The following is a 48277-nucleotide window of genomic DNA, read 5'->3' as shown; positions in this document are numbered from 1 at the left end:
CTAATGTATTTATTGTAACTTTTGTATTAAAATAACCATCTTTTCTATACTTATTTTCAATGTAGTTTTTTGTATTTGTTAGTAAATTATCATTTACAATTTTACCTTTAGTTAATTCTGTTTCTTTAACTATATCTTCTCTTTTACCTTTCTTAACTCCTTTAATTTTTATATCATTAAGTTTTGGTAATTCGTATAATTCTAATTCTAGAAAAATTGATTCACCTTCAATTTTTTTCACATAAAAGTTTACGTCATTAAAAAGACCTAATTTCCATAGTTTAGTGATTGCTAAACTAATTTCTTCTCCTGGGATTCTGATTTTGCTACCAATTTCAAGTCCAGTAAATGTTATTACAGTTTGCTCATTAAAAGAAACTTTTCCGGTTACCTCTACGCCAGAAAGAGTATATTCTTTACCTTTTTCTAAGTTTATTTCTTGTGCATTTATTGTATTTCCTATAATTAATAGGATAAATAAAAATAGTATTCTGTTTTTAAACATTGTCAATTTATCTAATTTGTTCGCTAGTTTTTCCAAATCTTCTTTCTCTTTTTTGATAACTTAATAATGCCCTATGCAGTTCTTCTTCATTGAAGTCCGGCCAGAGCACGTCTGTAAAATAAAATTCAGCATAAGCTATTTGCCATAAAAGAAAATTACTTATTCTGTGTTCACCACTTGTTCTTATCACTAAGTCAACATCTGGCATATTCTGTGTGTAAAGATGCTGATTTATTATTGATTCATCAATAGCATCTACTGAAATTATATTATTTTTAACTTTTCCAGAAATTATTTTAACAGCATTTATGATTTCATCTCTTGCACCATAACTTAAGGCTAAAGTTAATGTCATTCTACTATTTGCTTTTGTTTTTTCAATAACTTCTATTAATTCTTTTCTAACTCCTGATGGTAAGCTGTCTAAATTTCCAATCGCAGTTAGTTTGATGTTGTTTTCTTGTAATGTTTTTAATTCTTTTTTTAATGCGTTAACTAATAACTTCATTAACGTATCAACTTCAATTTTTGGACGGTTCCAATTTTCCGTTGAAAAAGCATATAGCGTTAAAAATTCTATACCTAATTTTGCGCTATTTTCTACAGTTTGTTTCACAGATTTGGTTCCCTTTTCATGACCAAACACGCGCAACATTCCTTGGTTTTTTGCCCAACGCCCATTGCCATCCATAATAATGGCAAGATGTTTTGGTAAATTATTTTTATCTATCTCTTTTTCCATTCTATTCATGTGCGCAAAAACAAGGATTTTTACCAAATGTATAAGTAAGCGTAAACCCAGTAAAAATATACCAATCCTTATTGTTTAAATTACCAAATTTTAATGTTTCAAAATTTTTATTTATAGGATTACTACCGTCTAAATTATCTGTAAACGTATATCTAGCACCTGTTTCTAGTCCAATTACAAGTTTATTAGTTAATTTAGATTTTATTCCAACTACCATTGGTATCGCAAATGAATAATGTTGATAATCAGTTTTACTTTCCTTGCCTATTACATAGATTTCATCGTAAACAAATGCTGAAATTCCTGAATATACATAAGGCGTAAAAGTATAATCAGACTGATGTAAATCAAAATCCAAAAAATTAAATTCTAAACCTGCTGCTATTTCTTTGATATTATTTTTTATTTCAAAACCTCTATATTTTCTATTAGGAGCATTACTTTCAATATCTTTTGCCGAAATTGATGCCATTTTATATGAAAAACGCCATGAATGTCTCGTGCTTTTATTCCACTTATACAAAACCCCAAACGCCATATCATCCGGCGACAAATAGTGAGAATTTCCTACATCCCCAATATAATTACTACCGCCAACAAAAACGCCTAATTCGTGAATTTGTCCGAACGAAGTGATGCAGAATAATAGTCCTAAAATATTTAATAAAAATCGTTTCATTTTTTTAATAGTTTGCAAATATAATAATATTGATCTACTAACCATCTTAAACCAAGTTTTTTTGATGATTAACATGATTTAATAACGCAAAAAAATGAAAATTCGTGTGTTAATTCCTTTTGTCTTCTCCCCAAAGTAGTTTTTTGCGGATGGTTCTTAAGAAGCCTTCTTCTGGAAATTCAATTATTGAAATGAAAAAATCGGTTTTTTTAACAGTTAAAGTAGTTTCGTTAGAAACAGAGGTGATTCTAGAATCTAAAGAAACTAAATATTGTTCTTCTCTACCTTTTATTTTTAAAGTTAATTCAGAATCGTCAGGAATTATTAAAGGCCTAGCCGTCAAATTATGTGGTGCAATAGGGGTAATTACAAAACAATTTGATGTAGGCATAATTACAGGTCCGCCACAGCTAAGCGAATATCCTGTTGATCCTGTAGGTGTTGAAATAATTAATCCGTCAGCCCAATACGAATTAAGATATTCATTATTTATATACGTTTCAATCGTAATCATCGAAGTCGTATCTTTTCGGGAAACCGTAATTTCGTTTAATGCAAAATTAATATCTTCTAAATCAATATTTTCAGGATGTGCGTGTAAACTAACTAAAGTCCTTTTCGAAATAGAAAAATCATTTGCCATTACACGTGTTAAAAGTTTTTCGATATTTTCTTCTTGAATTGTTGCTAAAAATCCCAATCTTCCCGCGTTTATTCCAATAATTGGTAAATTGTAGTTTCTTACAAAAGTGGCAGCTCGTAAAATAGTTCCATCGCCACCAATACTTATTAAATAATCAAAATTATCTTTCAAACATTCGTGAGAATCAAATGTGCTGAATTTTGTTAATGTAACCTTGTTTTCAATTAATTTGTCATAAAAAATTTTATAAAAACAAATTTCAATATTATTCTGCTCTAAAAAAGACACTACTTTTTCTACTATAGAATGTGTGTTGTTTTGATAATATTGACCAAATACAGCTATTTTCATTTGTGAATTTTTATATATTTAAGTATTTGTTTAAATAATCTGATCGATCTTTTAAATCCGCAAGATAAGCATCTTCTTGATGTTCAGATAGAATAGTATAATTATACCTTCTAAATGTTTGTATGATTTCATTAAAATTACTTTGAGAAATTTTTAACGTTATTTCAGTTTTCGTAGCCGATTTATTTGAAATAAAAACACCTAATATTTTGGCATCGTTACTTTCTACAATTTGACAAATTTGACTAAACGTAAAATCGGCAGTTTCTTTTTCAATTACAATCGTGCCACCGTCTTCTTTAACAAATGTAGTCTCGTTAAAAAAATGAAGCACATCGTCAAGTTCATAAAAACCTAAATAATTATTTTTGTCATCTAATACGGGTAAAATATTACTATGATTTTTTGAAAATTCTTCTAAAACATCAAACCAATTCATATTGTTTCGAACAAAAAAACGAGTTAAATTATATTTATGATCATTTATTGCATCTGCACCTGAAAAAAGTTCTGTGTCTTCTTTAGAAATAGAGCCTAAAAAAACATCATGGTCTAAAATTGGAAAATGAGAATAATCTTCATCCAAAAATAAATCTGCGGCATCAGCAACAGAAGCACTAACTTGTAGCGCTTTATATTGATTATTTATAAAATCTGTAATTTTATCCATGTGTCTATTTCAAAACTATTGCAAATTAAGTAAAAAATACAAATTAGTCTATTATTGTTTGTAATTTTGTACAAATTTAATTCAATTATGACAAAGTTATCGGTTAATATTAATAAAATTGCAACCTTAAGAAATGCACGAGGTGGCAATGTTCCTGATTTATTGCAAGTGGCAAAAGATATTCAAAAATTTGGCGCCCATGGTATTACTATTCATCCACGTCCAGATGAAAGACATATTACCTATCAAGATGCACGAGATTTAAAAAAAGTGGTGCATACAGAATATAATATTGAAGGAAATCCGCAACATAATTTTATTGATTTAGTTTTAGAATGCAAACCCGATCAGGTAACTTTAGTTCCGGATGCTATTGGGGCAATTACCTCAAATGCAGGTTGGGACACTATAAAACACCAGGATTATCTGACAGAAGTTATTCAAGAGTTTCAACGTTATGGAATTAGAACGTCTATTTTTGTAGATCCAATAGAAGCAATGGTTGAAGGTGCCAAAAAAACAGGTGCAAATAGAATTGAATTATATACTGAAGTTTTTGCACATCAATACAGTTTAGGAAATCAATCAGCAATTGAGCCATTTGTGAAAGCGGCCATCAGAGCAAATGAAATAAATTTAGGTATTAATGCTGGGCACGATTTGAGTTTAGATAATATTAAATTTTTCAAAGACAACATTCCAAATTTATTAGAAGTTTCTATTGGTCATGCTCTGATTTCGGAATCATTATATCTTGGCTTAGATAATGTGGTGAATATGTATTTGAACAAGTTGAAGTGAAGAGTGAAGATTGAAAAGTAAAAAGTAAAAAGCGAAAAGTAACAAAGTAAAAGTGAGTTGTTATATATTCGCAATAATTCGCTCATTATCTCATTATCTAATTCCTATGCCTTTTAAACCTTTAACCAAATAAACTTTTAAACAATAAAAATGTTATACTCAAAAATAGAAGGCGAAGGAAAGCCTTTCCTAATAATTCATGGATTTTTAGGAATGTCTGACAATTGGAAAACATTGGGCTTGCAATTTGCTCAATTGGGTTTTCAAATCCATTTGTTAGACATGCGAAATCATGGAAAAAGTTTTCATTCAGACGAGTTTAATTATGAAATTATGGTGGAAGATGTAAAAGCATATATCGATTTTCATCAATTACAACACGTTACACTTTTAGGACATTCAATGGGCGGAAAAATAGCTATGTTATTCGCTACAATATATCCAGAATATGTTGAGAAATTAATTATTGCTGATATTGGTCCAAAATATTATGCACCCCATCATCAAACCATTTTAGAAGCATTAAACGCTGTTGATTTTTCAAAAAAACCAAATAGAAGTGAGGTTGATGAAATTATTTCAAAATATATTACAGATTTTGGAACGAAACAGTTTTTATTAAAAAATGTATATTGGAAATCTCCAGAAGAATTAGGTTTCCGATTTAATTTACCCGTTTTTAATGAAAAAATATCTGAAATCGGAACAGCACTTCCGTTTGAAAATCATTTTAATAAGCCAGTATTATTCCTTCGAGGTGATAAATCCGATTATATTTTAGATGCAGATTTTGAAACCATTTTACATCATTTTCCATTAGCGATAATAAATACAATTCCAAATGCTGGACATTGGTTACAAGCAGAAAATCCTAAAGCATTTTATTGTGAAGTTGAAAAATTTTTATAACGTATATTATGTATGCATAATATTTTTGTTAAAAAAATTGCCAATTTCATAAATATTGTTAATTTTGAATAAAATATAAAAAATAAATACTAACTAAATTTTAATTATGAGAAAATTATTTTCTTTATCATTACTAACCTTGGCTTCTGTGTCTATGTTTGCAGGAGGGTATAGAGTTTCTATTCAAGGTCAGAAGCAACTAGCGATGGGACATACAGGAGTTGCTGTTGTTAATAGTGCAGAAGTGGCGTTTTTTAACCCTGCAGGAATGTCTTTTTTAGATAAAAAATTCAACTTATCTGTTGGTGGAAATGCATTGTTGGCAAAAACAAGATTTCAAAGTTCAAAATTTAATCAAACGGCAGCAACAGATAATATGGGTACTCCATTTAGTATTTATGCTACGTACAAAATTAGCGAATGGGTATCTGCAGGTTTAGCAGTATACACTCCTTATGGTTCCTCTGTAGCTTGGGATCAAGACTGGGCAGGAGCACATTTAGTAAATAATATTGATTTAACAGCAATATTTATTCAACCAACTATTTCGTTTAGAGTAGGAGATGTTTTTAGTATTGGTGGGGGACCAATTTTAGTTCAAGGAAGTGTTAACTTCAACAGAAATTTAACGCCAAATCCTCTATTATCAAATAATGGAAGTGGAACAGATGTTACTTTAGATGCTAAAGGAATTACAGCATCTGGATATAACGTAGGTATGATGTTTAAATTATCTAAAAAAGTAACTTTAGGTATGGATTATCGTTCTGAAATTATCATGAAAGCAAGAGGTGGATCTGCAGATTTTGAAGATGTACCAACTATTGCAGCAGGATCATTTACGGATACTTATTTTAGTGCAGATTTACCTTTACCAGCAGAACTTACTGCAGGAATTTCATACAAAGCTTCAGATAAGTGGTTGTTTGCTTTTGATTACAACTATACAAAATGGAGTGTATATAAATCTTTAGATGTTGATTTTGATAGTGCATTGCCAACATCTGTGAATCCAAGAAATTATAAAGATGTAAGCGCTTATCGTTTTGGAGCACAATATAAAGCTACTGACAAATTTACTGTAAGAGGAGGATATTATATTGATGAAAGTCCAGTTCAACAAGGTTATTTCGCGCCAGAAACACCTCGTAACGATTCTACAGGATATACAGGAGGATTTACGTATCAAGTAAATAGTAAATTAGGAATTGATATGTCATTCTTATACTTACATTTTGATGAAGTTAACAATTCTTACGATTATTTTGATGATCCAACAACTAACACTGGAACATCTTCTTTCGGAGGTACTTATAAATCATCTGTATTTTCACCAGGTATTGGTATAACGTACGGTTTCTAATTTAAAAATATATTCAAAAATGAAAAATAAATTTATACTAGTAGCAGCTTTAGCAATTGGATTTGCAGGTTGTGAACCAGAATTTGAAAATGAAGTAAATGCCGCTTATACCTCTGGTGAAGCAGATTTTACAAGATATGTAGCAGTTGGTAACTCACTTACTGCTGGTTATATGGACGGAACGGTTTGTAGAGTAGGACAAACGTATTCTTACCCTAATTTATTAGCACAACAATTTGCTTTAGTTGGTGGAGGTGAATTTACACAACCTTCTTTTGCAGAAGATGTAAATAATTTAGGAGGTTTTGCAGGTTCTGCAGGTTCTACGAGATTAGTTATTGATGCTGCTCAAGGGCGTCCAGAGCCAATTGCTGGAACATCAACAATTACTTTAACACCTCAAGCAAAAGCATATAACAATATGGGAGTACCAGGTGCAAAATCATTCCATTTAGGTATTGCTGGATATGGTGCATTAAATCCATATTTTGCTAGACATGCAACTACACCAACAGCAACAGTTTTAGGTGATGCCATGTCGAAAAACCCAACGTTTTTTACCAACTGGATTGGTTCAAACGATGTGTTAGCTTATGCTACTGCAGGTGGTGCTCAAGCAGATGGTGTAACACCAGCGGCGGATCATAATGCAACAGGAAATTTAAATCCGGCTACTTATGGTTTTAATGATATTACAAATAGTGGAGTTTTCAACAATGTGTATACAAACATTATTAATACATTAACAGTAAACGGAGCAAAAGGAGTTGTATGTACAATTCCAAGTGTAACGTCTATTCCATATTTTACAACAGTACCTTACGCAGCACTTTCTCCAACAGCTTTAGGAGGTGCTACAAACATAACGGCATTAAATACTCAATTATATGGCCCTTTAGATGCTGTGTTTACTGCTTTGGGTGAGCCAGACCGTATAAATCCTTTAAGCGCAACGGCTGCTAATCCAATTCTAATTAATGATGCAGATGCTATAGACAGAAGTGCACAAATTACAGGAGCATTAACACCAACACTTGGTGCAACTACTGCAGCAGCATTTGGTGCGGTTTTCGGAAAAGCTCGTCAAGCAACTGCTGCGGACTTAGTAGTTTTACCAGCTTCTTCAGTAATTGGTACTACAAATACAGCTGCTCCAGCAGGAATTAACAAAAATGGAGTTACTTTTCCAATGGCTAACAAATGGGTATTAACTGCAACTGAAAAAGCTAAAGTAGCTGCTGCTACTACAGCATATAACAATTCAATTGTGGCTATTGCTGCTACTAAAAATTTAGCTGTAGCGGATATGAATGCTGTAATGAACAAATTAATTACAGGATTACAAATTGAAACTAATTCAATTTATACCGCTAATTATTTCAGTGGTTCTGGAACAGAAGGTCAAGTATTGTTTTCTTTAGATGGTGTGCATCCAAATGCACGTGGTTATGCAGTTATTGCTAATGAATTTATTAAAACGATAAACGCAAAATACAACTCAAATTTACCATTACACAATCCTACTTATTTCCCAGGTATTAGTATTTTACCAACGAACTAAGCTAGTTTTTAAATAATTTCTAAATAGGCATCATTTTGGTGCCTATTTTTTTATATTTACAACTTAATGAACATGTTTAATCAATTGCATAAAAAATGAAAAACTATTTTATCAAATTACTTATTTCAACGCTATTAATACTTATCATTTCGTATTTTCTAAAAATTGAAATTACCAACTATTCGGCAGCAATATTTATGGCAGTTGCTTTATCGTTTTTAAATACCTTTTTAAAACCAATATTAAAAATACTTGCTATTCCTGTAACAATTATGTCATTGGGTTTGTTTCTATTGGTTATTAATGCCAGTATTGTAAAAATCGCCGATTATTTTATTGATGGCATTCAAATGACGTTTCTTCAAGCACTAGTTTTTAGTGTATTGTTATCGATAAGTCAATATATATTAAATAAAATTTTCACAGAAAAAAAACAATAAGTAGTTGTAAAATTCTGTAAATTAAAAACTTGTATGGGTTGCAAAAATTATATAATTTTGCCACCCATATTTATACTTCAAAAAATCATTAAAAATGAACATTAGAAAAGAACACATTGACGCATTAAACGCCGTTGTAAAAATTACAATTGGTAAATATGAATATACTGAAAAAATTGAAAATTTTTTAGAAGTAAAAAGAAAAACAGCTACATTACCTGGTTTTAGAAAAGGAAAAACACCAATGGATGTGGTGAGAAAACAGTTTGAAAAACCAGCAATTATTGAAGAAGTTACTAAATTAGTAAACAAAGGTTTAGCTGATTATATTGCAAAAGAAAAATTAGATTTGTTAGGTAATGCTTTACCTCGTATAGATGAAAATTTTGATTGGAAAGCAGACGAATTGGTTTTTGAATACGAATTAGGTTTAGCGCCAGAATTCACTGTAGATTTAGCAAGAGCTGCTGGCGTAGCGAGATACAAAATTATTGCCGACGATACCTTATTAAACGAGCAAGTTGAAAGAATTCAAAAGCAATACGGTAAAATTTTAACGGAAACTGAAGTTAAAAAAGGTTTTGAAATAAACGGAACATTTACAAACGAAGAAAAAAATATCAGTAACCAAGCTTTAATTAGTTTAGATGTTTTTGCAGATGCTAAAACAGGGAAACAATTTATTGGAAAAAAAGTGGGTGATGTTGTTACGTTAAAAACGAAAGGTTTGTTTAATGACGACCACCAATTAATGGATTATTTAAAAGTGGCTCACGATGACGTTCACGGTTTAGATATTGAAGTGAATTTTACTATTGACGCCATTCAATCTATTGAAAAAGCAGAAATTAATGACGAATTATTCGCAAAATTATTTCCAAATGGAGAAGTAACTACTTTAGAGGGTTTAAAAGCGAGAATCAAAGAAGATGCAGAACAACAATTTGTGCAGCAAGCGGATCAAAAGTTTTTAAATGATGTAACTGAGGCCTTATTAGACACTACTCAATTTGATTTACCAGAAACCTTCTTAAAAAAATGGATCCAAACTATTGGTGAAACACCTTTAACTCCTGAACAAGCAGAAGCGGAATTTGCAAAATCAGAAAGAGGATTGCGTTATCAATTAATCGAATCTAAAATCTTTATTCAAAATAACTTACAAGTTAGATTTGAAGAATTAAAAGATTTTACTTCAGGATTAATCAGACAACAAATGGCTCAATTTGGTCAAGCCAATGCAACTGATGCAGAAGTAGACGGAATTGTTTCAAGAGTAATGTCTAATCAAGAAGAAATAAAACGTATATCAGACCAAGTTTTGAGTTTAAAAATGATTGACTTATACAAAACAAAAGTAAAAGCAACTGAAAAAGAAGTGAACTACCAAGATTTTGTTAAAGCGATGTACGGCGAAATGTAATATTCATAAAAATTAGTATATTTGAACGTCAAATCATTTTGGTTTGACGTTTTTATTTAAAATCATAACCTTTTAAATACAATTTAAAATGAACTACGGAAAAGAATTTAAGAAATTTGCCACAAAAAAACACGGAGTAAACAGTTTGTATTACGATAAATTAGTAGGCAGTTTAACACCATATATTATTGAAGAACGCCAATTAAACATTTCTCAATTAGACGTGTTTTCTCGTTTAATGATGGATAGAATCATCTTCATGGGAACAGGTGTTGACGATTACATGGCAAATATTATTCAAGCACAATTGTTGTTTTTAGAAAGTGTAGATGCTTCTAAAGACATTCAAATTTATATCAACTCACCTGGTGGAAGTGTATATGCCGGTTTAGGTATTTATGACACTATGCAATACATTAAGCCAGATGTGGCGACAATTTGTACAGGAATGGCAGCATCAATGGGTGCCGTTTTATTGTGTGCAGGCGCTGAAGGAAAACGTTCGGCATTACCGCATTCTCGTGTAATGATTCACCAACCTTCTGGAGGTGCGTCGGGAGTGGCTACTGATATGGAAATTAACTTAAGAGAAATGTTGAAATTGAAAGATGAATTGTATCAAATTATTTCATCGCATTCAAAACAACCTATTGAAAAAGTGTTTAAAGATAGCGAACGCGACTATTGGATGATTGCCGATGAAGCAAAAGAATACGGAATGATTGATGAAGTATTGAGAAGATAAATTTGAGTGATTAGTGATTAGTAAAAAGTGATAAGCTATTTACTATTTACTAATTACTTTTTACTAGAAAATAATGGCAAAAGAAGAATTAGAATGTTCGTTTTGTGGTAGAAAAAAGCCAGAAACAAGTTTATTAATAGCAGGTATAGATTCGCATATTTGCGAAAAATGTATTGAGCAAGCACACGGAATAGTAGTAGAAGAGCTAAAAGGAACAACAGATTCTGAAGCTTTTGGCGATTTAATATTGCGTAAACCAAAAGAAATAAATGCTTTTTTAAACGAATATGTAATTGGGCAAGAACAAACCAAGAAAGTATTGAGCGTTGCCGTGTACAATCACTACAAAAGATTGTCGCAAAAAGTGACAGAAGACGATGTGGAAATTGAAAAGAGTAATATTTTAATTGTAGGACAAACCGGAACAGGAAAAACATTGGTAGCAAAAACCATTGCGAAAATGTTAAATGTGCCTTTAGCGATTGTAGATGCCACTATTTTAACTGAAGCAGGATATGTAGGAGAAGATGTGGAAAGTATTTTAACACGATTGCTACAAGCGGCAGATTATGACGTAGCTAAAGCGGAAAGAGGTATTGTTTTTATTGATGAAATTGATAAAATTGCTCGAAAAAGCGATAATCCTTCAATCACTCGTGATGTTTCTGGAGAAGGGGTTCAACAAGCCTTGTTGAAATTACTGGAAGGTTCCATAGTAAATGTACCACCAAAAGGCGGTAGAAAACATCCAGATCAAAAGTTTGTTGAGGTGAATACTCAGAACATATTATTTATTGCAGGTGGTGCTTTTGATGGTGTGGAACGCATCATTTCAAAACGTTTAAACCGACAAGCTATGGGATTTAGCGCGTCTAAAGATTTAGACAAAGTAGATGCCGATAATTTATTACAATATATTATTCCTCGTGATGTAAAAGAATTCGGTTTAATACCTGAAATTATTGGACGTATGCCTGTTTTATCGCATATGGATCCGTTGGATGCTAAGACGTTACGTGCCATTTTAACAGAACCTAAAAACGCTTTAATAAAACAATATCAGAAATTATTTGAAATGGATGAAGTTGCCTTTACCATAGATGATGATGCTTTAGATTTCATTGTGGAAAAAGCGTTGGAATATAAATTAGGTGCTCGTGGTTTACGTAGTTTATGTGAAGCCATTTTAACCGATGCGATGTACGAATTGCCAAGCTCGGAAGACAAAATATTGCAAGTAACTAAAACCTATGCGGAAAATACATTAAGCAAAAATTTATTGAAACGCTTGGAAATTGCTTCGTAAATTTTAAACTCAGTATAAAAAAATAAAGCTCAAAAATGTATTTTTTTGAGCTTTTTTATTTTTTCCTATAGGTTTTAAATCTTATAGGAGTTGGTTTTTTTTATGTTATTTAAATTCTACAACATCAGCTGTAACAGTACATTTAAGAGTCTTGTATAATCCTAAATAATAAGAAGCTTTGAAGTTCACTGTTAAATTTGCAAAAGTCTGATTACTTTTTAACGGATTTGCATTTAGCATTTGCTGCTTCGCATTGTCAACTAAAGTTTCTTTTGCAAGCCCACCAATACCTAAAATATAAGTTGCTGTTGCTTCTCCTTTTATGTTTTGTTTTGCATATGAGAAATTTGCAGTACTTAAAGCAGCAGAATTTGCCATATAACCGCTATGGTATGCTGAACAACTTGAAGCAAAAATTACAATTGTAATTGCCAAAACTGATTTTAAAATAATTTTTTTCATTTTATAATTTATATAATTTTTTCTTACTCATAAGGCTTTTCAGTCACGCCCCGTTTTTTTAAGTTGTTTCTGGACTCAACTTCATTTATTAGTTTACATTATTCCATTGTTCAATTTTCATAGTTACTTCACCACAATCTGCGGCTAATACTTCAAGTTTGTTTTCTGAAATACTACTTATACAAGCTTTACCATCTTCAGCAACTGACATAAACATATACAATTTTGTTCCATTAAAAGTTACTGTTTTACTCTTCATTAAAGTTTGGTTAATATTATTACATCTTTCTTGCATAAATGTTTCTGCTTCAGAAAATGTTACTTTTTGTACAGAAACTGATGTATCAGTTGTCGATTGATCATTTCCGTCCGTTTTGGATGAATTTTTATTTCCGGCATTTAATATAACTGCAAAAATAAAAACACTTGTTATTATCCATCTAGTTTTAATTGGCCAAATTTCATTTTTCCACATAAAGTATAAACCTAATGGGAAAAAAATTATCAATAATACAATAATTGAATTCGGCTTTTGATGCCATTTTTGTTGGTGTTGATTTTCCATTTTCTATTTTAAATTGATTTATTTTTCCTAATCGTAAGGCTTTTCAGTTACGCCCTTTTTTTTTTAAGTTGTTTCTGGACTCAACTATTACTTCAAACAAAAATAAATATTTGTAGTACATATTCTACATTTTATTTATTTTTACGCCATTAAATGACGTAAATGAAACAACTTGAACGATTGCTATTTTTAATTAAGGCGCTAAAAGCAAAGGCGTGTACAACTCACGAGTTATTTGTACAACTTTCTGAACAAACCAACAGTAGTTCTATTAGACAGCTCCAAAGAGATTTTAAAGATATAGCGTTACTACTATCAAATAATGAAACCCTTAAGTCATATAGAAAAGATAAATTAAAATATTTTTTTATTGAAACAAGTAAAAGTGATTTCACAAGTGCAAACGAAAGTAAAACCTATAAAAACACAAACTTTTATGTGCAATCCAAGTCAAAGCACATTGACTTTAATTTAAATACTATTGAAAATGCAATAAAAGAAAGTAAATCTATTGTTATTTCAGAAATTAAAAATGACGAAACGGGCGATAATAATAATTTTGAAACTAAAAATATATTTTTTCAACCCATTCAAATACTCATTCATCGCGATTCTTATTATGTAGGTGGATATAATATTGTAAAAAAATGTATACAGATTTTTGGGATTAATCAAATAGAAAAAGTGGCCTTATCAAACCAATGTGAATTATTAGCTGAACGAAGCAAAATGTTTGATGACGAGTTAAATAAACGATTTGGTGTTTCTAAAAATATTAACGGACATACATATAAAATTGTTTTAGAATTTTCCTCAGTTTTAGCAGCTTTTATGAAAAATCATCATTGGCATGCTACTCAAAAATTTTCCAAAAAAAATGGTAACACATTAATGTTTTTAGAGTGTGGTATAAACAGAGAATTGTTGGGTTGGTTGTTTCAATGGATGTATAACATTAGAGTTGTAGAACCAGAAATTCTTAAATTTTATTATGAAAAAACATTAAATGAAATTCAAAATTCTAATAATTCAAAAACTACATTAGTGCATAGAAACTTATTTAATGATAATGAAAATTAGTTTTTTTAATAACCCTCAGTCATAATTTTTAAATAAACCCGATACTAAAATCATTTTCTCTTGTTTACTTTTTTAAAAGATGTACAAGTATTTTACAAAAGATGTACAACTTTTAAGTAAAAGATGTACATCTTTTTAAGGAAAGATATACATCTTTTTGATAACTTAACCTTTCAAATGTGTTTTTTACTGAGGTAGTTTTACTTTTTTCTAGCGGTTTAAAAGTTACATCGCTTTCAATTCTTCCAAATAGTCTCTTAAATTAGATAGTCTTGGAATTTTGTGTTGGCCGCCTAATTTATCTTTCTTTTTCAACCAATCGTAAAATAAATTTTCTCTAGCTACATTTAATACAAGTGGGTTTAACGTCATGTTGTTAAATCGTTTGGCTTCGTAGTCGGAATTTACTTGTTGCAAATTTTTATCTAAAAGTTCGGAAAATTCAGCGCTACTTGCTGGGTGTATTTTAAATTCAATTAGCCATTCATGTCCGCCTTTTTCTTTTCCTTTCATAAAAATTGGTGCCACGGTATAGTCAACAATTTCGCACTGTAAGGTTTTACATGTTTTTGCTAAAGCCGTATCGGTGTTTTCCACCATTAATTCTTCACCAAAAACATTAATATGGTGCTTGGTTCTACCTGTAACTTTTATTCTAAAAGGATTTATTGAAGTAAATCGTATCGTATCGCCAATTAAATAACGCCACAAACCAGAATTGGTAGTTATGACTAAAGCATAATTTTTATTAATTTCTACATCACTCAATGGAATTACTTTTTGGTTGTCTTTTCCAAATGTATCCATCGGAATAAATTCGTAAAAAATACCATAATCTAACATTAAAAGTAATTCGTTAGAATCATTTCGGTCTTGCAAGGCAAAAAATCCTTCAGAGGCATTGTAAATTTCGTAATATTTAAAATCGTCTTTTGGAAACAAGTTTTTATATTGTTCTTTATAAGGTTCAAAACTTACCCCACCATGAAAATAGACTTCTAAATTGGGCCAAATTTCTAAAATATTCGTTTTTTTGTTTTCTTCTAGTGTTTTGTTTAATAACACCATCATCCAACTTGGAACACCAGCTAAACTGGTTACGTTTTCTAAACTACTTTCCTTAATAATGGCAGGCAATTTGGTTTCCCAGTTGCTCATTAACGAAGTTTTATTGCTGGGTGTAGAGCTAAATTCTGCCCACATGGGCATATTGTCAATTAATATGGCAGATAAATCGCCAAAAAAAGTATTGTTGTTTTCGTACAATTCTTTACTACCACCCAAACGCAAACTTTTACCAGTAAATAACTGCGAGTTTTCGTTATTATTTAAATACATACAAAGCAAATCTTTACTAGCTTTATAGTGATTGTTTTCTAAAGCTTCCGAACTAACAGGTATAAATTTGCTTTTAGCATTTGTAGTGCCGCTAGATTTCGCAAAATATTTAATAGTAGAATTCCAAAATATATTTTGTGCGCCTTGGCGGGTTTGTTCAATAAAAGGTTCTAACTCTTCGTAAGTAGAAACGGGAATTCTTTCATTAAAAGTTTGATAATTTTTGATGGTACTGTAGTCGTATTTTTTTCCAAGAACGGTATTTTCTGCCGATTTTAATAAACCAAACAACAATTCTTCTTGCACTTCCATAGGATATTTAATAAACAACTCAATTTGATGAATACGTTGTTTTAAAATCCAAGAGGCAATAGAATTTATTAAAGGTAATGGCATTTGCGTATCAGTATTTTTATAACTTTACCAAAAATAATAATTTTTATATCAATTACAATTTTTATGTCAACATTTGAAGGAACATTAACAAAGATGGAAACCGAAATAGGTACACCCATTCAGTATTATTTAATTTTTGATTCCAATTTTATTAATGTTAATCAGTTAATTAATAAAGATGTAGAAATTACGCACAAAGGGTATCAGTGTTTAAATTGTAAGAAAGCCAAAAAAATATGGCGACAAGGATTTTGTTATGATTGTTTTTCAACCATACCCTCTGCTGCCGATTGGATTATGAAACCCGAACTCAGTACCGCACATTTAGATATTGAAGATAGAGATTTAGCGTATGAAAAACGGGTGCAATTGCAACCTCATATCGTATATTTAGCTTTATCTAGCGAAGTAAAAGTAGGGGTAACCCGAAACACGCAAGTGCCTACTCGATGGATAGACCAAGGCGCAGTGCAAGCTATTCCAGTTTTAGAAACGCCTAATAGATATTTGGCAGGAATTGCTGAGGTCGCCTTAAAAAATCATTTTGCAGACAAAACCAATTGGCAAAAAATGTTAAAAAATGAAGTGCCAGTCACCAATTTATTTGAAGAAAAAAACAAGTTAAAACAATGGTTACCAGAGGAAACTAAGCCCTATTTTATTGAAGAAGACCATTTATACCAAATGGATTTTCCTGTGCAAGCGTATCCTTTAAAAGTCACTAGTTTAAATTTGGAGAAAACCCCTAATTTTTCAGGAAAAGTTGTGGGCATTAAAGGTCAATACTTAATTTTTGAAGACGGAACCGTTTTTAATGTTCGCACCTATGAAGGGTTTGTTATACAATTAAAATTTTAAAAAGTATACTCAATCCCAATGCCAAGAATTTGTTTTAATTGTACTCTAGGTCCTTCTGTGATTTGAACACCAGCAACTTCTCGTTTATTTTTAATGTCGTTATCATAAATTAGATGACTACCAATATTAGCTTTAATATATTTATTTACAATCATTTCAATGCTAACTTGCCAATCAATATCAATATTGCCAAAATCTTTTAAATAATCGGTATATAATGTAGCTCTAGTGTCTAAATTAATATTCGTCATAATTTTTCTTTTGTACTGACTTGAAACCAAAGCACCTAGTTCCGTTCTGTGACGTTTTCCATTTCTAAGAATTTGAGTCCCTGTTTCATCATAAATGGCTTTTTCTACTCCAAATGCACCTTCGTTTGCTAATCGGGTGTCTAAAACCAAAGTTGTTTTGTTAGTAATTGGAGACAAATAAACGGTTAAGCCTAAATCTTTTCGGGTATATTCAGCACCTAAACCCAGGAAAATATATGCCGGAGCAAAAGGTTTTGAAATGGCTTTGCTAACATTTGGATAACTATATCCGTTAGAAAACTGAGTTAGCAAACTAAATTTTGCACCATAAAACCAGTTATTAATAGTGTCTCTTCTATATCCAATTGTAGAGTTTAAATTAATTTGATCGTCTGTTTTCCTTAAATCTTGCCCTTCTTGTTTGTTAATTCCATAACGTACTACAAGCTCATTATTCCATTTCATATTATCACGAGTATAATTTCTAATGAAATTTCCTTTTGCCAAACCAGAAATAGAATTATTCCCACCGGCAGACCAATTTACAAAGCTAATTTGTGTAAAATCTAATCCTACTTTATTTCCCTTTTTCCAATTTGAAGTAGTATCTATTTTTTCTGTTCTCACAATTTGTGAAAAAGATTCAGTTGCGAATAAAAGAAGTGCGATAAAAAGTATAAGGTTTCTACTCATGATTAATTCCAGTAAATAATTCGGTTAAGCTTAATGTGTCTAATTTAGTTTGTTCTAATAGTTGTTTTACGGTGCCGTGTTCTATGAAAACATCTGCCACGCCACGATTTATAATTTTGTTTTTAAAATTATTTTTGGTTGCAAAGGTATTGATGCTACTTCCTAAACCACCATTAATTACACCTTCTTCAACAGTGATAATACTAGTATGTTCTTTAAAAATACTAAGTAATTTTTCTTCATCTAAAGGCTTCACCCAACCTACATGAAAATGCGAAAAATCTGCTTTTTTTTCTAGGTTATCAATAGCTTTAGAAACAGTATTTCCAATGGTTCCGGTAGATAAAACAGCAATTTTAGTTCCTTTTTTTAAAGTTTCAATTTTTCCTATTTCAATCTTAGAAAAAGGTTGTTTCCATGCTACAATTTCGCCTTTTCCTCTTGGATAACGAATCGCTATCGGATGGTTTAATCCTAACGAAGAAGTGTATAAAATATTGCGTAAATCAATTTCATTCAACGGTGCGTAAATCATTATGTTTGGAATACAATTAAGATAAGCCAAATCAAATAATCCGTGATGTGTAGCACCATCTTCGCCTACAAATCCGGCTCTGTCCAAACAAAAAATTACGGGTAAATTCTGTATCGCTACATCATGTATGACTTGGTCATAAGCCCGTTGTAAAAAAGTAGAATAAATATTGCAAAATACCGTTAATCCTTGAGTAGCCATTCCAGCAGCTAAGGTTACGGCATGTTGTTCGGCTATTCCTACATCAAACGCACGCTCTGGAAACGCTTCCATCATATATTTTAAGGAACTTCCAGAAGGCATAGCAGGCGTAATTCCTACTATTTTTTTATTTTCTGTAGCCAATTCCACTAAAGTGTGTCCAAAAACATCTTGAAATTTTGGTGCCAAATTTTCAGTTTCTGGTTTTAGAATTTTACCAGTAAGTTTATCAAATTTTCCAGGTGCATGAAATTGCAATTGATTTTCTTCAGCAAAAGTTAATCCTTTTCCTTTTGTGGTAATAATATGTAAAAATTTTGGGCCTTTAACTTTTTGTAATCGTTTTAATTCTGTCAATAATTTTGGCAAATCATGCCCGTCAATTGGACCTGAATAGTCAAAATTTAACGATTTTATAATATTGTTCTCTTTTGGGTTTTTACCTTCTTTTACCGCGGTTAAATAGTCTTTTAATGCCCCAACACTTGGGTCAATTCCCATGGCATTGTCATTTAGTATCACTAATAAATTCGCATCGGTAACTCCAGCATGATTTAATCCTTCAAATGCCATTCCGCTAGCTATAGAAGCATCTCCAATAACTGCAATATGTTGTTTTTCTGTATCGCCATTAATTTTAGAAGCAATTGCCATACCTAAAGCGGCAGAAATTGAAGTGGAGGAATGTCCTACTCCAAAAGTATCATAAACACTTTCACTTCGTTTTGGAAAACCTGATACACCATCAATTTCTCTATATTTATGGAAAATTTTGCGTCTTTCCGTTAAAATTTTATGCCCATATGCTTGATGTCCTACATCCCAAACTAATAAATCGTTTGGCGTATCAAAAACATAATGTAAGGCAACGGTTAATTCTATGACGCCCAAACTCGCCCCTAAATGACCTTCTTTCTGGGAGACTATATCAATTATAAACTCTCTAAGTTCATTGGCCACTTGCGGTAACTGACTTTCAGAAAGTCGTCGCAAATCGGTTGGTGTAGTAATATGTGAAAGTAAATTTTCCATTTGTACTGCAAAAATACAATAATGTTTGTAAATTTGATTAATATATAATTGTAAGAAACTTGGAAACTATTTTTACCGACGAATATTTTATGAAAAAAGCGCTTCAGGAAGCTGAAATTGCTTTTGAGAAAGACGAAATTCCTGTGGGTGCTGTTATTGTGGTAAACGATACAATAATTGCCAGAACACATAATTTAACTGAGCTTTTACATGATGTAACCGCACATGCCGAAATGCAAGCCATTACGAGTGCAGCAAATTTTTTAGGTGGAAAATATTTAAAAGGTTGCACGCTATATGTTACTTTAGAACCTTGCCAGATGTGTGCAGGAGCCTTATATTGGAGTCAGATTTCTAAAATTGTATTTGGTGCTACAGATTCAAAAAGAGGTTATAAAACATTAGGCACACAAATTCATCCAAAAACAGAAGTGGTTTCTGGAATTTTAGAAAAGGAATGTGCTGAATTAATGACTAGTTTTTTTCAGAAAAAGAGATAGTTTTATTACGCAGAGATTCGCAAAGTTATCACTAAGATTCACAAAATATTAAGTTGTTAAATTTTTATAAATAAAAAAACCGCTATTCTTTCGAGTAGCGGTTTTGTTTTTTATAAAATTTCTTTTCCTTGGTTATCAAAGAAATGATATTCTAAGTACGTGTAAGCGTCACGAGGTATAATTTTCACCCATTTCTTATGTTCAAAAAACCATTTTGAACGTAAGGATGGAAATCCTTTTGTAAGGTATGCGGCCACAAATGGGTGTACGTTAAGTACTACTTTTTTATGGTCTTTAATAATGCTTTCAAGATTAGCTTCTATTTTGTCAATAATTAAAATGGCTGCTTCAACCTGTCCGTTTTCGTTCGGGTTTTCTTCATTCGTTTCAATATTAACTTCAGGTCTAACTCTTTGTCTAGTAATTTGAACCAGTCCAAATTTACTAGGAGGCAAGATTTTATGCTTCGCCTTATCGTCACTCATTTCTTCTCGTAAGAAATCGAATAATATTTTTCTATTGTCTGGATTTTGTAAATCTATAAAATCGACAACAATAATTCCTCCCATATCTCTTAGTCGTAATTGACGTGCAATTTCAGCTGCAGCAATCATATTTACTTCCATGGCAGTATCTTCTTGGTTGGTGGCTTTATTTGATCTATTGCCAGAATTTACATCAATAACGTGTAATGCTTCTGTATGTTCAATAATTAAATAGGCCCCTTTACTCATAGAAACTGATTTTCCAAAAGAGGTTTTTATTTGTCTTTCTATATTATACTTCTCAAATAGAGGTAAATCTTTCGACTGATAGTGTTTTACGATAGACGCTTTATCCGGAGCTATTTCTTGCAAATACTCCTTCGTTTTTAAATACAAATCTTCATCATCTACTTGAATACTCGTAAAAGTATCGTTAAAAATATCTCTAAGCATCGAAGAAGATTTTGTTAATTCTCCTAATACTTTTGAGGGATGATGGGCGGTTTGTAGTTTTTTGCACATGCTAGTCCAACGGTCTAACAGTGTTTCTACATCTTTTTCAATCTCAGTTGTTTTTCTGCCTTCGGCTACTGTTCTCACAATAACACCAAATCCCTTTGGTTTTATAGATTGTAGTAATTTTTTTAGACGATCTTTTTCTGCTCGGTCTCCAATTTTTTGCGAAATGGATACACGGTCTGAAAAAGGAACTAAAACTACATATCTTCCTGCTAAAGAAATCTCAGAACTAATTCTCGGTCCTTTTGTGGAGATTGGTTCTTTAACTACTTGAACTAAAATTGACTGATTGGCGCTTAATGTGTCCATTATAGTGCCATCTTTGCTAATTTCTGGTTCAAAAGGGAAATTTTTGAGTGAATAATCTTTTATTTTACCTGCGCTTACAAGTTTAATAAATTTCATCAAAGAACCTAAGTTTGGACCTAAGTCATGATAATGCAAAAACGCATCTTTTTCATGGCCTAAATGCACAAATGCGGCGTTTAGTCCAGCAACAGGCTTTCTTATTTTTGCAATAAAAATATCGCCAACCTGAAACTGATTGCTGTCGCCAGCCTCTTTTTCTTTGTGTAATTCAATTAGTTTTCCATCTTTTAATAAGGCAAAATCTACTGCGTCTGAACCAGATCTAATGATTAATTCTTTGTTCATGCTGTATCTTTTTTATCCGAACATTTTGTTGTCGGTTGTTGATTGTTTATACCAAAGGTATGAAACAACTAGCAACTAGCAACTTATTGCTAGGATGGATTAAACAATTTAGGTAAAATACCCAATAAAACTATGATATATTTGAAAACTTCAATATATAAAATAATTTAAAATTCAATGAACGTAACTTGTTTTTTAAAACAAAGAAAAGTAGTTATTAGACTACTTTTTCTTTTTGTGACGGTTAGCTCTCGCTCTTTTTTTACGCTTGTGAGTAGCTACCTTATGTCTTTTTCTTTTTTTACCACTTGGCATAATGTGTAGTTTTTTTTGATTAATAAATAATATTATACAGTTACTTCTGTCTTTTCTTTAACGCTTTCAACAAATATTTTAGCAGGTTTAAATGCTGGAATGTTGTGAGCTGGTATTTTGATTGTTGTGTTTTTTGAAATGTTTCTTCCTGTTTTTTCAGCTCTTGTTTTAACAATAAAACTACCAAATCCTCTTAAGTAAACATTATCACCAGTTTCTAATGAGTTTTTTACTTCTTCCATGAATGATTCTACAGTAGCTTGAACGTCACCTTTTTCAAGACCTAATTTTTCTGAAATTTTTGCTACGATATCTGCTTTCGTCATTTTCTTGCGTGTTAAATTTTATGTGTATTTTTTTGAGTGTGCAAATATATGAATTAAAAAAATACAAATTCAAACATAATGAACTAAAATTTAACCAGATAAATGATTTATTTTTACAACTTTAATTATTCATATGAATTTTTCAACTAAAATAATCAGTTGGTATCATCAAAATTATAGGGACTTACCATGGCGAAATACCAATGATGCCTACAAAATTTGGCTTTCAGAAATTATTTTGCAGCAAACACGAGTGAGTCAAGGATTACCGTATTATATAAATTTTGTAACTACTTTTCCAACCGTAAATGATTTAGCTAATGCCGATGAACAACAAGTTTTGAAGCTTTGGCAAGGACTTGGATACTATTCTCGTGCCAGAAATTTACATTTTACGGCTAAATTAGTTGTAGAAAACCATAATGGTATTTTCCCAACTTCTTACGACGAATTAATAAAATTAAAAGGAATTGGAACGTATACTGCTGCAGCAATTTCCTCTTTTTCTGCAAACGAATCGGTTGCGGTTGTAGACGGCAATGTTTTTAGAGTATTGTCAAGGGTTTTTAATGTTAATTATGACATTTCATTAAATACAACAAAAAAATATTTTATAGAACTGGCTCAAAAATTACTTTCTACAACACAACCAAATCTTCATAATCAGGCAATAATGGAATTTGGAGCGTTACAATGTGTGCCTAAAAACCCAAATTGTAAAGATTGTGTTTTTAACGACAGTTGTGAAGCTTATAAACTCAAAATTGTTTCGGAATTACCGGTAAAATTGAAAAAAAATAAAATAACGAAGCGATTTTTGAATTACATTTTAATTCACGATGCCTCTGGAAATTATATAATGAATAAAAGAACTGAAAACGGAATTTGGAAAAATTTATATGAATTTCCTTGTATTGAATCTGAAAATGAATTGGAAGAACAGAATTTGTTTCTTCAATTAAAAGAAACATATAACATTAAAAATTTTGAATATTATGATGCTTTTGATGTATTACATAAGTTATCGCATCAGCATTTATATATTAAATTTTATAGAGTAGAAACCGTAGAAACATTGAAAAACAGCTATACTTTTTCAGAAGTAAAACAATTGCCAGTTCCAATTGTGTTGCATAATTTTATTGAAAAAATTGGTATATAAATAATATTTAGTATTTTTGATAAAAACATATAAGCCATGAACGGTACTTTAAACAAGGTTATTCTAATCGGGCACTTAGGTGACGAGGTAAAAATGCATTATTTTGATGCGCAAAGTTGTATTGGAAGATTTCCTTTGGCAACAAATGAAGTATATATTAACAAATCTACAGGAGAAAAAATCACTTCTACAGAATGGCATAATATAGTCGTGCGAAATAAAGCGGCTGAATTATGTGAAAAATACCTTTCTAAAGGAGATAAAATTTATATAGAAGGTAGAATAAAGTCACGTCAATGGACAGCTGAAGATGGTACTACAAAATATACTACTGAAATTCAAGTTACAGAATTCACATTCTTAAATACCAAAAAAGATTCCGATTTATCTAAAGCACCAACTTCAAATCCGCCTAGTTCAAAAGATGTTGATTTTGATTCATTAGATTAATTTTGATTTAGATTACTGGGTATAGATTGTACTTTCCTTAAACACATAAAAATGAAAATCCGCCTTATTTTTAGCTTACTTTGTCTTTCTTTACTATCTTGTGGGGATGATAAAATGCCAAAGCCTACAGGACAATTAAGCTTAGAATATCCACCGGCAAAATATATGAAATTTTCCAACTCTTGCGGTTTCGATTTTGACAAAAACGAATTGGGAGAAGTAAAAGCCACATCAAATTGTGGACTGGAAATTCATTATCCAAAAATGAAAGCAACGGTATATTTAACGTACAAACCTGTTAAAAATAACTTAGAGAAATTATTAATTGATGCTCAAAAATTAACGTACGAACACGCTATAAAAGCAAACGATATTGCAGAGCAACCTTACATAAACCCAGATAGTAAAGTATACGGTATGTTTTATCAAGTAGGTGGGAATGCCGCTACAAATGCTCAATTTTACGCTACGGATAGTACTAAAAATTTTGTTACAGCCAGTATGTATTTTTACTCTAAACCAAATTTTGATTCTATACTTCCAGCAGCGGATTATATTAAAAATGATATGAAAAAAATTATAGAAACGATTAAATGGAAATAGTTTTTATTTTTTGAAAAAATCATATTAAAAATCTTTTCAATTTATTATATTTGGGACAACTTAACTTAATAATTATCCCATTGAAAAAGATTTTATTTTTACTTACATTTTTATCCCTTTCTACAGTTGCACAAGAAAAAAAATACCAAAGTTTATTTTGGGAGATTTCGGGTAACGGATTAACCAAAAAATCCTACATGTATGGAACCATGCATGTTTCTGATAAGGTTTCCTTTCATTTGTCTGATTCTTTTTTTGAAAAATTAATGGCTTCAGATTTTATTGCTAACGAAAGCGAACCAAATACTTGGACAGAATTATACGATTTGTACGGTTTTTATCAATCTACACAAACAAGAAGAAATTTTTACACTAATTTTTATACTTCACCTATAGAAAAAGACTATTTATACTCACTTTTCAGAGGAACAAATTATAATTTAATTGGATTGTTATCTCGAACCAATCAAGCCAATCAAGAATTTCAAGAGGAAACCTATTTGGATATGTTCATTTATAGAACCGGAAGAAAATATGGCAAAAAGACATTAGGATTAGAAAACGTTAAATCTACCACATTAAATATCGAAAAAGCGGAAGCGGAAATGGATAGAAGTGAAGTGGATGAAAACAAACAAGCAATATTAAAACTATTAAAAAAGCGATCTTTTGCAGAGGTTTTAAGAGACGCATATCGCGAAAAAGATTTAGATTTATTGGATACGCTAAACATGCTTTCGTCTCCAAAATTATACAACAAAGCCATGCTTTTTGATAGAAATGAAATTATGTCTAAAAGCATGGATTCTATCATGAAAACAGGAAGTTTGTTTGCCGCAGTTGGTGCCGCACATTTACCTGGAAAGAATGGAATGATTGAAATATTACGAAGAAAAGGATATACAGTTACACCAATATTTTCTGATTATACTGAAAAAGGAAAAAAAATAAAGAAACAAATTGAAGAGTATTTTGTAAAGCCTGTTTTTGAAATAAATACAACAGCCGATGAAATGATTTCTTTGCCTCTGTTTCCTTTGGTTTTAAAAAATGGCGAAAATTTAGAATCTCCTGATTTAGGAAATGGTGGTTACATTAATGTTAAACGTATGTTGCTTAAGGATTTTATTAGCAAAAAAGATGAGAAATTTAACCATAAAACACTTGATAGTTTGTTTTTCGAAAACATTCCCGGTGAAATTTTAGAAAAAAAATCATACCAAGAAAAAAATAATTTTGTGTATGATATCAAAAGCAAAACTAAAACGGGTAAAAACGAAAGATATAGATATTATATAACACCACTTGAAATTATTTCTGTAATTATGAGTGGAGAAGGTGATTATGTAAGAAAATATGAAGATGAGGTGTATAATAATATTAAAATTAAATCATACAAACAAGAGTTGACAACAGTAGTACCAAACAAGCAAAATTTTAAAGTTACGTTACCTTCTTATTACACAACAGTAGGAAATAAAAAAGACAATAAAAGACTGGAAGATACAGAAATTTATGCCTTTGACGAGCAAGAAAACGCGCATTATTTTGTTATAGAAAGTACGATAATGGATTATGAAAATTTAGAGGATTCTGAATATGAATTGAAAAGAATGCATTACGAATTTTATGCCGTTCACGAGTTGGATTCTATGCAAACAAGCTTTGATAATAATAAATTTGAATGTACATCGCAATCTAAATTAAAAGAAAAAAACATTTATTTAAAATCCGCCTTAAAAGGAAATAAATATTATTTATTAGGAACTGTTAATGCTTCAAAAAATAAAGTCGATGCTTTTTTTAACTCATTCGAAATTACAAAAGCAAAAGAAGACATTATTTATAAAACTTTTAAAGATTCTACAGCTCATTTTTCTGTAGAAATTCCGAAACAGGAAAATGAATATTTAGATTTTAAATTCGAAAGAAAAAACAGATATAAAGAAGACAATAAAACCAATCATTTTGAGGTAAAATACAAATCGTTTGATATTTTTTCACCAAATAAAAGCAATATTCAAATTACGTATTCGCAACCCCATAGGTACGAAAGCTATGCAGTTTTAGACACGCTTTTTAATCAAATTAAGAAAAACATTTCAGTAGATTTTGAATATAAAAACTATACCGATAGTAATGAATTTAATTTTTCCGATAGTGAAGTTGTGGTAGATTCTGTTGCAACAGAAGCGGTTAGTTTTAATTCTGTGGCAAACACTATTGATACAAATGAAAAGGACAAATTTAATCCGTTAGATTATAAAGCAACCACTTGGGATAAAACATTGGCATTAACTTCGAACCAAAAGTTAGATTTGGTTAATGAAAAATTCACTAAAGATCCCGTAAATGATTTTTATGTGTACGAAGTTTTAGCTACAAAACCTAAAAGCACGCAAGCTATTAAATATAAAATTGTACTCAAAAAAGGTGAATATTACACGCTCACAACTTTAGTTGATAAAAATTACAATAACGATAACCCTTTTATTGAAAAAGTATTCAATTCGTTTAAAGTAGATGATGCTTCCATAACATCAAGAACTTTTTTTGAAAATAAATTCAGCATTTTTGAAGAAGATTTAAATAGCGAACATGATAGTATACGCTATTCGGCAATAAAATCATTCAACAATTTAACCATTGAAGAATCGGATTTTTCAAAAATTAAAAACCTGTTAGAAAATTTCGAATTTAGAAAAGAAGAAATGGACTTTAAAGGCGATTTGTTTGAAAGTATCGGCGCTTTAAAATCTCCAGAAGTACTCCCGTTTTTAGAGCAAGCGTATAAAAAACAAGACGTTTCAACACAAACACAATTTTCAATCTTGCGTGCTTTGACATTACAAAAAAGCAAAGTCGCCTATAAAAAAATTGCCGAATTATTAGATTATGATTTACCAATTTCGGAAAATTATGTAATTTCTGGATTGTTTAATTTATTTATGGCAGACCTTGAAAATGCACAAGTTTTATATCCAAATATTTTAGAATATTATAGTATTAATGAATTTCACGAGCCAATAGTTGAGTTCGTTCAAGTGCTATTAAATTCTGAAAAAGTATCATCAAAAAAACTAAAATCATACAAAAAAATGTTGCTTACCAATGCGAAATTAGAATACAAGCGTTTGGTAAGTTGGAAATTTGAAGATGAAGCCAGCGATGATGATGACGAATATAATTATGATGACGAAAATGGCGCACCTGTGGAAGCTCTAAATAGTTATTTATCTATTTTATATTCATTTAAAAATGAAAAAGATATGCGTCAATTGTATGAGAAAGCAGAAAAATTAAATATTGACGATTTAAATGTAGCGATAGCTAATCGCGAATTGGCAAGAAATAAAAAATTAGATAAACGAGTATTAGATAAATTAATTAGCCAACCAAAAACAAAATATACAGCGTTGCAAATGTTGTATCACAATAAGCAAACAGATGAATTAGCAGCATTTAGTAAAGATAGTATTGTAATGAATGCCATTCATTATTATGAAGATTTTGATAAAAAAAATGATTCTATTGTGTTATTGGATGAAAAAATAGTAACTCAGAACGATAAAAAAATAGCTTATTTCTTTTATAAGAAAATTAATATAGAAGCTGACTCGTATGGAAAAAATACTGAAAAGTTAAACGCTATTGCGTTTGTTTATGATGAAAATAATCAACTAAATCTGAAAGCTTTTAGAAGGTTTGATGACGAAAAAATTATTGATGATAAAGAAATTAATCAAAAAATGAAAACTATGATTAATGAATCGCTAAATGACAATCATTTGCGAGTAAATTTTTCAACTAATCCCGCGGATGAAAGTTACGAAGAAGAGGAGTATTACGAGGAATAAATGTTAAAAACCAAAAAAGAAATAGTATATATTGTTTTGGCAGGTATTTTTATTACCAATGCCATTACTGCCGAACTTATTGGGGGGAAATTAATTCAAATTGGTCCTTTTGTATTAAGTATGGGAATTCTGCCTTGGCCAATCGTATTTATTACTACCGATTTAATTAATGAATATTTCGGGAAACAAGGAGTAAAAAGATTGAGTTATATTACCGCAGGTTTAATCGCCTACTGTTTTATAATTTTATTTTTTTCGATGAAAATTCCAGAAGCAAAAGGCATCAGTCCCGTTTCAAATGCTCAATTTACGGCTGTGTTTGGACAAAGTAATTTGATTATTGTAGGTTCTATTCTTGCCTTTTTAGTCGCGCAGTTTTTAGACGTCACGCTTTTTAGTTATTTCAAAAAGAAAACTGGAGAAAAAATGATTTGGTTACGAAGTACAGGTTCTACAGTCATTTCACAATTAATTGATTCATTTATAGTAGGAGGAATTGCCTTTTATTTACCAGGAATTTGGAATTCACAACAATATATAGAATTTTCATTAACTGGATATTCTTTTAAATTAATCATTGCAATTTGCTTAACACCGCTAATTTATTTAGGTCATTATTTAATTGAAACTTACATTCATAATAACGAAAAACCGATAGTAAATGACTAAGAAACGTTGCGCTTGGTGCGAAAAAACCGATTTATATAAAGACTATCACGATAACGAATGGGGAAAACCTGTTTATGATGATGCCACTTTATTTGAATTTCTAATTTTAGAAACGTTCCAGGCAGGTTTAAGTTGGTATACGGTTTTAGTAAAAAGAGATAATTTTAGAAAAGCATTTGCCGGTTTTGATGTGCAAAAAGTAGCTAAATTTACCGATGCAACATTACAAGTATTAGCGGAAGATGTTGGAATAATTAGAAACAAATTAAAAATAAAAGCCGCAGTAACTAATGCTCAAGCCTTTATAAAAGTGCAAGAAGAATTTGGTAGTTTTTCTAACTATATTTGGGCTTTTGTAGACAACAAACCAATTGATAACAAACCAAAAACATTAAGTGAAGTTGCAGCAACCACTGAAATTTCAGATAAACTAAGTAAAGATTTAAAAAAGCGTGGGTTCAAATTCGTGGGTTCCACAGTAGTATATGCTCATATGCAAGCCACAGGAATGGTAAACGATCACGTAGAAGATTGTTGGGTGAGAAATCAGTCTACTTCAGTCAAAAAATCTAATATTCTAAAAATCTAAATATAAAATGGATCCACTTCACGGCATAACATTAAAAACAATACTCGAGAAATTAGTCGATTATTATGGTTTTGATACGCTTGGCGAATTGATAAAAATAAAATGTTTTAATGAAAACCCAACCATTAAATCGAGTTTAACTTTTTTACGAAAAACAGAATGGGCTCGAAAAAAAGTAGAAGATTTATATGTAAGAAGTTTAAAAAAATTTGATGCAAGATAAATCTGTATTCAAAATAAATAAACTTTTGCGATTCTTTGTTTTTATTAGTTTTTTTCTCTGTAAAATCTAACTTTTCAAAATCGCCAAAAACGCTTCTCTTTCAATTTCTATACAACCCAAACTTTCTAAATGATTGTTATGCACTTGGCAATCTAAAAGTTTATAGTTAGCTAATTCTAATTGTTTTGCCAAATGAATAAACGCAACTTTACTGGCATTAGGCACTTTTGAAAACATACTTTCACCGCAAAACACATCGCCTAAATCAATTCCGTATAAGCCGCCTACTAATTCGTTATTTTGCCAAACTTCTACGCTTTTGGCATAACCTAGTTCATTTAGTTTGCAGAATGCTTCCACAATTTCATTAGAAATCCAAGTGCCGTCTTGGTTTTTTCTTGGAGATTTTTGACAGTTAGAAATTACTGCTCTAAAATTTGTATTAAAAGTAACTTGAAATTCATTTCGGATAATTATTTTTTTCATGCTTTTCGTAATTCTTAAATTTTCGAAAAACAACACCATTCTTTCTTTTGGGCACCACCAAAGTTTGGGTTCGTCAGCATCATACCATGGAAAAATACCATTTTGGTATGCTAATAAAAGTCGTTCTGGAGACAAATCACCACCCACAGCAATAATTCCTTCGGGAGATGTTTCTGAAGAAGGTGGAAAATAAAGTTCAGATGTTAAAAAATACATATTTCAATTTAAAAAAAATCCAAACTCCAAATTTATCTTTTTACAGAGTTTTGGAATTTGGAATTTCAATTTTGTAATTTATTTTTTAATCGAAGATTAAAAAGGTAAATCGTCGTGTTCCTCTTCTTTAAAGTCGGTTGCTGGTGCAAAAGCTTCTGCAACAGGTACTGGGGGCATTTCTGGTGAGCTTGTTGGAGCTGCATTTGACAATCTCTCAATTCTCCATCCTGTGATGGTGTTAAAATGTTTTACTTCACCTTGTGGAGACGTCCATTCTCTACCTCTTAAATTGATAGATACTTTTACTTGTTCACCAACTTGATATGAATTTAAATCATCCACTTTTGCTTGTTGAAATTCAACTGAAATATGTTGTGGATACTGCTCTTCAGTAGTAACAACTAATTCTCTTTTTTTAAATGAAGCGCTTACATCTTGTGTAGCTCCAATTACTTTAATTTTTCCAATAACTTCCATAACTCTTATAATTTATTTTTGTGCTAATAACAATTTCCAAGCGTTTAAAACCTGATTGTTGTCTAAATATTCTTTTGCTTTTTTAAATTTCGTATCAAAATCGTCTGAACTTAAAACGGCTTTTACTTCAAAATTTTCTTTTACAAATATAGTAATTTCTTCGTCATTTGGAATAGCTTCTATATTTCCTAATTTTCCTAAATCATTTCCATCAAAATAGCCACTTTCTTTGATGAAATCTGGAATCATATCTACACCAATTCCTAAGGTAGTTAATGGCTTTTCCACCTCAAATAATCCTGCGTTAGCTCGACTATACCAATTACCTCCTAAACGAGAAACTACATCAACTTTATGCTGATCAATCATTTGGTTTTCATCTAAAATACTTTCGTGAATATGAATTTTTACTACCTCACAAATCACTAAATTTCCTGCACCACCTTCAGTTCCTAATGCAATAATGTCATTTACTTTACATTCAAACTGCACTGGACTTTCTGCCACTCTAAATGGCGCAACACTATCTGATGGTAACATAGTAAACCCTGCTTTTTCAAATTCGTTTACACCATCTGGATATTCGGTACTAGATAAACTCATTTGTTGTACCATATCGTAATTTACAATATTAATTACAACTTCACGTGTGTCTTGTGCGTTTATCAAAGTATGTTTTATAGTATTGTTTCGAACCCGTCTGGCTGGTGAAAAAATTAAAATTGGCGGATTGCTACTAAACACATTAAAAAAACTAAATGGAGATAAATTTGGATTTCCATCATCGTCCATAGTACTTGCAAACGCTATTGGTCTTGGCGACACAGCAGTTTGTAAATAACTTTGCAGTTTTAAAGGCGATATTTCTTTTGGATTAATACTTAACATAAGTTGTATTTTTTACAAATATACTAGAATTTCCTTTTAATTTTTTACTTTTTACCTTGTTCTTAATTCTAAAAATTCCCTATTTTTACTCAAAATACTTTTTATGCAGTTTTCTGAAAAAAGAAATCTTACACGTTGGATTATTATTATTTCATCGTTTTTAATTGCTTCCTTAATTTTATGGAACACCTATGTTTTTTTTCAAACGTTTAAAGAAGAAGAACGCAATAAAATGGAACTTTGGGCTACTGCTTTAAAGAATTTAAGAAATGCCGATGTTAATGCCGATATTCAATTACCAACGTTTATTATTGAAAACAACAAAAACATTCCATTAATTCTTACTGATAAAGAAGGTAAAATTTTAAGTAATTTGAATTTAGGTGAAATAGAAAATGATAGTGTTAAAGTAAAAGCGTTTTTATATAAAATAAAAAGTCAAAATGCACCAATAAAAGTTCAATTTGCAAAAAACGATTATCATTTGGTGTATTACGGTGATTCTCCAATTTTAAACAAACTAAAATATTATCCAATTGCCTTATTATTAGTAGCCTTTTTGTTTGGCGGCGTGGTGTATAATTTTTATCGAGCAACAAAGATGGCAACCCAAAATAAACTTTGGGCAGGAATGGCTAAAGAAACGGCTCATCAAATAGGTACGCCTTTATCCTCATTAATTGGTTGGTTGGAGTTATTGAAGTTGGAAAATGTTGAAGCTACTACCATTGAAGAAATAGAAAAAGATATAAACAGACTGCAAACCATTACCGACAGGTTTTCAAAAATTGGTAGCGAACCTATCTTAGAAAAAAGAGATATAATCGAAGAAACAAAATCATCATTTGAATATTTACAATCACGGGTTTCTAAGCAAGTTATTTTTGATTTTCGAGCACCTGAAAAGCCACTTTATGTGTCACTAAACCCTACGTTACATAGTTGGACAATTGAAAATTTAGTAAAAAATGCCATTGATGCTATGAAAGGAAAAGGTAATTTGTCTATTGAAATAGTAGAAGGAGATACTAACGTTTTTATAACGGTTACAGATACAGGAAGCGGTATTGCGAAGAATAAATTTAAAACTATTTTTGAACCCGGTTATACGTCTAAAAAAAGAGGGTGGGGCTTGGGCTTGTCGTTAACCAAACGTATTGTACAAGAATATCACAAAGGTAAAATTAGAGTAGTGCAATCTGAAATTGGTAAAGGCACCACGATGCAAATGATTTTTAAGAAAGAAAGTTAAAAAAAATCCACAAACTCATTTAAAATTTGTGGAGATAGTTTTTATAAATTTTTAGCTATATCTTCAGCTAATTTTGAAAATTCTTCGGGGGTCAATGCTGTTTTTCTTTGAAAACGCATATCGTCCATATCTTGAAGCGGAATTAAGTGAACGTGTGTGTGAGGTACTTCTAAACCTACAACAGCCACACCAATTCGTTTACAAGACACTGTTTTTTCCAAAGCAATGGCTACTTTTCTTGAAAATGCCATTAATCTTAGATATAAATCTTCATCCATATCGAAAATTTTATTTATTTCTTGCTTTGGAACACATAACGTATGGCCTTTCGCATTCGGATTTACATCTAAAAAAGCAATAAAATCTTCGTTTTCTGTAATTTTATAACAAGGAATTTCTCCGTTTATTATTTTGGTAAAAATAGAACTCATTTTTTTGGATTTTCAATTAGCCAATTTTCAATTAATCAATTTTTTGGCACATAGACCAATTGACTAATTGACACATTAAGTTAGTCACGTGTAATTTCTAAAATTTCAAATTTTAATACGCCGTTTGGCACAATAATTTCTGCAATTTCACCTACTTTTTTACCTAATAATCCTTTTCCAATAGGAGAAGTTACTGATATTTTACCCGTTTTCAAGTCCGCTTCACTTTCTGCAACTAATTTGTATTGCAGTTCCATACCGTTAGATTGATTTTTGATTTTCACATTAGACAATACCAATGCTTTTGATACATCTAATGTAGATTCATCAATAATTCTTGCGTTTGATACTAATTCTTCCATTTTAGAAATACGCATTTCTAATAAACCTTGCGCTTCTTTAGCTGCGTCATATTCTGCGTTTTCAGACAAATCTCCTTTGTCTCTTGCTTCTGCAATAGCTTGTGACGCTTTAGGGCGCTCTATAGATTTAAGTTGATCTAACTCGTCTTTTAAATGTTTTAATCCTTCTGCTGTGTAATAAGATACTGTGCTCATAACTTCATTAATTTATAAAATAGAAAAAATCCCACAACTATGGGATTCCCTTTTTGCAAAGATATAATTTATTTAACTATTTTTCGTTTACTATATTAGTTTGTCAAATATAAATAAATTAATTTTGATAAATCAAATAAATATAAAAAATGAAACGAATTTTTTACTTTATTATTTTGTTTACCATCTTTTTTTCTTGTGATAGAGATACACAGGCAAATAACAACAACCCATATTTACCTAATTATCCTTTTGAAGTGATATTAAATATGAGTTTTCCTCAATATTCGGTATTAGCATATCCTTCCAGTGCAGTTTATGTAAATTCGGCAGGAGCAGGAATTCGAGGTTTGATTGTTTTTAATGCAGGAAGTGGTAATTTTTTGGCTTATGATGCCGCTTGCCCAAATCAGCCTTTAACCGATTGCTCTACGATGACAATTAATGGGATTAATGCAAAATGTCCGTGTGACGATGCCGAATATAGTTTATTTACAGGATTGGCTGCTGGAAAACAATATCCAATGAAAGCGTATCGTGTACAAATGATAGATGCAACAACCATAAAAGTCTATAATTAATGTTACAATCCATATTTTCTTTTTTAAAAAAAGAAACAATAACCTATCCTAAAGGTTCAATTCATTCATTTATAGTGAACGATTTAAAAGGAAATCAGTTCGATTTTTCAACTTTAAAAGGTAAAAAAATAATGGTAGTGAATACCGCTTCAAAATGCGGCTTGACACCTCAATACGAAAAATTACAGAAGATTTACGATAAATATAAAAATCAAAACTTTGAAATTATAGGTTTTCCCGCCAATAATTTTTTATGGCAAGAACCAGGAAATGCTTCTGATATTGAAAATTTTTGCACTGTAAATTATGGTGTAACGTTTCCTGTGATGGAAAAAATCTCAGTAAAAGGAAAAAATATGCATCCCATTTATGAATTCTTAACAAAGAAATCAAAAAACGGCGTAAAAGACGCAACCGTAAAATGGAATTTTCAAAAATTTCTTCTTAACGAAAATGGCGAATTAGAAAAAGTCATTTCACCAAAAACCCAACCAGACGACAGAAGTATTACAGCCTGGATTGAAAAATAGGTACACAGATTAAACGGATTTTTAAAATTTCAATCTGTAAAATCTGTGTATCCAAAAAATTAAAACTTCAAATTCATTCCAGCTAAGAAATTGATTCCCGCTTGTGGATAAAAACCAACGCCTTCAATTGTTGAAATTCCCGGTCCGCTCCAATTATCATTATATGTGTAAAAATAGCCGTTCGATTCATACGTTCTATCGAAAATATTATTAATTAAACCTGAAAACACAATCGATTTTATGCCTTTGTTGATTTTCCATTCGTAGTTTATGTTTAAATCTGATGTGGTATAATCGGGTAAAATTGATTTTTCAGCATCAATATTTCCCATATATTGTTTACCAACATATTTGGTTAATAACGAAATTTGTAACGTGTTAATTGGGGAATATGTTAATACGTTTCCTATTACCATATTTGGTGAATAAGCAATATTTGTATTTCCTAAATTAGTTAAAACGCCATCTCGTTCAAAATAAAAATCTTTATTTTTATTGGTACTTAATGTAAGATTTGGTTGTAACATTACTTTTGGTATTATTTTAATAGCCCCTTCAATTTCTATACCTGCTCGATAACTTTTCCCGCTATTTTCAAAAACAGGACTACCCACATCATTTAAAGCACCAGTGGCTACCAATTGATTTTTATATCTCATATAAAAGGCATTAATATTCAAACTGGTTTTTTTATTTTTAAATTTATATCCCAATTCATAATCTTGTAAACGTTCAGGTTTGATGCTTCCACTTTCATAATCATCTCTACGAGGTTCTTTATTTGCAATTCCGAAATAACCATAAATAGAACTTGCCTGATTTAATGTATACGTAATTCCAGCTTTTGGATTGAAGAAACGGAACGTATCATTCACGTCATTAAATTTTATACTATTCGCTTGATAGAAAACCATACGATATTGTAAATCAGCAAAAACATTCAATTTTCCTAATTGTTGCGATGCTTTCGAGTAGAAATTCACATCGTTTTTATTTCCAAAATTGTCATAGTATTTGTTGGAATTTGGCACATAATATTGTGTCCAAACTACTTCGCCAAAATGTTTTCCTTGATATTTATTTGCCGCTCCACCAATTATAACATCTGTTTTTTCAGTTTTATAATTTAAAGAAAAAGTGGTTCCAAAAAAAGCATTGTCTAACCAACGTTTTCTGACTAAATCAGTACTTGTATTGCCATTAAAGTCGGGCAATACATAATCTGAAAACAATTCGTCTTCTCTATATTGTTCAAAATAGCCTTTTCCTAAAGTATAATGCAACGCAAGATTTGATTGCCATTTTGAAGTTAGTTTTTCATTCCAATGCAATTGAAAATGATTTTGCCAATAATTATCGGTTTCATCATCGTAAAATTGAGTATTTCCAAATTCACCTGTATACTGACCAGCCGAATTATATGTTCTATCATTTTTTAGTTTTTCTTCATCTTCCAATCCATTCCAAGCCTGATACGTTTTTTCTTTTCCGCCAAAAGCAATTGCTTTAATAATTGTATTTTTTGTAATATAATTTGCATCAAAATAATATCCAAATAAATCAGATGAAGCCCTATCAATAAAACCATCCGATTTTATTTTAGAAATTCGAGCGTTCATTTCGAAATTATTATGTAATCCTGTTCCAAACGCTAATGTGTGTTTACGGGTTCCGAAACTTCCAATGGAATTAGCTATTTCAGCATAACTGTTTTGTTGTGCAGCTTTGGTTTGTAAATTTAAACTCGCACCAAAAGCACCAGCACCACTTGTTGAGGTTCCAACACCTCGTTGTAATTGAATGCTTTCTAAAGAAGAAGCAAAATCAGGTAAGTTAACAAAGAAGGTACCTTGACTTTCACTATCATTAAAAGGCACACCGTTTAAAGTTACGTTAATTCTTGAACCATCGGATCCACGAACCCGCATATAGGTATATCCAATTCCTGCTCCGGCATCTGTTGTTGTTACAACTGAAGGTAAATAGTTTAATAAAATTGGAATGTCTTGCCCTAAATTTCTTGGTGCAATTTGTGTTTTAGAAACATTTGTAAATGTAATTGGGTTTTTGTCTTTAGCTCGTACGCCAGAAATTAAGACTTCTTCAATTGATTTTACAGAATCTTTGGGTTGCTCTTGACTGAAAGAACATAGAGAAAAGAGAATAAAAAACAGACTTAATTTATAAATCTTTTGCCTTTTGCCTTTTGCTTTTTGCTTTTTTAAAAATACATTCATACTTCGTAAATTCATACGAATAAAAGGGGTAATTACTCTTGGTTAAAAATAATTAATAAAATGATTTTGAGAATTTCTATTCTGAAGCTAATTCAGAAACATTTGTAGTTCTCGGTTTTCCTTGGCAGCATTACCCGCCCAGGTTCTATGGGTATAATCTCAGCCTGAAAAACAAGCACCCCTTTGAGATGTTGCAAATATAGTAATACAATTTTGATTTGGAACACAGATTTAATAAATTAGTATAATTTTTAAAATTTCTTTAATCTGTGTTGTTTGAATGTGTTTACTTTAGTTAATTAGAAATCTAATTTTTTTCTCCCGGCTTTAATTTCTCCCGCTTTTTTCTTTTCTTGAATGCGTTTTTCATTGGCACCTTTTGAAATTTTAGTTGCTTTTCTAACTTTTGGAAGTGCTAAAGCGTTTTCTATCATTTCAAAAAAACGTTTGATGATGATTTTTTTATTTTTGAATTGACTTCTATCTTCATCGCAAGTTAGAATCATTAAATTTTCTTGTGATATTTTTGTTTTTAGTTTAGTATAAAGTAATAATTTTTCGTTCTCATTTAAACCTTGAGAGGTAGCCACATCAAAGATTAATACTATTTTAGAAGATACTTTATTTACATTTTGTCCACCAGCACCGCTACTTCTTACCGCTTTAAAATTAAGTTCTGATGAAATGATTTCTATGTTCATTATAAACCAGAATTGATGTCTAAATTATTTGGTTGATGTGCTGGTTTTAATAAATCCGTTACTTTTTTAACTGGATTAAACGTTTCTATTGGAACTTCTACAAAAATAGTACTCCATTCTGCCATAGCACCATTCCATAAACCAGGTAATTCAAATGCTTTTATTTTTTTTTCGTTTTTCGTTTTCTCTGTAATGAATGCTGTTTTAGGATCAATAAATTGATTTAAGTCAAATTTGTTTCCTTCAAAATCTTTAATACTGCAAACAATATCCACAGGGTTAAAATGTGTAGAATTTTTAAAGATCGCTTGTTGATTTTCGTTATTTAAATCAATTTGTGATAATTCTACAATTTGCAAACTCGGTCTTCCTTTTTCATCCTGAACCCAAAAAGGTCCACCTCCAGGTTCGCCTTCGTTTTTTACCATTCCACAAACACGTATAGGTCGGTTTAATATTTTAATTAAATACTCTTTTTGATAGTCAAATTGATACATTTTAAACTCCTGAGGCAAAAGAATTGACATTTTTGTTTCAACGAAATGAATAATTTCTTTAATAGTATTTTCGTTGATTTCGTTTTTTTGAAACTTTTTTAATGCCACATCTACTTCCTGTTTTGTATATAAAAGAATACCGCCTAATAATTTTTTATAAGTTAAAATAATTTCTCGATTATTTTGAGAAACGTTATCGATATTTTTAATAAAAACAATATCTGATTGCAATTGATTTAAATTTTCAATTAATGCACCGTGACCACCAGGTCTAAAAAACAATTCGTTTTCAGGAGTTCTAAAAGGCGTGTTGTTAGCAGTAACAGCAATAGTATCTGATGTTTCGCTTTGATACGAAAACGTAATTTCTAAATCAGTATATTTATTTGTAATATTTAAAAAATCGGATTGAAATTCTTTAGAAATCGTAAAATGAATTTTTGCTTTTTGATTTTGCTTTTTATAAAATTCGGTTTCTGAAGCATGTTCGTCAATTGGTGTTATTATTTTATTATCTTTAATATGAAACGGTAAAACCCCTTTTGGTTTATTAGCAAAATTCAAACCCTTTTCAGTTAACAACGTTTTTACGATTGCATATACTTTTTGATCTGTATTGTAATTCGGATAATCTGTGTAAATTGTTTTAGTTTTTTCTTTTAATTCGTTATAAAAAGGGAAGCTTCTTAATCCTACTATAAATAAAGATAGTTCTCTTTCTTTATTTAAGTTTACATACGAATTTATAGTGTCTTTTTCAGGATTAAATTTTGTTAAAAACTCATTTAACGATTTAAACATTCTTGTAGCAGCGCCACTTGCCGGAACAAATTTTTCAATAGAATAATTGTCTTTATATGTGTCAAAAAAGTTGCAATATTCAGAAATTTCTTTTTCTGAAAATTGAAAAATTCCATCGTTTATAGATGCGATTTTTAGTAAGTTAATTGTAGGAATTCCATTTTTAAAATAATGCAATTGTTGCATAATTTTTTCTAAAGAATTTCCTCTTTTTACTATTTGTTGTACATCTATTTCGCTAAATATTTTTTCCATTCTATATACGCTGAGATGGCTAAAATAGTAAAAATTATGTATTGTATGGCTATAATATATAGTTGTCGGTCAAAAAAAATATAAACGGCAAACGTATTTCCAACAATCCAAAGTGTCCAGTTTTCAATTTTCTTCTTAGCCATATACCACATTGCTGAGAAAAATAATGAAGTGGTGAAAATATCTAAATAATTGTTAATCTGTAATTTATAATTAAAAAATTTATAAATATAAATACAAATTATAGCTGTTATAAGAAATAAAATTATACCGATAATTTTTTCTTTCATATTGGTTCTGGAAATAGAAAGCACTTCGCCATTTGTTATTTTTTTCCAATGAAACCATCCGTAAACACTCATTATGGAGTAGTAGATATTAATACTCATATCGGCATAATATTTAGCATTATACATAATATATACGGATAATATGGTGCAAATAATTCCAGTTGGATACACTAAAATATTTTCTTTTTTTGCAAAATACACACTTAAAACACCAAAAATAAAAATGATAATTTCAATTCCAATTTGCCAATTAGGAATACTTTTATATTGATGGATGATGGTTTCAAACATATTTATTTAGTTATTGCACAAACAAAAGCATACTCTTCAATTATTTCAAACTGAAATTGAAAATCTTCGGGTTTGTTATTAAAAATTAATTGAGCGGTACCTTCTTTGTCTTCTAATTTAAAAGGTCCTTCGAAAATATGCTTTGGAAAACTGATGCCTTTTTCATTTTTTAATTTAAAAATACTTTCTTTTATGCCCCATATTACAGTTGCTTTTTTGATTTTATCTGGTATGGATAAGTTTTCAATATGAGAAATATCCATATATCTTGACGAAATTTTTAATATTTTTTCTTTACACATTTCAATATCAATTCCTACAGGTTTATTGCTAATACAAATACAAGAAAATTCATGTGAATGTGAAATTGAAATGTGTTTTTGTTCTGAATTTATAGTATTAATTTCTTGACATTTGACATTTGACATTTGACTTTCGACTTTCAGGTGCGGTTTTCCGAATGCATCATAAAACAAATCAAAATCGGTTAAATTAATGTGTTGAAGTAACATTCTAACTGCCAAAAACCCTTTTTGATGCGAAACAGACTGCATGGTTTGTAATCTCGATAAAGATTTTTCGTTAAGTAACGCCTTTTCGTAAAACCAAGCAATATCTTCGGTAATTTTCCAAAAATAGGCACTTGTGTGTTCGTTTATGATGATTTCTTTATAAAAAGGCATACTTTATTTATTTATTGGTTTTTATTTTATTGTGATTCAGTTGTTTAATGGCATCAACAAAACTTAAAAAGTTAAAATTAATTTCTAATATAAAACTTATATTGTACCTTTGCACTCGTAAATTAAAAATAAATATACAATTATAATGAGTACAAAAACAATTCCTTACGTACCATACAAAGTTAAAGATATTTCTTTAGCAGCATGGGGAAGAAAAGAAATTTTATTAGCAGAAGCTGAAATGCCAGGTTTAATGGCACTTAGAGAAGAGTTTGGTGCAAGTCAACCTTTAAAAGGGGCTCGTATTGCAGGATGTTTACATATGACTATTCAAACAGCTGTGTTAATTGAAACATTAGTGGCTTTAGGTGCAGATGTTACTTGGTCTTCTTGTAATATTTTCTCTACTCAAGATCATGCTGCTGCTGCAATTGCTGCTGCTGGAATTCCAGTTTATGCTTGGAAAGGTATGAATGAAGAGGAATTTGATTGGTGTATTGAACAAACGTTATTCTTTGGTGAAGAGCGTGCACCTTTAAATATGATTTTAGATGATGGTGGAGATTTAACAAATTTAGTGTTTGATAAATACACTGAATTAGTTAAAGGAATTAAAGGTTTATCTGAAGAAACAACGACAGGTGTTCACCGTTTATACGAAAGAATGAAAGCAGGTACTTTATATATGCCAGCTATCAACGTAAACGATTCGGTAACTAAATCTAAATTTGATAACAAATATGGTTGTAAAGAATCTGCAGTTGATGCGGTTCGTAGAGCAACAGATGTTATGTTAGCAGGAAAAAGAGTAGTAGTTTGTGGATACGGAGATGTAGGTAAAGGAACAGCGGCTTCTTTCCGTGGCGCGGGTTCTATTGTAACGGTTACAGAAATTGACCCAATTTGTGCTTTACAAGCTGCAATGGATGGTTTTGAAGTTAAAAAATTAGATTCTGTGGTTTCTAATGCAGATATTGTTATTACTACAACTGGTAATAAAGATATTGTATTAGGTCGTCATTTTGAAGCTATGAAAGATAAAACTATTGTATGTAACATTGGTCACTTCGATAATGAAATTGATATGGCTTGGTTAAATTCAAATTTTGGTCACACCAAAAACGAAGTGAAACCACAAGTTGATATTTACACTGTAAACGGTAAAGAAGTTATTATTTTAGCAGAAGGACGTTTAGTTAACTTAGGTTGTGCAACAGGTCATCCAAGTTTTGTAATGAGTAATTCATTTACTAATCAAACTTTAGCGCAATTAGAGTTATGGGCAAATAGCGCTAATTACAAAAATGAAGTATATATGTTGCCGAAACATTTAGATGAAAAAGTAGCGGCTTTACATCTTTCTAAATTAGGAGTAGAATTAGAAACATTACGTCAAGATCAGGCAGAATATATTGGTGTTGAGGTTCAAGGACCATTTAAACCAGAATATTACAGATATTAATCTAAACTTCTTAGAAAGTTAGATTTTTAGATATTTAGAAACCCTCGCTTTTCAGCGAGGGTTTTTTTGTATCAAATTTTATCAAAAAAAATCCCAAAAACCATTTAGGTATTTGGGATTTTATATTTGTAATTTTAGATTAATTATGCTTCGAATGGAAGTATAGAAACCCAAGATTTGTTCTCACCTTTTTTCTGGAACTTTACAATTCCATCTACTTTAGCATGTAAAGTATGGTCTTTTCCCATGTAAACATTTTCACCTGGGTTGTGTTTAGAACCTCTTTGTCTAACAATGATATTTCCTGCAATAGCAGCTTGACCACCATAAATCTTAACGCCTAAACGTTTTGATTCTGATTCTCTACCATTCTTCGAACTACCGACACCTTTTTTATGAGCCATGACGTTATATTTTAAATGTTATTCTTCAGTTTTTGGTTTTTTTGCTCTTGTAGCTTTAGGCTTTACTTCTTCAGTAGCCGTTTCTACTTCAACATCAGCTTTCTTTGTTGCTTTTGGAGCTGCTTCTTTTTTAGGAGCCGCTTCTTTTTTACCAGAACCAGACGCAACGATGTTCTCAATGATAATTTGAGTAAATGATTGTCTATGACCGTTTTTCTTTTTGTAACCTTTTCTTCTTTTCTTTTTGAAGACAATTACTTTATCACCTTTAAGGTGTTTTAATACTTTGGCTTCAACAGAAGCTCCTTCTATAGCTGGGGCGCCTAATGTTAATGCTCCGCCGTTGTCAATTAATAAGACTTTGTCAAAAGAAACTTTTGCGTCTACATCATTTGCTAAACGGTGAACAAATAACCTTTGGTCTTTGCTTACTTTAAATTGTTGCCCTGCTATCTCTACGATTGCGTACATAACAATGTGTTTAAATTATTATTTTTTCAGTTTGCAAATATATAACTATTTATTAAACCTGCAACATTACTTTTCTTTTTTATTCGAAAAAATAAAATCTGTAATATTTTTTATTTTCAGTGTAACAATTCATATCTTTCGGCTACCAATATTTATCATTTATTATTAAAGATTAATTATGAAAAAAACATTAATGGCTTTAGGAACAATAGCAATGTTAGGAAGCACAGCAAATGCTCAGAAAGTAGCATTTGAAGAATTTGATTTGGATAACGGTTTACACGTGGTTCTTCATCAAGATAATTCGGCGCCAGTTATTATTACATCTGTAATGTATCACGTAGGTGCAAAAGATGAACAACCAAATCGTACGGGTTTTGCTCACTTTTTTGAACATTTGTTGTTTGAAGGTACCAAAAACATTGAAAGAGGGGAATGGTTTAAAATTGTAACTGCAAATGGTGGACAAAATAATGCCAATACATCAGACGATAGAACCTATTATTACGAAGTTTTTCCGTCTAATAATTTAGAGTTAGCCATTTGGATGGAATCGGAAAGATTAATGCACCCAGTAATAAATCAAATTGGTGTTGATACCCAAAATGAAGTAGTTAAAGAAGAAAAACGTTTACGAATTGACAACCAACCTTACGGAAATATTTTTAAAGCGATTAAACAAAATTTATTTAAAAATCATCCTTACAGATGGACAACAATTGGAGAAATGGAACATTTAGATTCGGCTACTTTAGAAGAATTTCAAGCGTTTAATAAAAAGTTCTATGTGCCAAACAACGCAGTTTTAGTAGTTGCAGGTCAGTTTGACTCAACTCAAGCGAAAGATTGGATTAAAAAATATTTTGGAGCTATTCCTAAAGGAGCGCCTGTTGTAAGACAAAAATTTGAAGAAGCACCAATTACTGCTACTATTAATGCAACTTGGGAAGACCCTAATGTTCAATTACCAATGACTTTAGCAGCATACAGAACACCTTCAATGAAAACAAAAGATGCGCGTGTTTTAGATATGATTTCTACTTATTTATCGGATGGTAAAAGTTCTAAATTATACAAAAAAATGGTAGATGATAAAAAAGTCGCACTTCAAGTTGGAGCGTTTAGTAATTCTCAAGAAGATTACGGACAATATATTATTTACAGTTTACCGTTAGGTGATGTTTCTTCAGAAAGTTTATTAAAAGAAATTGATGAAGAAATTGTAAATATGCAGAATAATTTAATTTCTGAAAACGATTTTCAAAAACTTCAAAACAAATTTGAAAACAATTATGTGAGTTCAAATGCAACAGTAGAAGGCATAGCAGAAAATTTAGCTTCATACTATTTATTATATGGTGATATTAATTTAGTAAACACTGAAATTGAAATTTACCGTTCTATTACAAGAGAAGATATTAAAGAAGTTGCAAAAAAATATTTAAACCCAAACCAACGTTTGATTTTAAATTATGGTCCTGCAAAAGAAAAAACCGCTAAATAATCTTACCATGAAAAAGTATTTATATATCGCAGCCAGTTTATTACTAACAATAACTATGCAAGCACAAGACAGACCAATGCCTAAACAAGGCCCAGCGCCATCAATTAATATTAAAAAGCCAGTAACATTTGTGTTAGAAAATGGTTTGAAAGTATTAGTTGTTGAAAACAATAAATTACCACGTGTTTCTTATAATTTAACTTTGGACAATACTCCTTTTGCTGAAGGAAGTAAAAAAGGAGTTACAGATTTAGTAAGCGCTATGATTGGAAATGCTACAGAATCGATTTCTAAAGATAAATTTAACGAAGAAATTGACTTTTTAGGCGCTAATATTAATTTTTACGAATCAGGTGCTTCTGCAAATGGATTGTCAAGATATTCGGCAAGAATTTTAGAATTATTAGCTGATGGTGCATTAAATCCATTATTTACTCAAGAAGACTTTGATGCAGAAAGAGCGAAGCTAATTGAAGGATTAAAATCTGATGAAAAAAGTGCTTCTGCAATTGCAGGTCGTGTTCAAAATGTATTAACGTATGGAAAAGAACATTATAATGGTGAATTCACTTCTGAAGAAACATTAAAAAATGTAACGTTACAAGATGTAATCAATCATTATAACACGTATTTCGTTCCAGCAAATGCCTATTTAGTAGTAATTGGTGACGTAAAAACTAAAGACGTTAAGAAAAAAGTAGAGCAATTATTTGGAGCAGATGTATGGAAAAAAGCGACAGCGCCAAATTTAACTTACAATGATCCAAAGGATTTACAATATTCTCAAATTAATTTTGTAGATGTCCCTAATGCCGTTCAATCGGAAATAGCATTAATTAACTTGTCAAAATTAAAAATGACAGATAAAGATTATTTCGCTGCTATTTTAGCCAACCAAATTCTTGGTGGTGGTGGAGAAGGTCGTTTGTTTTTAAACTTAAGAGAAAAACACGGTTGGACATATGGTTCGTATTCTAATTTAGGAGCAAGTAAATATATTTCTAAATTTTCTTCTACTGCTTCAGTTAGAAATGCTGTAACAGATAGTGCTGTTGTAGAAATTTTTAATGAATTAAGAAAAATTAGAACGGATTTAGTTTCTGAAGAAGATTTGAAAAATGCTAAAGCAAAATACATTGGAAACTTTGTAATGCAAATTGAAAAACCAGCTACTATTGCTCGCTATGCTTTAAATATTAAAACATTAGGATTACCTGAAGATTTTTACGAAAATTATGTGAAAAACATTAATGCCGTAACTCCAGAAGATGTTAGAAATGCAGCTAATAAATATTTCTTAGCAGATAATACAAGAGTTGTAATTGTAGGTAAAGCAGCTGATGTATTGCCAGGTTTAGAAGCGTTGAGTGCAAAAGAAAAAATGCCAATTTTCTATTTTGATAAATATGGAAGTAAAGCTGACAAACCAGTGGTGAAAAAAGACATTCCTGCAGGTGTAACAGCTCAATCAGTTGTTAAAAACTATATTGATGCTATTGGTGGTGAAAAAGCTTTAAAAGCAGTTAAAACAACAATGACAACTGCAAAAGCGAAAGTTCAGGGTCGTGAGATTGAAATGCTAGCCAAATCTTCTGTTTCAAACAAAAACTTAATCCTAATGAATATGATGGGAATGACAGTTATGAAACAAGTTGTTGGTGATAAAACTGGTTATCAAGAAGCTCAAGGACAAAAAAAGGCATTAGAAGGTGAAGAATTTACTAACATGAAACAACAATCTTTCCCTTTTCTAGAACTTCAGTTTCTAAATAATAAAGATATTTCTTTAACAGGAATTGAAATGATGAATTCTAAAGAAGCTTATGTGATTGTTTATAAGAATTTACTATGATGATTATGTAGATGTAAAAGGTATTAAATTCCCATATAAAATGACTATGAATTTAGGTATATCAATTGAATTCATCACACAAGAAATAAAAATTAATGAAGGGGTTACAGATAAAGATTTCGAATAAATTTTTATTTTGAAAATGAAAAAGGATTGCGAAAGCAATCCTTTTTTTATGCGTTATATTTTATTTTCTATTCGTAATATACACACCAAATAAAATAATTATAGTTCCTAAAACTTGTAATAAAGTAACGCCTTCGTTAAAAATTATACTCCAAATTGTAGCCACAACAGGTATCAAATACGTTACATTGGAAGCAAAAATAGGAGACGACATTTGTATGAGTTTGTAAAAATATATATTTGCTAACCCTGTGCCAACAATTCCTAAAATAGCTACATAAATTAAAGGATGTACAAAGGTTGTCATGCCAATGCCTTCTGCTGTGTTTTGAATGATATGAAAATCAATACCAGTAAAAGATAAAATTAACAAAGCAGGAAAAAGAAGGAAGGCAAAATTTCCTACAGTAATTCCAATTGGCGACACGTCAAATAAATATTTTTTCACCATATTAATGTTAGCGGCATAACACCATGAAGCAATAATCACTAATAATGCAAACCAATAATTTTTTGTTGGATTTCCGGAAGCGCCTGCATAAACTAATATCAAACAACCAATAATTCCTATTAGTAACCCATAAATTTGTTTCTTTTTAAATGTGAGTCCGAAAAATACACTTCCAATTATCAAAGTATTTAATGGAGTAAACGAGTTTAAAGTCGAACTAATAGAACTGCTTATTTGCGTTTGCGCCAAGGCAAAAAGAAAAATAGGGAAGAAGTTGCCTAATAATCCGGCTATAATAATGTACTTCATTTTCTTTTTTTCTATCTTAAATAGTTCTTTTCCTGCTATAAAAAGTAAAAACACGGAGGTAAAAAATATTCTATACGCACCTAATTGATATGGATTCATACCGCCATCTAGTCCGTTTTTCATTAGTATAAACGAACTTCCCCAAACTATTGCTAATACCAGCAAAATAATCCATTTTGAATTTTTTTCTCTCATAAATAGGTGTAAAAAAATAAGGCTGCCAATTTTGACAGCCTTAAAGGTATAATTATTTTTAAGATATATTATCCTAAGGCAGCTCTTTTGAAACCTGTTACTTTTAAATCTGCATTTACAGATTTAATATAAGCAGCAACACTCATTGAGCTATCTTTGATATAATCTTGGTTTACTAAAGTGTTATCTTTAAAGAAACGTCCTAATTTTCCTTTAGCGATGTTTTCAATCATTGCTTCTGGTTTACCTTCTTGACGTAACATATCTTTAGCAATTTCTATTTCTTTAGCAATCGTATCCGCATCAACACCTGCTTCATCTAAAGCGATTGGTGCCATTGCAGCAGCTTGCATAGCAACGTTTCTTGCAGCTTCAGCACCACCTTCAACATTTGCAGATAATGCTACTAATGTAGCAATA

The 48277-nt window shown here is 30.7% G+C and carries 49 protein-coding genes, 1 pseudogene and 1 riboswitch (1 of these 51 running past the window's edge); of the genes and pseudogenes, 24 read left to right on the top strand and 26 right to left on the bottom strand.

What is annotated here, in order from left to right; translation table 11 throughout:
- The 5 genes from ACIQZ1_RS01585 to ACIQZ1_RS01565 all read right to left on the bottom strand — a co-directional run.
- A partial coding sequence (locus ACIQZ1_RS01585; protein ID WP_396158414.1) for a POTRA domain-containing protein occupies positions 1-505 on the bottom strand: 505 nt, incomplete at its 3' end.
- Between the two features lie 7 nt (positions 506-512).
- On the bottom strand, positions 513-1256 hold the full coding sequence (locus ACIQZ1_RS01580) for an isoprenyl transferase (protein WP_396158412.1): 744 nt from the start codon (positions 1254-1256) through the stop codon (positions 513-515).
- Positions 1249-1935 carry a DUF6089 family protein gene (locus tag ACIQZ1_RS01575; protein ID WP_396158410.1) on the bottom strand — a complete coding sequence of 229 codons (687 nt, stop codon included), beginning with the start codon at positions 1933-1935 and terminating at the stop codon, positions 1249-1251. Before ACIQZ1_RS01575 ends, ACIQZ1_RS01580 begins: the two co-directional genes overlap by 8 nt.
- 109 nt (positions 1936-2044) lie before the next feature.
- Positions 2045-2929 (bottom strand): NAD kinase, encoded by an 885-nt coding sequence (locus tag ACIQZ1_RS01570; protein ID WP_396158408.1) that lies wholly within the window; start codon positions 2927-2929, stop codon positions 2045-2047.
- 10 nt (positions 2930-2939) lie between these two features.
- On the bottom strand, positions 2940-3599 hold the full coding sequence (locus tag ACIQZ1_RS01565; RefSeq protein WP_396158406.1) for a CBS domain-containing protein: 660 nt from the start codon (positions 3597-3599) through the stop codon (positions 2940-2942).
- Between the two features lie 87 nt (positions 3600-3686).
- Between ACIQZ1_RS01565 and ACIQZ1_RS01560 the strand changes: the two genes are divergently transcribed.
- From ACIQZ1_RS01560 to clpX, 8 genes are all read left to right on the top strand, one after another.
- Entirely contained in the window at positions 3687-4400 is a 714-nt protein-coding gene (locus ACIQZ1_RS01560) for a pyridoxine 5'-phosphate synthase (RefSeq protein ID WP_396158404.1), read from the top strand.
- Between the two features lie 150 nt (positions 4401-4550).
- A complete protein-coding gene (locus ACIQZ1_RS01555; protein ID WP_396158402.1) occupies positions 4551-5309 on the top strand; it encodes an alpha/beta fold hydrolase in 759 nt (252 codons plus the stop codon).
- A gap of 106 nt (positions 5310-5415) precedes the next feature.
- On the top strand, positions 5416-6672 hold the full coding sequence (locus tag ACIQZ1_RS01550; RefSeq protein ID WP_396158400.1) for an OmpP1/FadL family transporter: 1257 nt from the start codon (positions 5416-5418) through the stop codon (positions 6670-6672).
- Positions 6673-6691: 19 nt separating this feature from the next.
- Positions 6692-8233: a G-D-S-L family lipolytic protein gene (locus tag ACIQZ1_RS01545; RefSeq protein WP_396158398.1), complete on the top strand. Its 1542-nt coding sequence runs from the start codon at positions 6692-6694 to the stop codon at positions 8231-8233.
- A 95-nt stretch (positions 8234-8328) separates the two neighbouring features.
- Positions 8329-8673 carry a phage holin family protein gene (locus ACIQZ1_RS01540; RefSeq protein ID WP_396158397.1) on the top strand — a complete coding sequence of 115 codons (345 nt, stop codon included), beginning with the start codon at positions 8329-8331 and terminating at the stop codon, positions 8671-8673.
- Between the two features lie 94 nt (positions 8674-8767).
- Positions 8768-10096: a trigger factor gene (locus tag ACIQZ1_RS01535; RefSeq protein ID WP_396158395.1), complete on the top strand. Its 1329-nt coding sequence runs from the start codon at positions 8768-8770 to the stop codon at positions 10094-10096.
- A gap of 88 nt (positions 10097-10184) precedes the next feature.
- Positions 10185-10841, top strand: a complete 657-nt coding sequence (clpP, locus tag ACIQZ1_RS01530) for an ATP-dependent Clp endopeptidase proteolytic subunit ClpP (RefSeq protein WP_291242415.1) — start codon at positions 10185-10187, stop codon at positions 10839-10841.
- A gap of 73 nt (positions 10842-10914) precedes the next feature.
- Complete coding sequence (gene clpX / locus ACIQZ1_RS01525; RefSeq protein WP_396158393.1) at positions 10915-12147, top strand: ATP-dependent Clp protease ATP-binding subunit ClpX; 1233 nt, start codon at positions 10915-10917, stop codon at positions 12145-12147.
- Between the two features lie 105 nt (positions 12148-12252).
- Here clpX and ACIQZ1_RS01520 read toward each other — a convergent pair whose 3' ends face one another.
- Both ACIQZ1_RS01520 and ACIQZ1_RS01515 read right to left on the bottom strand, forming a co-directional pair.
- Positions 12253-12609, bottom strand: coding sequence for a DUF6567 family protein (locus ACIQZ1_RS01520; RefSeq protein WP_396158391.1), 357 nt, complete (start codon positions 12607-12609; stop codon positions 12253-12255).
- 88 nt (positions 12610-12697) lie between these two features.
- On the bottom strand, positions 12698-13174 hold the full coding sequence (locus ACIQZ1_RS01515) for a hypothetical protein (RefSeq protein ID WP_396158389.1): 477 nt from the start codon (positions 13172-13174) through the stop codon (positions 12698-12700).
- Between the two features lie 162 nt (positions 13175-13336).
- Here ACIQZ1_RS01515 and ACIQZ1_RS01510 point away from each other — a divergent pair, with 162 nt between their 5' ends.
- Complete coding sequence (locus tag ACIQZ1_RS01510; RefSeq protein ID WP_396158387.1) at positions 13337-14254, top strand: WYL domain-containing protein; 918 nt, start codon at positions 13337-13339, stop codon at positions 14252-14254.
- Positions 14255-14479: 225 nt separating this feature from the next.
- Here ACIQZ1_RS01510 and ACIQZ1_RS01505 read toward each other — a convergent pair whose 3' ends face one another.
- Positions 14480-15988, bottom strand: a complete 1509-nt coding sequence (locus ACIQZ1_RS01505; RefSeq protein ID WP_396158385.1) for a GH3 auxin-responsive promoter family protein — start codon at positions 15986-15988, stop codon at positions 14480-14482.
- A 63-nt stretch (positions 15989-16051) separates the two neighbouring features.
- Between ACIQZ1_RS01505 and ACIQZ1_RS01500 the strand changes: the two genes are divergently transcribed.
- Complete coding sequence (locus ACIQZ1_RS01500; protein ID WP_396158383.1) at positions 16052-16846, top strand: DUF2797 domain-containing protein; 795 nt, start codon at positions 16052-16054, stop codon at positions 16844-16846.
- Here ACIQZ1_RS01500 and ACIQZ1_RS01495 read toward each other — a convergent pair.
- Together ACIQZ1_RS01495 and ACIQZ1_RS01490 are read right to left on the bottom strand one after the other, a co-directional pair.
- Complete coding sequence (locus ACIQZ1_RS01495; protein ID WP_396158381.1) at positions 16843-17790, bottom strand: DUF3078 domain-containing protein; 948 nt, start codon at positions 17788-17790, stop codon at positions 16843-16845. The genes ACIQZ1_RS01500 and ACIQZ1_RS01495 overlap by 4 nt on opposite strands.
- Positions 17783-19558, bottom strand: coding sequence for a 1-deoxy-D-xylulose-5-phosphate synthase (locus tag ACIQZ1_RS01490; RefSeq protein ID WP_396158379.1), 1776 nt, complete (start codon positions 19556-19558; stop codon positions 17783-17785). The genes ACIQZ1_RS01495 and ACIQZ1_RS01490 overlap by 8 nt, the downstream gene beginning before the upstream one ends.
- A 59-nt stretch (positions 19559-19617) precedes the next feature.
- Between ACIQZ1_RS01490 and ACIQZ1_RS01485 the strand changes: the two genes are divergently transcribed.
- Positions 19618-20058 (top strand): nucleoside deaminase, encoded by a 441-nt coding sequence (locus tag ACIQZ1_RS01485; protein ID WP_396158377.1) that lies wholly within the window; start codon positions 19618-19620, stop codon positions 20056-20058.
- 110 nt (positions 20059-20168) lie between these two features.
- Here ACIQZ1_RS01485 and ACIQZ1_RS01480 read toward each other — a convergent pair whose 3' ends face one another.
- Both ACIQZ1_RS01480 and ACIQZ1_RS01475 read right to left on the bottom strand, forming a co-directional pair.
- The gene (locus tag ACIQZ1_RS01480; RefSeq protein ID WP_396148194.1) at positions 20169-21716 is read right to left on the bottom strand and encodes an Rne/Rng family ribonuclease; all 1548 of its coding nucleotides are present in this window, start codon (positions 21714-21716) and stop codon (positions 20169-20171) included.
- Between the two features lie 347 nt (positions 21717-22063).
- Positions 22064-22357, bottom strand: coding sequence for an HU family DNA-binding protein (locus tag ACIQZ1_RS01475; protein WP_291242428.1), 294 nt, complete (start codon positions 22355-22357; stop codon positions 22064-22066).
- Between the two features lie 133 nt (positions 22358-22490).
- On the opposite strand from ACIQZ1_RS01475, the gene mutY reads away from it, so the two are divergent.
- The 7 genes from mutY to ACIQZ1_RS01440 all read left to right on the top strand — a co-directional run bounded on the left by mutY (position 22491) and on the right by ACIQZ1_RS01440 (position 29910).
- The gene (mutY, locus tag ACIQZ1_RS01470) at positions 22491-23519 is read left to right on the top strand and encodes an A/G-specific adenine glycosylase (protein WP_396158375.1); all 1029 of its coding nucleotides are present in this window, start codon (positions 22491-22493) and stop codon (positions 23517-23519) included.
- 36 nt (positions 23520-23555) lie between these two features.
- Positions 23556-23969 (top strand): single-stranded DNA-binding protein, encoded by a 414-nt coding sequence (locus ACIQZ1_RS01465; RefSeq protein ID WP_291242426.1) that lies wholly within the window; start codon positions 23556-23558, stop codon positions 23967-23969.
- 51 nt (positions 23970-24020) lie between these two features.
- Positions 24021-24572: a gliding motility lipoprotein GldD gene (gene gldD, locus ACIQZ1_RS01460; protein WP_396158372.1), complete on the top strand. Its 552-nt coding sequence runs from the start codon at positions 24021-24023 to the stop codon at positions 24570-24572.
- A gap of 80 nt (positions 24573-24652) precedes the next feature.
- Complete coding sequence (locus ACIQZ1_RS01455; protein ID WP_396158370.1) at positions 24653-28429, top strand: TraB/GumN family protein; 3777 nt, start codon at positions 24653-24655, stop codon at positions 28427-28429.
- Positions 28430-29098: a queuosine precursor transporter gene (locus ACIQZ1_RS01450; protein WP_396158368.1), complete on the top strand. Its 669-nt coding sequence runs from the start codon at positions 28430-28432 to the stop codon at positions 29096-29098.
- Positions 29091-29687, top strand: coding sequence for a DNA-3-methyladenine glycosylase I (locus ACIQZ1_RS01445; RefSeq protein WP_396158366.1), 597 nt, complete (start codon positions 29091-29093; stop codon positions 29685-29687). Before ACIQZ1_RS01450 ends, ACIQZ1_RS01445 begins: the two co-directional genes overlap by 8 nt.
- Positions 29688-29694: 7 nt before the next feature.
- The gene (locus ACIQZ1_RS01440) at positions 29695-29910 is read left to right on the top strand and encodes a VF530 family DNA-binding protein (protein WP_396158364.1); all 216 of its coding nucleotides are present in this window, start codon (positions 29695-29697) and stop codon (positions 29908-29910) included.
- 66 nt (positions 29911-29976) lie between these two features.
- On the opposite strand, the gene aat is transcribed toward ACIQZ1_RS01440, so the two are convergent.
- The 3 genes from aat to ACIQZ1_RS01425 all read right to left on the bottom strand — a co-directional run bounded on the left by aat (position 29977) and on the right by ACIQZ1_RS01425 (position 31977).
- Positions 29977-30612, bottom strand: a complete 636-nt coding sequence (aat, locus tag ACIQZ1_RS01435; RefSeq protein ID WP_396158362.1) for a leucyl/phenylalanyl-tRNA--protein transferase — start codon at positions 30610-30612, stop codon at positions 29977-29979.
- A 96-nt stretch (positions 30613-30708) separates the two neighbouring features.
- Positions 30709-31089 carry a DUF3127 domain-containing protein gene (locus ACIQZ1_RS01430; protein WP_396158360.1) on the bottom strand — a complete coding sequence of 127 codons (381 nt, stop codon included), beginning with the start codon at positions 31087-31089 and terminating at the stop codon, positions 30709-30711.
- A 12-nt stretch (positions 31090-31101) separates the two neighbouring features.
- Positions 31102-31977 (bottom strand): flavin reductase family protein, encoded by an 876-nt coding sequence (locus ACIQZ1_RS01425; protein ID WP_396158358.1) that lies wholly within the window; start codon positions 31975-31977, stop codon positions 31102-31104.
- Between the two features lie 103 nt (positions 31978-32080).
- Here ACIQZ1_RS01425 and ACIQZ1_RS01420 point away from each other — a divergent pair, with 103 nt between their 5' ends.
- Positions 32081-33229: a sensor histidine kinase gene (locus tag ACIQZ1_RS01420; RefSeq protein WP_396158356.1), complete on the top strand. Its 1149-nt coding sequence runs from the start codon at positions 32081-32083 to the stop codon at positions 33227-33229.
- Positions 33230-33270: 41 nt separating this feature from the next.
- Here the strand turns inward: ACIQZ1_RS01420 and ACIQZ1_RS01415 are convergent, their stop codons facing one another.
- Both ACIQZ1_RS01415 and greA read right to left on the bottom strand, forming a co-directional pair.
- Positions 33271-33660, bottom strand: coding sequence for an HIT family protein (locus ACIQZ1_RS01415; RefSeq protein ID WP_396158354.1), 390 nt, complete (start codon positions 33658-33660; stop codon positions 33271-33273).
- Positions 33661-33740: 80 nt separating this feature from the next.
- Positions 33741-34217, bottom strand: coding sequence for a transcription elongation factor GreA (greA, locus tag ACIQZ1_RS01410; protein ID WP_396158352.1), 477 nt, complete (start codon positions 34215-34217; stop codon positions 33741-33743).
- A gap of 149 nt (positions 34218-34366) precedes the next feature.
- On the opposite strand from greA, the gene ACIQZ1_RS01405 reads away from it, so the two are divergent.
- Together ACIQZ1_RS01405 and ACIQZ1_RS01400 are read left to right on the top strand one after the other, a co-directional pair.
- Positions 34367-34798 carry a hypothetical protein gene (locus ACIQZ1_RS01405; protein WP_396158350.1) on the top strand — a complete coding sequence of 144 codons (432 nt, stop codon included), beginning with the start codon at positions 34367-34369 and terminating at the stop codon, positions 34796-34798.
- The gene (locus ACIQZ1_RS01400; protein WP_396158348.1) at positions 34798-35328 is read left to right on the top strand and encodes a glutathione peroxidase; all 531 of its coding nucleotides are present in this window, start codon (positions 34798-34800) and stop codon (positions 35326-35328) included. The genes ACIQZ1_RS01405 and ACIQZ1_RS01400 overlap by 1 nt, the downstream gene beginning before the upstream one ends.
- Before the next feature lie 59 nt (positions 35329-35387).
- Here the strand turns inward: ACIQZ1_RS01400 and ACIQZ1_RS01395 are convergent, their stop codons facing one another.
- The 5 genes from ACIQZ1_RS01395 to ACIQZ1_RS01375 all read right to left on the bottom strand — a co-directional run bounded on the left by ACIQZ1_RS01395 (position 35388) and on the right by ACIQZ1_RS01375 (position 41083).
- Positions 35388-37565, bottom strand: coding sequence for a TonB-dependent receptor (locus ACIQZ1_RS01395; protein WP_396158346.1), 2178 nt, complete (start codon positions 37563-37565; stop codon positions 35388-35390).
- Positions 37566-37663: 98 nt separating this feature from the next.
- Positions 37664-37758: riboswitch (TPP riboswitch) on the bottom strand.
- A 106-nt stretch (positions 37759-37864) separates the two neighbouring features.
- Positions 37865-38266 carry an alternative ribosome rescue aminoacyl-tRNA hydrolase ArfB gene (arfB, locus tag ACIQZ1_RS01390; RefSeq protein WP_396158344.1) on the bottom strand — a complete coding sequence of 134 codons (402 nt, stop codon included), beginning with the start codon at positions 38264-38266 and terminating at the stop codon, positions 37865-37867.
- The gene (locus tag ACIQZ1_RS01385; protein ID WP_396158342.1) at positions 38266-39819 is read right to left on the bottom strand and encodes a DUF4301 family protein; all 1554 of its coding nucleotides are present in this window, start codon (positions 39817-39819) and stop codon (positions 38266-38268) included. Before ACIQZ1_RS01385 ends, arfB begins: the two co-directional genes overlap by 1 nt.
- Entirely contained in the window at positions 39795-40400 is a 606-nt protein-coding gene (gene pnuC / locus ACIQZ1_RS01380) for a nicotinamide riboside transporter PnuC (RefSeq protein ID WP_396158340.1), read from the bottom strand. The genes ACIQZ1_RS01385 and pnuC overlap by 25 nt, the downstream gene beginning before the upstream one ends.
- A 2-nt stretch (positions 40401-40402) precedes the next feature.
- On the bottom strand, positions 40403-41083 hold the full coding sequence (locus ACIQZ1_RS01375) for a 4'-phosphopantetheinyl transferase family protein (RefSeq protein ID WP_396158338.1): 681 nt from the start codon (positions 41081-41083) through the stop codon (positions 40403-40405).
- A gap of 145 nt (positions 41084-41228) precedes the next feature.
- Between ACIQZ1_RS01375 and ahcY the strand changes: the two genes are divergently transcribed.
- Positions 41229-42545: an adenosylhomocysteinase gene (gene ahcY, locus ACIQZ1_RS01370; protein WP_396158336.1), complete on the top strand. Its 1317-nt coding sequence runs from the start codon at positions 41229-41231 to the stop codon at positions 42543-42545.
- Positions 42546-42688: 143 nt separating this feature from the next.
- Here the strand turns inward: ahcY and rpmA are convergent, their stop codons facing one another.
- Entirely contained in the window at positions 42689-42949 is a 261-nt protein-coding gene (gene rpmA, locus ACIQZ1_RS01365) for a 50S ribosomal protein L27 (protein WP_091310265.1), read from the bottom strand.
- Between the two features lie 18 nt (positions 42950-42967).
- Positions 42968-43420, bottom strand: a complete 453-nt coding sequence (rplU, locus tag ACIQZ1_RS01360; RefSeq protein WP_396158334.1) for a 50S ribosomal protein L21 — start codon at positions 43418-43420, stop codon at positions 42968-42970.
- Between the two features lie 178 nt (positions 43421-43598).
- On the opposite strand from rplU, the gene ACIQZ1_RS01355 reads away from it, so the two are divergent.
- Both ACIQZ1_RS01355 and ACIQZ1_RS01350 read left to right on the top strand, forming a co-directional pair.
- A complete protein-coding gene (locus tag ACIQZ1_RS01355) occupies positions 43599-44924 on the top strand; it encodes a M16 family metallopeptidase (RefSeq protein ID WP_396158332.1) in 1326 nt (441 codons plus the stop codon).
- Between the two features lie 7 nt (positions 44925-44931).
- Positions 44932-46903 (top strand): annotated as a pseudogene (locus ACIQZ1_RS01350) (M16 family metallopeptidase).
- Positions 46904-46963: 60 nt separating this feature from the next.
- On the opposite strand, the gene ACIQZ1_RS01345 reads toward ACIQZ1_RS01350, so the two are convergent.
- The gene (locus ACIQZ1_RS01345) at positions 46964-47857 is read right to left on the bottom strand and encodes a DMT family transporter (RefSeq protein ID WP_396158330.1); all 894 of its coding nucleotides are present in this window, start codon (positions 47855-47857) and stop codon (positions 46964-46966) included.
- Positions 47858-47925: 68 nt separating this feature from the next.
- A protein-coding gene (tsf, locus tag ACIQZ1_RS01340) for a translation elongation factor Ts (RefSeq protein WP_396158328.1) crosses the window boundary here: on the bottom strand, positions 47926-48277 show its end. The gene runs 473 nt beyond the window's last position; only the last 352 of its 825 coding nucleotides appear in the window; the start codon falls outside the window, past its right edge; it ends in the stop codon at positions 47926-47928.

Origin of the sequence: Flavobacterium sp. (assembly GCF_044341185.1) — a bacterium.
Classification (GTDB): Bacteria; Bacteroidota; Bacteroidia; order Flavobacteriales; family Flavobacteriaceae; genus Flavobacterium.
The sequence above is the reverse complement of the archived record's forward strand: the minus strand, read 5'-3'. Positions and strand labels throughout refer to the sequence as shown.

What these genes read in the sequence shown, in the direction of transcription:
- ACIQZ1_RS01580 (WP_396158412.1), bottom strand. Translation starts at nt 1,256, where the DNA reads ATGAATAGAATGGAAAAAGAGATAGATAAAAATAATTTACCAAAACAT.
- ACIQZ1_RS01575 (WP_396158410.1), bottom strand. Translation starts at nt 1,935, where the DNA reads ATGAAACGATTTTTATTAAATATTTTAGGACTATTATTCTGCATCACT.
- ACIQZ1_RS01570 (WP_396158408.1), bottom strand. Translation starts at nt 2,929, where the DNA reads ATGAAAATAGCTGTATTTGGTCAATATTATCAAAACAACACACATTCT.
- ACIQZ1_RS01565 (WP_396158406.1), bottom strand. Translation starts at nt 3,599, where the DNA reads ATGGATAAAATTACAGATTTTATAAATAATCAATATAAAGCGCTACAA.
- ACIQZ1_RS01560 (WP_396158404.1), top strand. Translation starts at nt 3,687, where the DNA reads ATGACAAAGTTATCGGTTAATATTAATAAAATTGCAACCTTAAGAAAT.
- ACIQZ1_RS01555 (WP_396158402.1), top strand. Translation starts at nt 4,551, where the DNA reads ATGTTATACTCAAAAATAGAAGGCGAAGGAAAGCCTTTCCTAATAATT.
- ACIQZ1_RS01550 (WP_396158400.1), top strand. Translation starts at nt 5,416, where the DNA reads ATGAGAAAATTATTTTCTTTATCATTACTAACCTTGGCTTCTGTGTCT.
- ACIQZ1_RS01545 (WP_396158398.1), top strand. Translation starts at nt 6,692, where the DNA reads ATGAAAAATAAATTTATACTAGTAGCAGCTTTAGCAATTGGATTTGCA.
- ACIQZ1_RS01540 (WP_396158397.1), top strand. Translation starts at nt 8,329, where the DNA reads ATGAAAAACTATTTTATCAAATTACTTATTTCAACGCTATTAATACTT.
- ACIQZ1_RS01535 (WP_396158395.1), top strand. Translation starts at nt 8,768, where the DNA reads ATGAACATTAGAAAAGAACACATTGACGCATTAAACGCCGTTGTAAAA.
- clpP (WP_291242415.1), top strand. Translation starts at nt 10,185, where the DNA reads ATGAACTACGGAAAAGAATTTAAGAAATTTGCCACAAAAAAACACGGA.
- clpX (WP_396158393.1), top strand. Translation starts at nt 10,915, where the DNA reads ATGGCAAAAGAAGAATTAGAATGTTCGTTTTGTGGTAGAAAAAAGCCA.
- ACIQZ1_RS01520 (WP_396158391.1), bottom strand. Translation starts at nt 12,609, where the DNA reads ATGAAAAAAATTATTTTAAAATCAGTTTTGGCAATTACAATTGTAATT.
- ACIQZ1_RS01515 (WP_396158389.1), bottom strand. Translation starts at nt 13,174, where the DNA reads ATGGAAAATCAACACCAACAAAAATGGCATCAAAAGCCGAATTCAATT.
- ACIQZ1_RS01510 (WP_396158387.1), top strand. Translation starts at nt 13,337, where the DNA reads ATGAAACAACTTGAACGATTGCTATTTTTAATTAAGGCGCTAAAAGCA.
- ACIQZ1_RS01505 (WP_396158385.1), bottom strand. Translation starts at nt 15,988, where the DNA reads ATGCCATTACCTTTAATAAATTCTATTGCCTCTTGGATTTTAAAACAA.
- ACIQZ1_RS01500 (WP_396158383.1), top strand. Translation starts at nt 16,052, where the DNA reads ATGTCAACATTTGAAGGAACATTAACAAAGATGGAAACCGAAATAGGT.
- ACIQZ1_RS01495 (WP_396158381.1), bottom strand. Translation starts at nt 17,790, where the DNA reads ATGAGTAGAAACCTTATACTTTTTATCGCACTTCTTTTATTCGCAACT.
- ACIQZ1_RS01490 (WP_396158379.1), bottom strand. Translation starts at nt 19,558, where the DNA reads ATGGAAAATTTACTTTCACATATTACTACACCAACCGATTTGCGACGA.
- ACIQZ1_RS01480 (WP_396148194.1), bottom strand. Translation starts at nt 21,716, where the DNA reads ATGAACAAAGAATTAATCATTAGATCTGGTTCAGACGCAGTAGATTTT.
- ACIQZ1_RS01475 (WP_291242428.1), bottom strand. Translation starts at nt 22,357, where the DNA reads ATGACGAAAGCAGATATCGTAGCAAAAATTTCAGAAAAATTAGGTCTT.
- mutY (WP_396158375.1), top strand. Translation starts at nt 22,491, where the DNA reads ATGAATTTTTCAACTAAAATAATCAGTTGGTATCATCAAAATTATAGG.
- ACIQZ1_RS01465 (WP_291242426.1), top strand. Translation starts at nt 23,556, where the DNA reads ATGAACGGTACTTTAAACAAGGTTATTCTAATCGGGCACTTAGGTGAC.
- gldD (WP_396158372.1), top strand. Translation starts at nt 24,021, where the DNA reads ATGAAAATCCGCCTTATTTTTAGCTTACTTTGTCTTTCTTTACTATCT.
- ACIQZ1_RS01450 (WP_396158368.1), top strand. Translation starts at nt 28,430, where the DNA reads ATGTTAAAAACCAAAAAAGAAATAGTATATATTGTTTTGGCAGGTATT.
- ACIQZ1_RS01445 (WP_396158366.1), top strand. Translation starts at nt 29,091, where the DNA reads ATGACTAAGAAACGTTGCGCTTGGTGCGAAAAAACCGATTTATATAAA.
- ACIQZ1_RS01440 (WP_396158364.1), top strand. Translation starts at nt 29,695, where the DNA reads ATGGATCCACTTCACGGCATAACATTAAAAACAATACTCGAGAAATTA.
- aat (WP_396158362.1), bottom strand. Translation starts at nt 30,612, where the DNA reads ATGTATTTTTTAACATCTGAACTTTATTTTCCACCTTCTTCAGAAACA.
- ACIQZ1_RS01430 (WP_396158360.1), bottom strand. Translation starts at nt 31,089, where the DNA reads ATGGAAGTTATTGGAAAAATTAAAGTAATTGGAGCTACACAAGATGTA.
- ACIQZ1_RS01425 (WP_396158358.1), bottom strand. Translation starts at nt 31,977, where the DNA reads ATGTTAAGTATTAATCCAAAAGAAATATCGCCTTTAAAACTGCAAAGT.
- ACIQZ1_RS01420 (WP_396158356.1), top strand. Translation starts at nt 32,081, where the DNA reads ATGCAGTTTTCTGAAAAAAGAAATCTTACACGTTGGATTATTATTATT.
- ACIQZ1_RS01415 (WP_396158354.1), bottom strand. Translation starts at nt 33,660, where the DNA reads ATGAGTTCTATTTTTACCAAAATAATAAACGGAGAAATTCCTTGTTAT.
- greA (WP_396158352.1), bottom strand. Translation starts at nt 34,217, where the DNA reads ATGAGCACAGTATCTTATTACACAGCAGAAGGATTAAAACATTTAAAA.
- ACIQZ1_RS01405 (WP_396158350.1), top strand. Translation starts at nt 34,367, where the DNA reads ATGAAACGAATTTTTTACTTTATTATTTTGTTTACCATCTTTTTTTCT.
- ACIQZ1_RS01400 (WP_396158348.1), top strand. Translation starts at nt 34,798, where the DNA reads ATGTTACAATCCATATTTTCTTTTTTAAAAAAAGAAACAATAACCTAT.
- ACIQZ1_RS01395 (WP_396158346.1), bottom strand. Translation starts at nt 37,565, where the DNA reads ATGAATGTATTTTTAAAAAAGCAAAAAGCAAAAGGCAAAAGGCAAAAG.
- arfB (WP_396158344.1), bottom strand. Translation starts at nt 38,266, where the DNA reads ATGAACATAGAAATCATTTCATCAGAACTTAATTTTAAAGCGGTAAGA.
- ACIQZ1_RS01385 (WP_396158342.1), bottom strand. Translation starts at nt 39,819, where the DNA reads ATGGAAAAAATATTTAGCGAAATAGATGTACAACAAATAGTAAAAAGA.
- pnuC (WP_396158340.1), bottom strand. Translation starts at nt 40,400, where the DNA reads ATGTTTGAAACCATCATCCATCAATATAAAAGTATTCCTAATTGGCAA.
- ACIQZ1_RS01375 (WP_396158338.1), bottom strand. Translation starts at nt 41,083, where the DNA reads ATGCCTTTTTATAAAGAAATCATCATAAACGAACACACAAGTGCCTAT.
- ahcY (WP_396158336.1), top strand. Translation starts at nt 41,229, where the DNA reads ATGAGTACAAAAACAATTCCTTACGTACCATACAAAGTTAAAGATATT.
- rpmA (WP_091310265.1), bottom strand. Translation starts at nt 42,949, where the DNA reads ATGGCTCATAAAAAAGGTGTCGGTAGTTCGAAGAATGGTAGAGAATCA.
- rplU (WP_396158334.1), bottom strand. Translation starts at nt 43,420, where the DNA reads ATGTACGCAATCGTAGAGATAGCAGGGCAACAATTTAAAGTAAGCAAA.
- ACIQZ1_RS01355 (WP_396158332.1), top strand. Translation starts at nt 43,599, where the DNA reads ATGAAAAAAACATTAATGGCTTTAGGAACAATAGCAATGTTAGGAAGC.
- ACIQZ1_RS01345 (WP_396158330.1), bottom strand. Translation starts at nt 47,857, where the DNA reads ATGAGAGAAAAAAATTCAAAATGGATTATTTTGCTGGTATTAGCAATA.